At 72.5% G+C, this 57,671-nt stretch carries 47 protein-coding genes (2 of these 47 running past the window's edge); 26 read left to right on the top strand and 21 right to left on the bottom strand.

The features are described from left to right. Window positions 1–940: the final stretch of a flotillin family protein gene (locus DVR05_RS14335; RefSeq protein ID WP_116246375.1), read on the top strand. It extends 1,106 nt beyond the left edge of the window; the window shows 940 of its 2,046 coding nt (coding positions 1,107–2,046); the start codon falls outside the window, past its left edge; the stop codon is at window positions 938–940. Window positions 941–951: 11 nt separating this feature from the next. Continuing rightward, complete coding sequence (locus DVR05_RS14330) at window positions 952–6,033, top strand: DNA repair ATPase (protein ID WP_116246374.1); 5,082 nt, start codon at window positions 952–954, stop codon at window positions 6,031–6,033. Window positions 6,034–6,104: 71 nt separating this feature from the next. On the opposite strand, the gene DVR05_RS14325 is transcribed toward DVR05_RS14330, so the two are convergent. Continuing rightward, window positions 6,105–6,710, bottom strand: a complete 606-nt coding sequence (locus DVR05_RS14325; RefSeq protein WP_116246446.1) for a suppressor of fused domain protein — start codon at window positions 6,708–6,710, stop codon at window positions 6,105–6,107. Window positions 6,711–6,808: 98 nt separating this feature from the next. Here DVR05_RS14325 and DVR05_RS14320 point away from each other — a divergent pair, with 98 nt between their 5' ends. The 3 genes from DVR05_RS14320 to DVR05_RS14310 all read left to right on the top strand — a co-directional run bounded on the left by DVR05_RS14320 (window position 6,809) and on the right by DVR05_RS14310 (window position 10,109). Then, the gene (locus DVR05_RS14320) at window positions 6,809–7,384 is read left to right on the top strand and encodes a TetR/AcrR family transcriptional regulator (RefSeq protein WP_116246373.1); all 576 of its coding nucleotides are present in this window, start codon (window positions 6,809–6,811) and stop codon (window positions 7,382–7,384) included. A 21-nt stretch (window positions 7,385–7,405) separates the two neighbouring features. After that, window positions 7,406–8,014, top strand: coding sequence for a DUF4865 family protein (locus DVR05_RS14315; RefSeq protein WP_116246372.1), 609 nt, complete (start codon window positions 7,406–7,408; stop codon window positions 8,012–8,014). 271 nt (window positions 8,015–8,285) lie between these two features. Then, the gene (locus DVR05_RS14310; RefSeq protein WP_116246371.1) at window positions 8,286–10,109 is read left to right on the top strand and encodes an acyl-CoA dehydrogenase; all 1,824 of its coding nucleotides are present in this window, start codon (window positions 8,286–8,288) and stop codon (window positions 10,107–10,109) included. A gap of 88 nt (window positions 10,110–10,197) precedes the next feature. Here the strand turns inward: DVR05_RS14310 and DVR05_RS14305 are convergent, their stop codons facing one another. Next, a complete protein-coding gene (locus DVR05_RS14305) occupies window positions 10,198–11,166 on the bottom strand; it encodes a zinc-binding dehydrogenase (RefSeq protein ID WP_116246370.1) in 969 nt (322 codons plus the stop codon). Window positions 11,167–11,222: 56 nt separating this feature from the next. Beyond that, on the bottom strand, window positions 11,223–12,020 hold the full coding sequence (locus DVR05_RS14300; protein WP_116246369.1) for an enoyl-CoA hydratase-related protein: 798 nt from the start codon (window positions 12,018–12,020) through the stop codon (window positions 11,223–11,225). 113 nt (window positions 12,021–12,133) lie between these two features. On the opposite strand from DVR05_RS14300, the gene DVR05_RS14295 reads away from it, so the two are divergent. Then, window positions 12,134–13,156, top strand: coding sequence for a ketoacyl-ACP synthase III family protein (locus tag DVR05_RS14295; protein WP_116246368.1), 1,023 nt, complete (start codon window positions 12,134–12,136; stop codon window positions 13,154–13,156). Here the strand turns inward: DVR05_RS14295 and DVR05_RS14290 are convergent. The 3 genes from DVR05_RS14290 to DVR05_RS14280 all read right to left on the bottom strand — a co-directional run bounded on the left by DVR05_RS14290 (window position 13,125) and on the right by DVR05_RS14280 (window position 15,265). Then, window positions 13,125–13,970, bottom strand: coding sequence for an AfsR/SARP family transcriptional regulator (locus tag DVR05_RS14290; RefSeq protein ID WP_116246367.1), 846 nt, complete (start codon window positions 13,968–13,970; stop codon window positions 13,125–13,127). The two genes, DVR05_RS14295 and DVR05_RS14290, sit on opposite strands and share 32 nt — an antisense overlap. Window positions 13,971–14,286: 316 nt before the next feature. Next, a complete protein-coding gene (locus DVR05_RS14285; protein ID WP_232832142.1) occupies window positions 14,287–14,712 on the bottom strand; it encodes a MarR family winged helix-turn-helix transcriptional regulator in 426 nt (141 codons plus the stop codon). An 85-nt stretch (window positions 14,713–14,797) separates the two neighbouring features. Continuing rightward, window positions 14,798–15,265: a hotdog fold thioesterase gene (locus tag DVR05_RS14280; RefSeq protein ID WP_116246365.1), complete on the bottom strand. Its 468-nt coding sequence runs from the start codon at window positions 15,263–15,265 to the stop codon at window positions 14,798–14,800. Window positions 15,266–15,431: 166 nt separating this feature from the next. On the opposite strand from DVR05_RS14280, the gene DVR05_RS14275 reads away from it, so the two are divergent. Together DVR05_RS14275 and DVR05_RS14270 are read left to right on the top strand one after the other, a co-directional pair. Then, window positions 15,432–16,391 (top strand): aldo/keto reductase, encoded by a 960-nt coding sequence (locus DVR05_RS14275; protein ID WP_116246364.1) that lies wholly within the window; start codon window positions 15,432–15,434, stop codon window positions 16,389–16,391. An 8-nt stretch (window positions 16,392–16,399) separates the two neighbouring features. Further along, window positions 16,400–17,080 (top strand): MBL fold metallo-hydrolase, encoded by a 681-nt coding sequence (locus tag DVR05_RS14270; protein ID WP_116246363.1) that lies wholly within the window; start codon window positions 16,400–16,402, stop codon window positions 17,078–17,080. Window positions 17,081–17,095: 15 nt separating this feature from the next. Here DVR05_RS14270 and DVR05_RS14265 read toward each other — a convergent pair whose 3' ends face one another. Next, complete coding sequence (locus DVR05_RS14265; RefSeq protein WP_116246362.1) at window positions 17,096–17,971, bottom strand: helix-turn-helix transcriptional regulator; 876 nt, start codon at window positions 17,969–17,971, stop codon at window positions 17,096–17,098. Window positions 17,972–18,028: 57 nt separating this feature from the next. Here DVR05_RS14265 and DVR05_RS14260 point away from each other — a divergent pair, with 57 nt between their 5' ends. Together DVR05_RS14260 and DVR05_RS14255 are read left to right on the top strand one after the other, a co-directional pair. Further along, a complete protein-coding gene (locus tag DVR05_RS14260; protein WP_116246361.1) occupies window positions 18,029–19,486 on the top strand; it encodes an MFS transporter in 1,458 nt (485 codons plus the stop codon). 104 nt (window positions 19,487–19,590) lie between these two features. Continuing rightward, window positions 19,591–20,109, top strand: a complete 519-nt coding sequence (locus tag DVR05_RS14255; RefSeq protein WP_116246360.1) for a cupin domain-containing protein — start codon at window positions 19,591–19,593, stop codon at window positions 20,107–20,109. A 107-nt stretch (window positions 20,110–20,216) separates the two neighbouring features. Here DVR05_RS14255 and DVR05_RS14250 read toward each other — a convergent pair whose 3' ends face one another. The 10 genes from DVR05_RS14250 to DVR05_RS14205 form a co-directional block, all read right to left on the bottom strand. Beyond that, window positions 20,217–20,945 (bottom strand): HAD family phosphatase, encoded by a 729-nt coding sequence (locus DVR05_RS14250; protein ID WP_116246359.1) that lies wholly within the window; start codon window positions 20,943–20,945, stop codon window positions 20,217–20,219. Beyond that, on the bottom strand, window positions 20,942–22,528 hold the full coding sequence (locus DVR05_RS14245) for an FAD-dependent oxidoreductase (RefSeq protein ID WP_116246358.1): 1,587 nt from the start codon (window positions 22,526–22,528) through the stop codon (window positions 20,942–20,944). The genes DVR05_RS14250 and DVR05_RS14245 overlap by 4 nt, the downstream gene beginning before the upstream one ends. Beyond that, window positions 22,516–23,259, bottom strand: a complete 744-nt coding sequence (locus DVR05_RS14240; protein ID WP_116246357.1) for an SDR family NAD(P)-dependent oxidoreductase — start codon at window positions 23,257–23,259, stop codon at window positions 22,516–22,518. Before DVR05_RS14240 ends, DVR05_RS14245 begins: the two co-directional genes overlap by 13 nt. 31 nt (window positions 23,260–23,290) lie before the next feature. Further along, window positions 23,291–24,268 (bottom strand): 3-oxoacyl-ACP synthase III family protein, encoded by a 978-nt coding sequence (locus DVR05_RS14235; protein WP_116246356.1) that lies wholly within the window; start codon window positions 24,266–24,268, stop codon window positions 23,291–23,293. A 26-nt stretch (window positions 24,269–24,294) separates the two neighbouring features. Beyond that, on the bottom strand, window positions 24,295–24,999 hold the full coding sequence (gene fabG / locus DVR05_RS14230; protein WP_116246355.1) for a 3-oxoacyl-ACP reductase FabG: 705 nt from the start codon (window positions 24,997–24,999) through the stop codon (window positions 24,295–24,297). Then, a complete protein-coding gene (locus DVR05_RS14225) occupies window positions 24,996–26,225 on the bottom strand; it encodes a beta-ketoacyl synthase (protein ID WP_116246354.1) in 1,230 nt (409 codons plus the stop codon). Before DVR05_RS14225 ends, fabG begins: the two co-directional genes overlap by 4 nt. Next, window positions 26,225–26,464 (bottom strand): acyl carrier protein, encoded by a 240-nt coding sequence (locus DVR05_RS14220; protein ID WP_116246353.1) that lies wholly within the window; start codon window positions 26,462–26,464, stop codon window positions 26,225–26,227. Before DVR05_RS14220 ends, DVR05_RS14225 begins: the two co-directional genes overlap by 1 nt. A gap of 82 nt (window positions 26,465–26,546) precedes the next feature. Continuing rightward, on the bottom strand, window positions 26,547–27,578 hold the full coding sequence (locus tag DVR05_RS14215; RefSeq protein ID WP_116246352.1) for a ketoacyl-ACP synthase III family protein: 1,032 nt from the start codon (window positions 27,576–27,578) through the stop codon (window positions 26,547–26,549). 3 nt (window positions 27,579–27,581) lie between these two features. Then, window positions 27,582–28,565 carry a ScbA/BarX family gamma-butyrolactone biosynthesis protein gene (locus tag DVR05_RS14210; protein ID WP_116246351.1) on the bottom strand — a complete coding sequence of 328 codons (984 nt, stop codon included), beginning with the start codon at window positions 28,563–28,565 and terminating at the stop codon, window positions 27,582–27,584. Between the two features lie 493 nt (window positions 28,566–29,058). Then, complete coding sequence (locus DVR05_RS14205) at window positions 29,059–30,345, bottom strand: MFS transporter (RefSeq protein ID WP_116246350.1); 1,287 nt, start codon at window positions 30,343–30,345, stop codon at window positions 29,059–29,061. Between the two features lie 574 nt (window positions 30,346–30,919). Here DVR05_RS14205 and DVR05_RS14200 point away from each other — a divergent pair. Next, on the top strand, window positions 30,920–31,294 hold the full coding sequence (locus tag DVR05_RS14200; protein WP_116246349.1) for a hypothetical protein: 375 nt from the start codon (window positions 30,920–30,922) through the stop codon (window positions 31,292–31,294). A gap of 119 nt (window positions 31,295–31,413) precedes the next feature. Continuing rightward, the gene (locus tag DVR05_RS14195; RefSeq protein WP_116246348.1) at window positions 31,414–32,463 is read left to right on the top strand and encodes an aldo/keto reductase; all 1,050 of its coding nucleotides are present in this window, start codon (window positions 31,414–31,416) and stop codon (window positions 32,461–32,463) included. A 22-nt stretch (window positions 32,464–32,485) separates the two neighbouring features. Here DVR05_RS14195 and DVR05_RS14190 read toward each other — a convergent pair whose 3' ends face one another. After that, the gene (locus DVR05_RS14190) at window positions 32,486–33,730 is read right to left on the bottom strand and encodes a hypothetical protein (protein ID WP_157982442.1); all 1,245 of its coding nucleotides are present in this window, start codon (window positions 33,728–33,730) and stop codon (window positions 32,486–32,488) included. A 356-nt stretch (window positions 33,731–34,086) separates the two neighbouring features. Here DVR05_RS14190 and DVR05_RS14185 point away from each other — a divergent pair, with 356 nt between their 5' ends. The 3 genes from DVR05_RS14185 to DVR05_RS14175 are packed head-to-tail and all read left to right on the top strand — an operon-like array spanning window position 34,087 to window position 40,364. Beyond that, window positions 34,087–36,216: a protein kinase gene (locus tag DVR05_RS14185; RefSeq protein WP_116246346.1), complete on the top strand. Its 2,130-nt coding sequence runs from the start codon at window positions 34,087–34,089 to the stop codon at window positions 36,214–36,216. A 19-nt stretch (window positions 36,217–36,235) separates the two neighbouring features. Next, window positions 36,236–38,284, top strand: coding sequence for a WD40 repeat domain-containing serine/threonine protein kinase (locus tag DVR05_RS14180; protein ID WP_116246345.1), 2,049 nt, complete (start codon window positions 36,236–36,238; stop codon window positions 38,282–38,284). A 37-nt stretch (window positions 38,285–38,321) separates the two neighbouring features. Then, window positions 38,322–40,364: an acyl-ACP thioesterase gene (locus tag DVR05_RS14175; protein WP_116246344.1), complete on the top strand. Its 2,043-nt coding sequence runs from the start codon at window positions 38,322–38,324 to the stop codon at window positions 40,362–40,364. Window positions 40,365–40,391: 27 nt separating this feature from the next. On the opposite strand, the gene DVR05_RS14170 is transcribed toward DVR05_RS14175, so the two are convergent. Next, entirely contained in the window at window positions 40,392–41,027 is a 636-nt protein-coding gene (locus tag DVR05_RS14170) for a hypothetical protein (protein WP_116246343.1), read from the bottom strand. A 203-nt stretch (window positions 41,028–41,230) separates the two neighbouring features. Between DVR05_RS14170 and DVR05_RS14165 the strand changes: the two genes are divergently transcribed. Next, window positions 41,231–41,785, top strand: coding sequence for a GerW family sporulation protein (locus DVR05_RS14165; protein ID WP_369974537.1), 555 nt, complete (start codon window positions 41,231–41,233; stop codon window positions 41,783–41,785). A 3-nt stretch (window positions 41,786–41,788) separates the two neighbouring features. On the opposite strand, the gene eccD is transcribed toward DVR05_RS14165, so the two are convergent. Continuing rightward, window positions 41,789–43,129 carry a type VII secretion integral membrane protein EccD gene (gene eccD, locus DVR05_RS14160; protein ID WP_116246342.1) on the bottom strand — a complete coding sequence of 447 codons (1,341 nt, stop codon included), beginning with the start codon at window positions 43,127–43,129 and terminating at the stop codon, window positions 41,789–41,791. A gap of 220 nt (window positions 43,130–43,349) precedes the next feature. Here eccD and eccCa point away from each other — a divergent pair, with 220 nt between their 5' ends. From eccCa to DVR05_RS14100, 10 genes are all read left to right on the top strand, one after another. Next, complete coding sequence (eccCa, locus tag DVR05_RS14155) at window positions 43,350–47,312, top strand: type VII secretion protein EccCa (protein ID WP_369974538.1); 3,963 nt, start codon at window positions 43,350–43,352, stop codon at window positions 47,310–47,312. A 504-nt stretch (window positions 47,313–47,816) separates the two neighbouring features. Further along, window positions 47,817–48,968 carry a hypothetical protein gene (locus tag DVR05_RS14140; protein ID WP_116246341.1) on the top strand — a complete coding sequence of 384 codons (1,152 nt, stop codon included), beginning with the start codon at window positions 47,817–47,819 and terminating at the stop codon, window positions 48,966–48,968. 276 nt (window positions 48,969–49,244) lie between these two features. Continuing rightward, window positions 49,245–49,571 (top strand): hypothetical protein, encoded by a 327-nt coding sequence (locus DVR05_RS14135; RefSeq protein WP_116246340.1) that lies wholly within the window; start codon window positions 49,245–49,247, stop codon window positions 49,569–49,571. A gap of 97 nt (window positions 49,572–49,668) precedes the next feature. Next, window positions 49,669–52,284, top strand: a complete 2,616-nt coding sequence (locus tag DVR05_RS14130; protein WP_116246339.1) for a hypothetical protein — start codon at window positions 49,669–49,671, stop codon at window positions 52,282–52,284. Between the two features lie 46 nt (window positions 52,285–52,330). Next, window positions 52,331–52,846, top strand: a complete 516-nt coding sequence (locus DVR05_RS14125) for a hypothetical protein (RefSeq protein WP_116246338.1) — start codon at window positions 52,331–52,333, stop codon at window positions 52,844–52,846. A 199-nt stretch (window positions 52,847–53,045) separates the two neighbouring features. Further along, a complete protein-coding gene (locus tag DVR05_RS14120; protein ID WP_116246337.1) occupies window positions 53,046–53,384 on the top strand; it encodes a hypothetical protein in 339 nt (112 codons plus the stop codon). 44 nt (window positions 53,385–53,428) lie between these two features. Further along, window positions 53,429–53,722 (top strand): WXG100 family type VII secretion target, encoded by a 294-nt coding sequence (locus DVR05_RS14115; RefSeq protein WP_116246336.1) that lies wholly within the window; start codon window positions 53,429–53,431, stop codon window positions 53,720–53,722. Between the two features lie 14 nt (window positions 53,723–53,736). After that, window positions 53,737–54,096, top strand: coding sequence for a hypothetical protein (locus DVR05_RS14110; RefSeq protein WP_116246335.1), 360 nt, complete (start codon window positions 53,737–53,739; stop codon window positions 54,094–54,096). 75 nt (window positions 54,097–54,171) lie between these two features. Next, window positions 54,172–56,547: a protein kinase gene (locus tag DVR05_RS14105; protein ID WP_116246334.1), complete on the top strand. Its 2,376-nt coding sequence runs from the start codon at window positions 54,172–54,174 to the stop codon at window positions 56,545–56,547. A 91-nt stretch (window positions 56,548–56,638) separates the two neighbouring features. Continuing rightward, window positions 56,639–57,568, top strand: a complete 930-nt coding sequence (locus DVR05_RS14100) for an AEC family transporter (protein ID WP_116246333.1) — start codon at window positions 56,639–56,641, stop codon at window positions 57,566–57,568. Between the two features lie 26 nt (window positions 57,569–57,594). Here DVR05_RS14100 and DVR05_RS14095 read toward each other — a convergent pair whose 3' ends face one another. After that, window positions 57,595–57,671, bottom strand: partial view of an OmpA family protein gene (locus tag DVR05_RS14095; protein WP_232832140.1) — the 3' portion only. Its footprint extends 1,585 nt past the window's final position; the window shows 77 of its 1,662 coding nt (coding positions 1,586–1,662); its start codon lies off the right edge, out of view; the stop codon is at window positions 57,595–57,597.

Genomic DNA, 57,671 nt, shown 5'->3' with positions numbered 1-57,671 from the left:
GGTCGCCGTCGACCGCACCGTGGCCGAGCAGGAGGAGGCCATCAAGCGGCTGCGCGCGGTCGAGGAGGCCGAGCGCACGCGCCAGGCGATCATCATCCAGGCCGAGGCCGAGGCCCAGGAGAACCTGGTCAAGGACATCAAGGCCGCCGAGGCCGCCGAGGCCGCGGCCAAGCACCGCGCCGCCGAGGAGCTGACCCTCGCCGAGGCCCGCCAGCAGGCCGCCGAACTGGACACCCGGGCCAAGATCCGGCTCGCCGAGGGCCTCCAGGCCGAGGCCGCCGCGGCCGGGCTGGCCGAGGTCCAGGTCCGCGAGCAGGACGCCGAGGCGATCGAGAAGGTCGGCCGCGCCGAGGCCGTCGTCGCCCGGGAGAAGGCCGAGGCCGAGGCCGAGGCCATCGAGCGGAAGCTGCGCGCCGAGGCCGCCGGCCTCAACGACAAGGCCGGGGCCATGGCCGCCCTGGACCAGGTCAGCCGCGAGCACGAGGAGTACCGCCTGCGCCTGGAGGCCGAGAAGGAGGTCCGCCTGGCCGGGATCGACGTGCACCGCCAGGTCGCCGAGGCCCAGGCCACCGTCCTGGCTTCCGGGCTGGAGAGCGCCGACATCAACATCGTCGGCGGCGACGGCGCCTTCTTCGACCGGATGGTCAACTCCATCGGGCTGGGCAAGGCCGTGGACGGCTTCGTCGGCAGCTCCGACACCGTCCAGGCGCTGGGCGGCGGCCTCCTCAACGGCGAGACCGACCTCGGCGCCGAGCTGGGCCGGTTCCTGTCCTCCGTCGGCACCGAGGACGTCAGGAACCTCACCGTCTCGGCCCTGCTGCTCAAGCTCATCGGCGCGGGCGGCCCGCAGGCCGACAAGCTCGACCAACTGCTCGACAAGGCCCGTGAACTCGGCGTGGACACGCTCCCCGTGACCGCGCTCGCCCCCGTGAAGCAGTGAGGTAGTCCTCCGTGACCGAGGCCCAGTCCCAGGAGACCGCAAGCCCCGGACCGGACGCCGAGGACGCGCGGGCGCTGGACGCGGGCACCTACGAGGTGCTCCGCGCCCGGCTCCGCGAACAGACCGGCGAGCTGGCCCGGCGAACCGAGGCGCTCAACGCCCGCCGCCTGGAGGTGTTCGGCGGGTCGGAGATGACCCTGCTGGGGACCGAACGCGTCCGCACCGAGCACAACTGCGTGCCCCGGGACATCATCAGCGTCGGACGTTCCGTCGGCGACGGCGCCGACGGGGACATGATCCTGTTCGGCTACAACGTCTTCATCGGGCTGCGACGGGAGACCCGCGTCTCCGACGTGTTCTCCACGCACCGCTACGACCGCGACGGCGACTCCTTCACGTTCGTCGACGTGCCCGAGGACGCCGTGCCCGGGCTCCTGTCGGACGAGGGGTTCCGGCAGGACTTCGCGCGGCTGTACCGCTACTACCGGGACACCCGGCTGCTGCAGCTGCGCCGGGTGGAGGACCGCCTGCTGGCGGTGTTCCAGACGGGACCGAACACCGAGGACGTGCGCGTGCTGCGGTGGTCGGTCTCGCCGACGGGCGAACTGTCCTACCTGGACGACCGCGGCGAGCGCGACCACGTCCGCCCGCCCGCGCACGACTTCACGTGGGTGGAGACCACCCGCGAGGACCACGTGTCCGGCCGCCACCCGCACGTCTCGATCCTCGACGAGCTGTTCGTGGAGACGGTGAACGGCGACCTCACCATCAAGGTGGAGAACAACACCGAGGTCGGCGAGGGGATCTACAGCGAACCGGTCGACGAGCCGCTCCAGAGCCTGGCCGACGCCTCGATCCACTACGCGCGGGTGGGCGCGCTCATCCTGCTGCGCGTCCTGCCCTACAACGAGACCGAGTGGCGCCACCTGGTCTTCAACACCCGCACCAAGACGGTGGAACGGCTCGACGGGATCGGACAGGCGTGCCAGCGCCTGCCCGACGACCAGGGCCTGATCTTCCCCGGCGGGTACCACCTGACCACCGGCGACGTCCGCACCTTCGACACCGACGTCACCGACCTGGAGTTCGAGCGGGTCGTCCGCTCGCCCAACGGCGAGGACGTGCTGTACGTCTTCCACTCGCCCGCGGACGGCCGCAGCCTGCTGCTGTCGTACAACACCATCCGCAAGGAGGTCGCCACCCCGATCGTCTGCCACGGGTACTCGCTGTTCGACGACGGCACGATGACCGTCTTCCGGGAGACCTCGGACGAGCCGACCCGCGTGCACCCGATGCAGGTGTGGCGGACGCCGTACGTGTCGGACGTGTACGCGGCGGCCCAGCCGGTGGGCACGGGACCGCTGGAGCGCGTCGGCAACGCCGAGCTGGTCCGGGGCGTGTCCGAGTGCCTGTCGGTGGCCCGGATCGCCGACGACATGAGCCCGTCCACCGAGGTCTTCGAGGCGATCATCGCCTCCTGCCGCCGGGTGGCCGACCGGTTCCACTGGCTGGGCGACGAGGAGCTGGGGGACCTGGCCGCACCGTTGGCCCAGGTGCGGGCCACCGCCGAGCGGGTGCTGGAGGAGTTCGAGACCGTCCAGACCCTGACCCGGCAGGCCGCCGAGACCCTCGCCGAGGCCGAGGCGGAGGTGACCTCGCTCATCCGCGCGTCGCGGGGCCGGACCCCGCGTTCGGCGGAGGGCTGGGTGACCCGGCTGACCGAGCTGCGCCGCGCGCAGGGGCGGACGGCCACGCTCTCCGAGACGCGCTACGTGGACACCGGTCGGCTGGCCGAGCTGGACCGTCGGCTGGCCGAGGAGATCGACGCGGTCGGTCGGCGCACGGTGGGCTTCCTCGAACAGGACGACGCGTTCGACGGCTACCACGCGGACGTGGCGCGGCTGGTCGAGGAGGCCGAGGGGATCGACGCGGTCAGCGCCGCGACGGCCGTCGGCGAGCGCATCGAGGAGCGCACCGAGGGCCTCCAGGTGGTCACCGAGGTCGTGGGGTCCCTCGACATCGGGGACGCCCGGGTCCGCACACGGATCCTGGAGCGGATCGGCGAGGTCTTGGCCGGGATCAACCGGGCCCGGGCCACGCTGGAGTCACGCCGCAGGGAGCTGCTGGCCCGGGAGGGGCGGGCCGAGTTCGCCGCGGAGTTCGCGCTGCTGGGGCAGGCGATCACCGGCGCGCTGGCCGCCGCCGACACCCCCGAGCGCTGCGACGAGCAGCTCGGCCGGATCATGCTCCAGGTGGAGAACCTGGAGTCGCGGTTCGCCGAGTTCGACGACTTCCTCGCGGAGCTGTCGGACAAGCGCGAGGACGTGTACGAGGCGTTCTCCACCCGCAGGCAGTCGCTCGTGGACGAGCGGTCGCGCCGGGCCGACCGGCTGGCCGCGTCCGCCGCCCGGGTCCTGGAGGGCGTGCACCGCCGGGTCGCCGCGCTCTCCACCCTGGAGGACGTCAACACCTACTTCGCCTCCGACGCGATGGTGACCCGGCTGCGGCGCACGGTCGAGGAGATGCGCGAACTCGGCGACTCCGTGCGCGCCGAGGAGCTGGAGGGGCAGATCCTGTCCGCCCGGCAGGAGGCCGGACGGGCGCTGCGGGACCGGGCCGACCTGTTCGAGGGCGGACCCGGCGGCGAGACCGTCCGGCTGGGACGGCACCGGTTCGCGGTCAACACACAGCCCATCGACCTCACCCTCACCCCGCACGACGGGGAAATGACGGTCGCGATCACGGGCACCGACTACCGCGAGCCGGTCACCGACGCCGCCTTCGGCCGGACCCGCCACCTGTGGGACCGGCTGCTGGTCTCCGAGAGCGACCGGGTGTACCGGTCGGAGTACCTGGCGACGTCGATCCTGGCCGCCGCGGAGGAGGGCTCTCTGGAAACGACGGCGGCCGAGGGCCGTCGATCGAGGGGTGGTGGAGAGCGACGGGCGGGTCTCACCCTCGACGCCCTGGTCGAGGCGGGCGTCCACGCGGAGAACGGGTCCCTGCTGGAGCTGGTGCGCGGGGTCGCCGAGAGCCGCTACGACGAGGGCTACGAGCGCGGCGTGCACGACCACGACGCCGCCCTCATCCTGTCCGCGCTGCTCAGGCTGCGCACCGGGGCGGGTCTGCTGCGGTACCCGGGCGCCGCGCGCGCGGTGGCGCAGCTGTTCTGGGCCCACGGAGCGGGCAAGGAGGAGCGGACCGCGTGGCGCACGCGCGCCAGGTCGCTGGCACGCGCCCGCGCGGTCTTCGGCGCGCGCCGGTCGGCGGCGATCGACGCGCTGCGCACGGAGCTGGCCGAGGGCGTGGACGCGTTCCTCACCGAGACCGGGCTGCACCCGGACACAGACCTGGAGCTGGTGGGCGAGTACCTGTTCGAGGAGCTGGCCGAGGGGTCGCGGGCGTCGTCGGGCTTCGTGTCCGGGGCGGGCGCGCGGCTGCTCCTGGACCGGTTCCACCGGGCGTTGGGCAGCACGAGGGAGACCACGCGCAAGGCGTTCGAGGACGACCTGCGCGCGTTGGAGGGCGACCTGGCGGCGCGGCACCAGCTGGTGACCGCGTGGCTGGAGGCGTTCGCGGCCACACTCGACGAGGTGGACCCGGGCGACCTGCCCGAGGCGGCGGCGATCGAGCTCACCGGGTCGGCCGTGGAGCGGTACGAGTCGTCGGCGGCGGTCGGTGAGACCGTGACGGGGCTGCTCGGCGCCCACCCGCGCGTGCGGGACCGCTCCCTGGAGGTGCGGCTGGACGAGATCCTGCCGCGCACCCGGGCGTTCCGCGCCCGCGACGTACCCGCCTACCGGGACTTCCAGCGGCGCCGCAACGAGCTGGTGGCCGCCGAACGCGAGCGCCTGCGGTTGGAGGAGTACCGGCCCAAGGTGATGAGCGGGTTCGTCCGCAACCGCCTGCTGGACGAGGCCTACCTGCCGCTGATCGGCGACAACCTGGCCAAGCAGGTGGGCGCGGCGGGGGACGACAAGCGGACCGACCAGAGCGGTCTGCTGCTGCTCATCTCCCCGCCGGGATACGGCAAGACCACGCTGATGGAGTACGTGGCGAGCCGCCTGGGACTGGTGTTCGTGAAGGTCAACGGGCCCGCGCTGGGGCACGGCGTGACCTCGCTCGACCCGGAGGAGGCGCCCGACGCCACGTCTCGGCAGGAGGTCGAGAAGATCTCCTTCGCGCTGGAGATGGGCAACAACGCGCTGCTGTACCTGGACGACATCCAGCACACCAACCCGGAGCTGCTCCAGAAGTTCATCTCGCTCTGTGACGGCCAGCGCCGGATGGAGGGGGTGTGGAACGGCCGGACGCGCACCTACGACCTGCGGGGGAAGCGGTTCGCGGTCTGCATGGCCGGCAACCCGTACACGGAGCAGGGCAGGCGGTTCCGGATCCCGGACATGCTGGCCAACCGGGCGGACGTGTACAACCTGGGCGACGTGCTGTCCGGCAAGGAGGAGATGTTCGCGCTCAGCTACATCGAGAACGCGCTCACCTCCAACGCGACGCTGGCGCCGCTGTCCACCCGGGACCGGGAGGACGTGTACACGTTCGTGCGGATGGCCGAGGGCGACGAGTCGGCGGGCGCGGACCGGCTGCGCCACCCGTACTCGGCGGCTGAGGTGGACCGGATCGTGTCGGTGCTGCGCAGGATGCTGCGCGTGCGCGAGGTGGTGCTGGCCGTCAACCGGGCCTACATCGCCTCGGCGGGGCAGTCGGAGGACGCGCGGACCGAGCCGCCGTTCCAGCTCCAGGGGTCGTACCGGAACATGAACCGGCTGGCGGAGCGGATCGTGCCGGTGATGAACGACGCCGAGGTGGAGGCCGCGATCGACGACCACTACCTGGGCGAGGCGCAGACCCTGACCTCGGGTGCCGAGGCCAACCTGCTCAAGCTCGCGGAGCTGCGCGGTGTGCTGACGCCGGAGCAGGAGACCCGGTGGACCGAGGTCAGGGAGGCGTTCCGCCGGAGTCGGGCGCTGGGCGGGGCCGAGGACGACCCGATGACGCGGGCGATCGGGGCGATGGGGCTGCTCGCCGACCGGGTGGGGGCGATCGGCACGGCCATCGAGCGCGCGGCGGAGCGGTAGCGCGTCTGCCGCGCACGCGGGCCGTCACCCCGGAATTCACCGGGAGGGGTGGCGGCCCGTTCCCGCGCCGGTCAGAGGCGGACCGGCGCGCGCCCCGGCTCGGTGAGCAGCCGCGGGTCGCGGTCGCGCAGGAGGGCGACGAGCGGGGCGGCCGTCCCCGCCTCCTGCACGTCCGCGCCCTCGTCGGCGGTCAGCCCCACGAGCTGGAAGAACATGACCAGCCCGTTCTCCGTCCGCATGGCGCGGACCTCGACGTCGGGAACGATGACCAGCGAGGTCATGTCGCTGTTCGAGGGCTCGCCGCCGAGCGGCGACGGCGTGACGATCCAGTGGCCGACGTCCAGGTCGCTCCCGGCGAGGAAGCGGTCGGCCAGCGCGTGCAGGACGCGCAGGACCCAGGCGGGCACGGAGCGGTCGTCGGGGTCGCGGGGGATCCGGCAGGTGAACTCGAAGCCCGCGCCGGAGATCCGGGGCTCCTCGCTGGTCTTCTCGCCCAGCTCCGTCAGACCGAAGGTCACCAGGAGCCAGTGCCCCTCCAGCGGGTAGGCGAGGACGCCGTCCAGCCCCTCCCCGCCCTGGCCGTCCGCGGCGAACTGGATGGTGAGCGGCTGGACGTCGGGGTGGCGCTCCGCCCACTCCTCGTAGATCCGGGTGAGCCCGGGCAGCATCTCCAGCATGGTGTCGTGGCTCCCCACATCAGGTGTTCGTGCACGTCCGAGCATAGGAGCACGACGGGCGCAACGTTCTGTACCTACTGGTATGTACAATCGCGGGTGTGAGCACAGCGGAACGACTCGTCGAGAGCACCCGAGAACTCCTGTGGGAGCGCGGATACGTCGGCACCAGCCCCCGGGCCGTCCTCGAACGGGCGGGAGTCGGACAGGGCAGCATGTACCACCACTTCCGGAGCAAGCGGGAGCTGGCGCTGGCCGCGATCCGCCGCACCGCCGAGGAGCTGCGCGACCGCGCGGGACAGGAGCTCGGGGCTCCGGGCGCCGCCCTGGACCGGATCACCGCGTACGCACGGCGCGAACGCGACGTCCTCAGGGGCTGCCCGATCGGTCGACTGACCCAGGACCCGGACGTGATGGCCGACGCCGAGCTGCGGGCCCCGGTGGACGACACCCTCCGATGGCTGCGCGGCCGCCTGGCCGAGGTCGTGGCGGAGGGGCGCGACCGAGGCGAACTGGACCCGTCGACGGACCCGGACCTGACCGCCGCCGCGCTGGTCGCCGCCGTGCAGGGCGGCTACGTCCTCGCGCGCGCGGCGGACTCGGCGGAACCGTTCCACCAGGCTGTGACGGGTGTGCTCACCCTCCTGGCCGACCGCTCCACGACCGGCTCCGGCTGACTCCCGAAGGAGACCTCCCCCGTGTACGCCGAGCAGTACGAGATCACCCTGCCCGCCGACCACGACATGGACGCCGTTCGGCGACGGGTGGCCTCGAACGGACACGCCCTCGACGACCGCGCCGGGCTGGGGCTCAAGGCCTATCTCATCCGGGAGCGCGGGGTGTGGGGCTCGCCCGTGAACCAGTACGCGCCGTTCTACCTGTGGACCGACGTGGGCGCGATGGCCGAGTTCACCGTCGGCGGGGGAGGGTTCCAGAACATCATCCGCGACTTCGGCCGTCCCGCCGTCCATCACTGGACCGGCGTGGCCTGCGAGGGCGGCCCCGCGCGCGGTTCGACTCCCCGGTGGGCCACCCGACGCCTCACCGAGGTGCCGACCGGCTCCGACACCACCGGCACGGGCACCGCGGAGGCCGTCCGCCGGGAGATCGACGCCGTGTGCGAGCTGGCCCGGCACGACGGCGTGCACACCGCTGCGCTCGCCGTCGACCCCGAGCGCTGGAGGCTCGTGCGGTTCGTCCTGTGGCGGGACGCGGCGGGGGAGCCGGACGACGCCGCGGAGCGATACGAGGTCCTCCACCTGTCCGCCCCGCACCTGAACGACCTGCCGCACGGCCGCGCCTGGTGACCCCGGGGAGGCGGTGCCGAGCCCCGGCGGCGGCGCCCGCTACCGTTGCCCCGACGCCCCGGCGGACCCCGTTCGGGAGCGGTTCCATCACCCTCCGCGACACCTGCTTCTCCACCCCCTGACCTGCGGCGTCGCCACACATCACTCGCCCGTGCGCCAGATGTGCCTTCCCCCACTGGCGTGCGGTGCTACTGAGTAGTAACATTGACTTGTTACTAGTCGGTAGATCCGCGTGTACAGACACCGCGGCCGGGACACAGCGGAGCTGTCCATGACGCATTACAAGAGCAACCTGCGCGACATCGAGTTCAACCTGTTCGAGGTGTTCAAGCGCCAGGAGGTACTGGGCAAGGGCCCCTTCGAGGAACTCGACGAGGACACCGCCCGCACCATCCTCGACGAGGTCAACCGGCTCGCCACCGGCGTCGTCGCCGAGTCCTTCGAGGACGCCGACCGCAACCCGCCGGTCTTCGACCCGAAGACGAACACGGTCGCCATCCCCGAGAGCCTGAAGAAGTCCTACCAGGCCTACATGGACGCCGGCTGGTACAACCTCGACCTCCCCCCCGAGCTCGGCGGCCTCGGCGCCCCCCGCTCCCTGGTCTGGTCCGCGGCCGAGCTCATCCTCGGCGCCAACCCCTCCATCCACATGTACTCGGCGGGTCCGGGCTTCGCGAGCATCCTCCACTCCGAGGGCAACGAGAAGCAGAAGGAGTTCGCCAAGCTCGCGATCGAGCGCGGCTGGGGCGCCACCATGGTGCTGACCGAGCCGGACGCCGGCTCCGACGTCGGCGCCGGGCGCACCAAGGCGATCGACCAGGGCGACGGCACCTGGCACATCGAGGGTGTCAAGCGCTTCATCACCTCGGCCGAGCAGGACATGACCGAGAACATCTTCCACCTGGTGCTCGCGCGCCCCGAGGGCGCGGGCCCCGGCACCAAGGGTCTCTCGCTCTTCCTGGTCCCCAAGTACCTGGTCAACGAGGACGGCTCCCTCGGTGAGCGCAACGGCGCCTACGTGACCAACGTCGAGCACAAGATGGGCCTCAAGGCCTCCACCACCTGCGAGCTGACCTTCGGCGACAAGCACCCCGCCATCGGCTACCTCGTCGGTGACAAGCACGACGGCATCCGCCAGATGTTCCTCATCATCGAGTACGCGCGCATGATGGTCGGGACGAAGGCGATCGCCACCCTCTCCACCGGCTACCTCAACGCCCTGGAGTACGCCAAGGAGCGCAAGCAGGGCTCCGACCTGACCGCCGGCGGCGACAAGAACGCCCCCAAGGTCACCATCACGCACCACCCCGACGTGCGCCGCAGCCTCATGACGCAGAAGTCCTACGTCGAGGCCATGCGCGCGCTCGTCCTGTTCACCGCCACCCAGCAGGACGCGATCCAGATCGCGCAGGCGGCCGGTGAGGACGTCAAGGAGCTGGAGGCGATGAACGACCTCCTGCTGCCGATCGTCAAGGGCGTGGGCTCCGAGCGCTCCTACGCGCTGCTCGCCGAGTCCCTCCAGACCCTGGGCGGCTCCGGGTACCTCCAGGAGTACCCGATCGAGCAGTACATCCGCGACGCCAAGATCGACACCCTCTACGAGGGCACCACCGCGATCCAGGCACAGGACTTCTTCTTCCGCAAGATCGTGAAGAACGGCGGCGCCGCCATCGGCAAGCTCGCCGCCGAGATCAAGGGCTTCGCCCAGAGCGAGGCGGGCAACGGCCAGCTGAAGGAGGAGCGCGCGCTGCTCCTGGAGGCGGTCGAGCACGTCGAGAAGATCGTCGAGATCATGATCGGCCACGCGATGGGTTCGGCCGAGGAGCCCCGTGAGCTGTACAAGGTGGGCCTGAACTCCACCCGCCTGCTCATGGCCTTCGGTGACGTCGTCCTGTCCTGGCTGCTGCTGCGCCAGGCCGAGGTGGCCCTGAACAGCATCGACGGCGCCGAGGACGCGGACAAGGACTTCTACACCGGCAAGATCGCCGCCGCGCGCTTCTTCGCCGAGCAGTTCCTGCCGCGCATCGCCGCCGAGCGCCGTGTCGCCGAGAACGTGAACCTGGAGCTCATGGACATGCCCGAGTCCGCGTTCTAGATCGCGTCCGGGCCCGAGGGGGCGGGGCGGCCGTCGGCCGCGCCGCCCCCTCACGCGTTCCCCGCACGCGGGTCGACGCGAGCCGTCGTCAGCGTGTCGAGAGCACGTACTTGCCCGTGCTCCGGCGGGACTCCAGCAGTTCGTGGGCCTTGGCCGCCTCGTCGAGCCGGAACGTGGTCACGTCGATGCGCACCGCGCCGTCCGCCACCAGCCGGGCCGCCTCCTCCAGCCGGTCACGGGCGAGGTCGGGCCGGGCCGCCACCATCCCGCCGAGGTTGTAGCCCCCGACCGACCGGGACGACGACCACAGGCCGACCCCCGTGAACTCCGCGTCCTCCTGGGCCGCGTCACCGAAGACGACGTGGCGGCCGAAGAACGCCAGGAGGTCCATCGCCTCCTTCCGCACGGGGCCTCCGACGGCGTCCAGGAGGACGTCGACCCCCGTGCCGCCGGTCCGCTCCCGCACCCGGCCGACGAGGTCCTCGTACGTGAAGACGTGGTCGTAGCCGAAGTCCGCCGCGTAGGCCGCCTTGTCCGGGGTCGAGGCGACACCGTACACGGCCGAGGCGCCCATGCGCCTGGCGATCTGCGCGGCGGCCGTCCCCACGCCCCCGGCGGCCCCCGTCACCAGGACGCTCTCGCCCTCGCGCAGCCGAGCCGCGTCGCGCAGCAGGCCGAGCGCCACCGTGACGTTGCACGGGAACGCCGCCCCCAGGTCGCCCGGAACCCCGTCGTCGAGGGCCACCGTCAGCGCTGCCGGGGCCACCACGCGCTCGGCGTACCCTCCTCCGGCGAGGGTCAGGGCGGCCACCCGCTGCCCGGGGACCAGCCCGGCCACGTCGGGTCCGACCTCGCGAACGGTTCCGGACGCCTCCAGCCCCGGGACGTGCGGAACCCCGATCTCGAACTGGCCCCGGCGGAACATGACCTCCGCGAAGTTGACCCCCGCGTACTCGACGTCGATGACGACCTCCCCGGCACCGGCCACCGGGACGTCCGCCTCCCCCGGCTCCAGGACCTCGGGCGGACCGTAGGCGTTGACGTGGACTGCTCGCATCCTTGACTCCTTGGTGTGTGTGGACGGGGGACGGCCGGGGCGCCGGTCGGCGGCGCTCACCGGGGACGCGGCTCGAAGCGGGGGGCACGCCGTTCGCGTACGGCCCGGACCGCCTCCTGGAAGTCGGGTGTGGTGAAGGCCCGGGTCATGAGCTCCACGGACTGGGCGACGGCCTCCTCCAGGGGTGCCTCCAGGCCCGACCAGAGCTGCCGGCGGATCACCGCCATCGCCGCGGGGGAGGAGCGTTCGGCGAGTTCCTCCGCGTAGGCCCGCGCGGCCGGGAGCACCTCCTCGGGGGGCCGGACGTGTTGGACCAGTCCCATCCGGAGAGCCTCGTCGGCGTCCACCGCGCGCCCCGACAGCAGCAGGTCCGCGGCGTTGGCGGTGCCGACGAGGCGGGGCAGCAGCCACGCCGACCCGTACTCCGCGGCGAGGCCGAACCGGCTGAAGGACGTGGCCAGACGTGCCCGGCTCGACATGAAGCGCACGTCCGCGTACAGGGCGTGGACCAGGCCGAGTCCGGCCGCTCCACCGTTGACGGCCGCGACCACCGGCGTGCCCAGCCGGGCCGGCAGGTCGGGCGGGTGCCCCAGTTCCCGGACCAGGTCCCGCCCCTCGGTCCCCTCGGCCAGGCGGTCCAGGAGGTCGGGGGTGGCCCCGGAACAGAAGCTTCCGCCCTGGCCGGTGACGACGACCGCCCGTACCTCGGAGGAGGCGTCCGCCTCCGCCAGGGCGTCGTAGTAGGCCCGGAACATGCCCAGGTCCATCCCGTTGCGACGTTCGGGCCGGGCGAAGGTGATCGTGCGGACGCCCCCGGAGGTGGTGGTCCGCACACCCCGTTCCTGGTCGCTCATGGCGTGGTCCCTTCGGTCCTGGGCGGCTCGTGGAGCCCGTCCCGGTGTGGGTCATGACTTGATGAGGGTACTAATATATAACAGAGCACTGTCATAGATCTTCAGGAGGACGCATGCGGCTCACCGAACCCGTCGGCCTGTCCGGGATGACGACGTGGATCCCCCGCACCACCCAGACCGTCGACCGGGCCGTCGCCGAGGGCCTGGTCGACCCGGACACCGCCGCCGAGTTGGGGTACTCCGAACTCCCCGTCGAGCCGAGGGAGTCCCCGCCGCGGATGGCCGTCCTGGCCGCCCTCGACTGCCTGGACCGGACCGGGGAGGACCCCGCGCGGGTGGGGCTGGTCCTCCACGCGTGGATCCACTACCAGGGCCACGACCTGTGGTCCCCGGCGCACTACGTCGCCGACCAGGTCGGCGCCCGCGACGGCCTCCCCATCGGGATCCAGCAGATCTGCAACGGCGGCGCGGCGGCCGTCGAGACGGCGATCGCCCGGCTCGTGGCCGACCCCGACCTGGAGCTGGCGCTGGTGACCACCGGCGACCGCTTCCCCGACGGCGCCTTCGACCGCTGGAGCGGCGACTACGGCATGGCCTACGGCGATGGGGCCACGGCGGTCCTGCTGCACCGCGCCGACACGCGCCGCCCCGACCTGTTCCTGCACGCCGTGGAGAGCACGGCGGCGCCGCGGTTGGAGGGCATGCACCGCGGGCGGGACCCGTTCGGCGCCGTGCCCCGTTCGGTGTCCGCGCGCATCGACGTCCGACGCACCAAGAGGGCCTACTTCGAGGAGGGCGGCAAGGAGGCGTTCATGGCCGACAGCCGCTCCTGCCTGCACGAGGTCGTACGGCGCTGCCTGGCCGCGGGCGGCGTCGACGGGGCCGACCCCCGCCTGCGCCACGTCGCCCTGCCCCGCCTGGGTCGCACGACCCTGGAGGAGGCGTACGTGAAGCCGCTGGCGGAGGTGACGTCGGCTCCCCCGCTGCTCCTGGGTGAGTCCACCGGTCATCTGGGAGCGGGGGACGCCGTGGCCGGGTTGGCCGAACTCTCCGCCGTCCTGGAGCCGGGGGAGTACGGGCTCGTGATCAGCGCGGGCGCCGGGTTCACCTGGTCGTGCCTACTCGTGAGCCGCTGACCCCGGGGCCCCAGACGCCACCGGACAGCAGCTCCTGGTCGTCACGCAGGACCCTCGCCTGGAGAGCGCGGAGGCGGGGGGAGAGGTCGAGGCCGAGCTCGTCCCGCAGCCTGTTCTGGAGGGCCGCGAGGACCCCCAGTGCCTCGGCCCGGCGCGCACTGCGGTACAGGGCGAGGATGAAGTACTCGTGGAAGACCTCGTGCAGCGGGTACAGGGCCACCAGCTCAGCGAGTTCGCCGATGAGGTCGGCGTGACCGCCCGCGCTCATCTCGGCGCGGATGCGGTGTTCGAGCGTCGAGAGGCGGGCCTCGCTCAGGCGGGTGGCCTGGGCGAGGAGACGGGTCCCGGCGTCGACGTTGACCAGAGCGGGACCGCGCCACAGCGCCAGGGCGTCGCGGAACAGCGCCGCCGCCCTCTCGTGGTCGCCGGCGCTCGCGGCCGCGCAACCGGCGCGCGTCAGTCTGGTGTACTCGACGGTGTCGATGTCGACCATCTCGGTGGAGAGACGGTACCCGCCCCCCTCGGTGATGAGCACCCGTTCGGCGACCTGGTCCGTGCCCAGGCCGGTGAGGGCGCCCATGAGTCGGCGCACCTGCCCCACGTAGGTCTGGACGGTCGTCGTCGCCGTGCGCGGCGGCCGCTCCCGCCACAGCTCGTCCACCATGTTCTCGGCGGAGACGACCTGGTCGGGATCGGCGGCGACGAGCGCGAACACCGTCCGCGGCTTGGGCGGCAGGTGTGACACCTCGCCCTCCGCGTTCGCCATGATCAGGGGCCCCAGGACCCCGACCTTCAACAGCCCCGAGCACTCCATCAAAGACTCCCCCTGCACGCCACGACGCCCGCCCCCCGAGAGCGTCCACCGGAATGAAATGTCAAAATTTCAACGAACCACCCGGGAAACGGGCGGTATATAACCGCGAAACACGACCGGACAGCCACTGAAACCACAAGACTGACGCAGGATATGAGGGTGATCCCGGACTTGGTATGATCAACGTCACACGAAAAGGCGAGAACCATTTCGGGAAATAAAGAACATACTGGCAGAGCGCAGCAGCGAATAAGGATGGCCACTTGTGGCCAGAGGCTGATTCTCAAACATGAGACGGCGACGCAAAGCGACGAAATTATTCCAGCGCGTCAAGGGCCGAGATCGCGCGTTCGAGGAGGGCGTTGAGGGTACCCAGTTCCTCTTCGGTGAACTCCGCCGCGAGCCTGCCCTCCACCTCGAGGGCGGCCTTGTCCGCCCGGGCCACCAGGGCGCGGCCCTCGTCGGAGATCCTGTTCACCTTCACCTTCTGGTGCAGCGGTGACGTGGAACGCTCGATGAGGCCGGAGCGGTCGAGGTTGGTCAGGACCGTGGCCATCGTCTGCGGGGTGACCATGCACTCGCGGGCCAACTGCGCCGCGGACATCCCCTCCGACACCGACAGGAGGAGGAGAACGGCGTACTGGGGCACCGTGAGCCCGAACTCCCTCAGGGCACGGGACTTGCGGCTGATGAGCGCCTGCTCGGCACGCTTGATCGTGCGGCCGAGCCGATCGGCCCCCACACCCGCGTACTCCGTCCTGGGCCCTTCGGCCGCCCCACGCTCCACCGTGCCCCCATCCTGCGATCCGGACCGCCGCCGTCAGTGATCATGTCACGCCAGAACCCGCGCCCCGTCCCACCGCACGGCCGCCCCCACGGGCACGCGAGCGAGGGAGAGCGCAGGTCAGCCTAGCCGTACAGGTTAGCTGACCGCGCTGGTCACGGATGGCGATCTCATAGGTGGCGCTGTCCGTGCCCCGGTGGAGGGGGCGGCACTCGCCCACCACCTCGCCCGACCGGACCGCCCGGTGATGGGTGCAGGACAGTTCCTGACCGACGATGATCCGGTCGGTCCCCGCCCAGATCCAGGCCGCCAGGGACCCCAGCGTCTCCGCCAGCACCGCGTTGGCGCCGCCGTGCATCAGCCCCACCGGCTGCCGGTTGCCGGCCACCGGCATCCGGCCGACCACCAGGTCAGGGCCGCACTCCGTGATGGTGATCCCCATCTTCTCGACCAACTGCTCCCGCTCGTAGCCGGGCACGACCTCGACCGGACCGAGCGTGGCCTGCTGCATCTCGCACCTCCGTGAACGTGGGTCTCTCCGCCCTGGGAGCTTACCCACGACCCTCATACTACCCAAGACCCTGTCTTGTGACAGACTCCTGCTATTCTTCGGCGGCGAGAGCACCTGTACCGAGCACACCCCGGGGGACACCGGGTGCGACGAGGGGAGCAGCACCATGAAGACCAGGGAGATGGGCCAGACCACGCGCCGAGTCGGCGTGGTCGGACTCGGCTGCATGGGGATGTCGTGGGGGTACGACCAGATGGGCCGGGACGACGACGTGTCCGTCCAGGTCATCCGGCGGGCCCTGGAGCTCGGGATGAACCTGGTCGACACCTCCGACCAGTACGGGCCCTTCACCAACGAGGAACTCGTGGGCCAGGCGCTACGGGGCCACCGGGAGCGGGCCTACCTCGCCACCAAGGGCGGGCTCGTCGTCGACGACCCCCAGACCTTCGCCAGCCACCGGGACGGCCGACCCGAGCACCTGCGCGCCGCCTGCGAGGCCAGCCTGAGGCGCCTCGGCGTGGACCACATCGACCTCTACCAGCTGCACCGGGTCGACCCCGAGGTTCCGCTGGAGGAGAGCTGGGGAGCGCTGTCCGAGCTGGTGAAGGAGGGCAAGGTCGGCGCCCTCGGGCTCTCGGAGGCGAGTGTCGACCAGATCCGCACCGCTCACGCGATCCACCCCGTCGCCAGCGTCCAGAGCGAGCTGTCCCTGTGGAGCCGGGAGCCGCTGGCCGACGGGGTCCTGAAGCACTGCGAGGAGAACGGGATCACGTTCATCTCCTACTCCCCCCTGGGCCGGGGCTTCCTCTCCGGGAGCATCGCCTCCCCCGACGACCTGCCGAAGGTGGACGGGCGCCACCGCACGCCCCGCTTCCAGCCGGAGGCGATCGCGGCCAACCAGCCGATCATCGACCGTGTCCGTGAGGTCGCCGGTCAGCTCGGGGCGACGGTCCCGCAGGTCTCCCTGGCATGGGTGCTGGCCCAGGGCGAGCGCGTCGTCACCATCCCCGGCACCAAGAACCCCCGCTATCTGGAGGAGAACGCCGGCGCCGCCGAGGTGGTCCTGTCCGCCGAACAGCTCGCGCTGCTCGACGCCGTGCCCGAAGCCATCGGCACCCGCTACTAGGAGTCACCGTGCTGATCCTCGGATTCCCGGCGGGCGTGTTCGGTACCAACACCTACGTGCTGGCCGAACGGCCAGGGGCGGGCTGCGTCATCATCGACCCCGGCCAACGGTCACTGGAGGGGCTGGGGGAGCTCGTCGCGCGCCACCGGCTGGAGCCGGAGGCGGTGCTCCTCACGCACGGCCACATGGACCACACCTGGGACGCCGTGCCCGTCAGCGAGCGGTACGACGTGCCGGTGTACGTGCACGCCGACGACCGGTTCATGGTCGGCGCCCCGGCCCGCGGCCTCCCGCGTGACTTCCCGGCGCACCTGCTGGAGGGGCACCCGAACACCGACCCGACCGACCTGCGCGAGATCCGCCGGGACCGGACCACCGTTCGCGCGGCGGGCCTGGACATCGAGGCCCTGCACACCGGCGGGCACACACCGGGGTCGATGATCCTGCACGTCCGGGGCGAGGGGTCGGCGCTGTTCACCGGGGACGCCCTGCTCACCGGCGCGCTGGGCCGCACCGACGGCCCCGGTGGCGACGAGGGGCGGCTCCGCACGGCGCTGGCCGAGCACTGCCGCGCCCTCCCCGACACCACCGCGATCCACCCCGGGCACGGGGAGTCCACCACCCTGCGGGCCGAGCGGAGGCTGCACCCCTTCCTCCGCCCCGACCCCGTCTCCTCACACGTGTCCTGACCCCGCCGGACACGGTCACGGCGCGCCGACGGGCAGACGCTCGAACCCGTCCGCGGCGATCCGCTCCAACGCCTCCGCCGTGGCCGTGCCCGGTGCGGGCGTGTTCAGGATCAGCCGCACCCCGGGGCAGTCCGGCATGTGCAGCACGGAGTGCTCGAACTCCAGCGAACCCAGCCACGGGTGGTCGAGCGCCTTGAGCCGCGACGGCCGGGAGGCCACGTCGTGGAGCGCCCACAGCTCGGCGAACTCGGGGCTGATCCGGCACAACCGGTCGACGATCCGCCCGAACCCCGGGTCGTCCGGGTGGCGCGCCATGTCCCGCCGGAACTCGGCCACCAGATCCGGAGCCATCTGCGACCAGTGGCGGTGGCGCCCCCGGTAGGCGGGGTCGGTGAAGAACGCGACCAGGCAGTTCAACGGCTCGCCCTCGGTCCTGGAGTACCCGAAGACCGTCTCCGCCGCCCGGTTCATCACGACGACGTTCCAGTAGTGGTCGATCGCGTGCGCGGGCGCCGGCATCCAGTTGTCGACGACGCGGGCCAACTCGGCCTGGTCCGGCTCGGATCCCCTCACCTGCGGCGGGTTCACCCCGGCCAACCGGTACAGGTGGTCCCGTTCGACCACCGTCAGCCGCAGCGCCCCGCTCACCGCGTCCAGCACCGCGGGGGACACCGTGATGTCCCGCCCCTGCTCCAACTGGATGTACCAGGAGGTCCCGACCCCGGCGAGTACGGCCACCTCCTCACGGCGCAGTCCGGGGGTCCGGCGTCGTCCCCCCGGGGGGAGACCCACGTCCTCGGGGGTGAGGCGGGCACGCCGGGTCCGCAGGAAATCTTTCAGTTCCGTCCGTCGCCAATTCCGTCCGTCTGTGGATTCTTGGGTGATGTTCACAGTGTCAGGATAAATGGAGTCTCCCGGGCTGTCGATGAGTATGGAACGGTCGTCTCCATGACGACTGACACTTCCAACGAGGTGGCCTCGCCTCGTTTCTCGGGACGGCAGTGGGTCATCGTCGTCCTACTGTGCGGAGCACAGTTCATGTTGGCGCTCGACTTCTCCATCCTGAGTGTTTCACTACCTGTCATCGGTGCTGATCTCGGATTTGCTTTCAACGATCTCCAGTGGATCGTGACGGCCTTCGCCCTACCGTCGGGCGGACTTCTGCTGTTGTTCGGCCGAGCGGCCGACCTCTACGGCCGGAGGACCTGGTTCCTCGTGGGCATGGGCCTGTTCACGGCCGCGTCCCTGTTGGGCGGACTGGCCTGGTCCCCCGCCGTCCTGATCGCCGCACGCGCCGGGCAGGGTCTGGCCGCCGCGATGCTGACCCCCGCCGCGATGTCCCTCCTGACCACCTCGTTCGACGAGGGCGGCCTCCGGGAGAAGGCGCTCGGGATCAACGGCACGCTGCTCTCGCTGGGCTTCCTCACCGGTGTGGTGTTCGGCGGTGTGATCACCGACCTCACCAGTTGGCGGGTCACCCTGCTGATCAACGTCCCCATCGGCGTCCTGGCCGTGATCGCCGCGCCGATCCTCATCCGGGAGAGCCGTAACGCCGACACGCCCAGGCTCGACCTCATCGGGGCCTTCACCGTCACGGGTGGTCTGCTCTCGGTGATCTTCGGCATCACCTCGGCCGAGCGCAACGGCTGGTCGAGTCCGGTCACCCTGGGCTCCCTCGCCCTGGGCGTGGTCCTGCTGACCGCCTTCTTCCTCGCCGAGTCGCGGGTCAAGAACCCCCTCGTCGACCTCGGCGTGCTGCGCAAACGGACTGTGAGCTGGGCCAACACCATGGGCCTCATCACTTTCTCCATGATGACCGGCATGGTCTTCCTGCTCACGCTGTACATGCAGCACGTGCGCGACATGACCCCACTGGCCACCGGCTTCACCTTCTCCGCGCTGGGGGTCGCGGCCGTGGTCGGCGGAGCCGTCTCCGCCCGGATCGTCGGCGCGCTGGGCGTCCACAAGGTCCTCGTCCTCGGTCTGCTCCTCCAGGCGGTGAGCACCGCCTCCCTGGTGCTCCTCTCCCAGGATTCCGGTCTGGTCCTGCTGCTGACCGCGACCGCCGTGGGCGGCTTCGGCCACCTGCTCGCCGTCGTCGGTTACATGATCACGGCGACCTCGGGCATCCGCGACGACCAGCAGGGCCTCGCCACCGGCCTGGCCTACACGGCCCAGCAGCTGGGCCTGACCGTCGGCACCCCGATCCTCGGCACCATCGCCGCCGCCCGGATGAGCTCCCTGGGCGAGGGGGTCGCGCAGGACGTGGCCACACTCAGCGGCGCCCACCTCGGAGTCCTGGTCGCCGGTGGGGTGCTCCTCGTGGGAGCCCTCCTGGCGATGGTGCTGCTGCGCCCCGCCCGTCAGGCGCCGTCCGAGACGGAGGCCCCGGCCGCCGCCCGTTGACCGGCCGCCGAGACGGAACCGCACACCCAGGGGCGCGGGGGAGGACCGACCGGTTCCCCGCGCCCCGTTCCCCACTCCACCCCCGCCCCACGGAAGGACCCCGGATGACCCCGCGCCCCGCCGCCCTGGCCCTGTCCGCCGTCGCGCTCCTGGCGGCCACCGCGTGCACCGCGGCCGACGCCAGCACCTCAGACCCCGACCGCCACGGCCCCCCGCACAAGCCGCACCCGACCGCGGAGCCCGAGCCGGAGCCCGTCAGCGTCGTCACCCTCGCCGAGGGTGAGACGGACATGCCCTACACCATCACCTCCGACGAGGACCGGACCTTCGTCTACCGCAAGATCACCGTCCAGCCGGGAGCCGCCGGTGGCTGGCACACCCACGACGGTGAGGAACTGGCCGTCATCGTCTCCGGAACCCTGACCCGCTTCGACGCCGACTGCGAACCGCGGGTGTACGAGGCCGGGGACGCCCTCGTCGAACCGGCCGACCCCGAGGACGTCCACATGGGGGCCAACCTCGGTGACGAGCCCCTGGTGCTGTACGTCGTGGACACGCTCCCGGAGGGCGGTTCATCGGCCGTCCCGGCGGAGAACCCCGGCTGCCCGGACCTTCCGGGGTGACCGGCCGGGGTCCGCGAACGACGGACGGGGTGGTCCGGGAGTCTCCTCCCGGACCACCCCGTCCGTGTGTGTCCCGCCTCCGCCCCGCCGGGGGCCGGCGGAAGCGCTCACACCCGCAGGCGCTCGGTCCCCGGAACGGTCCCGCCGGGGAGCACGCGCCAGCCCTCGTCGGCCGCGATGCGCGTCAGCGCCCGGTTGTCCCCGACCACCGTCGGATACCCCACCAGGCGGAGCATGTCCTCGTCGGTGGAGTCGTCCGCGTAGGCGTGGCAGTCCCGCGGGTCGGCTCCGTACCGCTCCAGGGCCGACCGGACGGCCCTCGCCTTCGCCGGGCCGAACATGGCCCGGTCGACGCCGCCGGTCAGCCTGCCCGCCTGGTCCAGCTCCGGCTCGGTGCACAGCACCAGGTCGATGCCGAGGTCGTCGGTGATCGGACGCAGGCTCGCCGACCAGGCGCCGGAGACCGCGACCGTCACGTGGCCCCTCACCTGGTGCTCGCGGAGCGCGGCGACGGCCGAGGCGACGAAGGGCACCCCCCGCTCACTGAGGTCCGCGTACCACTGACGCCCCAGGTCGCACAGTTCGAACCATGAGACTCCGGCGAGCGCCCGGTAGAACTCCCGGCTCACCTCCACCGGCTCCACCCCCGAGAGCGCCAGCTCACGGAGCGGCCGGACGAAGTCCTCGTAGGCCGCGCCGTCGTCACCCCGGCGACGCAGGCGGTAGCGCACCAGCTCGAACGGGTTCTTCATCGCCACCAGGGTCTCGTCCACGTCGAAGAAGGCGATGACCCGGCCCCCTCCGACGGGTGCTCCGTCGTGTCGCTCCGCCGTCATCGGCCACTCCCCACGGTGCTCAGCGGCAGTCCGTCCAGTACCCCGCGGAGCCGGTCCGGGTCCGGCGGGGTGACACGCGCCTGGAGGTGGCCGTCCGGACGGACGACGGCCGCGACGGGCTCGTTCCCCAACGCCCGCGCCAGGGACGGGTGGACGCTCCGGTCGAGTTCGAGCACCGCGGCCCGGCCGGCGACCAGACTCCGGACACGGTCACCGCGGAGCGCGCGGGCCGTCGGCGCCGCACCCGTGCCGCGCCACAGCAGGAGCGTGTACCCGTCCCGGTCGACGACCGGCCACCGTCCTCGGACCACGCGGCCGTCCCCTCCGCCCAGGGCCACCGGGAGCCGCGCGCCGACCGGCGCCGTCCGGCGGGTGAACGCCCGCACGGCCGCCAGCGGACCGGCCGCCTCCTCCTCGTAGCCGATGTCGGTCTGGCTGAGCTGGGGCGCCATGTACCTCTGGAGGACACCGGTCCGGTCGGCGATCCTGAAGGCGGTGTCGCGAACGGCCGTCCTGACCGGTGTGGTGACCACACCGAACCTGGTCATGAAGGCGGTGGAGCGGGCCACCCGGTGGGAGACGGCGCGACGTTCGGTGTCGTAGCTGTCCAGGACCGCGCCGTCGAGCTCCTCCCTGAGCACCCCGCCGAGTTTCCAGGCCAGGTTGACCGCGTCCTGCATTCCGGTGTTCATGCCCTGGCCTCCGGCCGGGCTGACGATGTGGGCCGCGTCCCCGACGAGGAAGCAGCGCCCGACGCGGAACCTCTCCGCCAACCGGCACCGCACGCGGAAGGTCGCGCTCCAGCGCAGCCCCTCCACGGTGGAGCCGCCGCCCGCCCGTTCGTCCAGCACCCGCTGGAAGACCTCGGGGCCGGGCGGCTCCGGATGGGCGTCGTGCGGGACGTTGACCGCCAGCCGGAACACCCCGCCGCCCATGGGCCCGAGGACGACCGCCCCCCGGGGTGAGTAGCAGTAGTGCGAGAGATCCCCGGACAGGCCGGTGGTCAGCTCGGCGTCGGTGATCGCGAACGTCAGGTCCAGCTGGCTTCCGGTGTAGCCGATCCGGAGGAGGGAGCGGACCGTGCTGTGCGCACCGTCCGCGCCGACCAGCCACGCCGGTTCGACCTCCTCGACCCGGCCGTCCGGGTGCTCCAGGCGCGCCCTCGGGTGGTCCCCCGGGGTGTCGGAGCCCGGGGAGTCGAGGCCGACCAGGCGTACGCCGGACTCGACGGCGGTGCCGAGCTCGCCCAACCGCTCGCTGAGGACGCGCTCGGTCTCGTTCTGCGAGATCATCACCGCGTGCGGGTGGGGCGTGTCCCCCAAGGCGCTCATGTAGGCGGTTCCGATCCGGCGGCCGGACGAGTAGAAGGCGGTCCCCGACAGCCGGTGTCCGCGTTCCACCAGCCGGTCCGTCACGCCGACGCGGTTGAGGAGTTCCAGGTTGCGCGGCCAGACGACGTTGGCCCGCGAGTGGGGGCCGGCGTCGCGACCCGCGTCGACGACCCGCACGGAGAGTCCCCGCTGACGCAGCTCGCAGGCGAGGAGCAGGCCGACGGGACCGCCTCCGACGATCAGGACGTCCACATCAGCCCCCCGTTGACCTCCAGGACGTGCCCGTTGACGTAGGACCCCTCCGCGCTGGCGAGGAACACCGCGGCCGCGCCGACCTCCTCCGGGCGGCCCAGCCGTCCGCTGAGCATCCGGGACCGGTAGACCTCCCAGATCCTCGCGTTGGCCGCGACCTGGCGGCCCATGCCCTCGTCGATGTATCCGGGGGCGAGCGCGTTGACGACGATCCCCTTGGGGGCCAGCTCGACGGCGCTGGAGCGGGTGAACATCTCCACCGCCGCCTTGCTCGCGCTGTAGGCGGAGGTACCGGGCGCGGGTCGGGTCGCGACGCAGGAGGAGACGTTGACGATCCGCCCGCCCCCGTGCTCGGCCATCACCCTGGCGGCGGCCCGCGTTCCGAGGAACACACCCGTCAGGTTCGTGTTCAGGGTGGTGTTCCACTCGTCCAGGGTCAGTCGGGTGATCTTCCCGTCCCGGCTGACCCCGGCGTTGTTGACGAGCACGTCCACACCGCCGAACTCCGCCACGGTGGACTCCATCAGGGCGTGGACCGACTCCTCGTCGGTGACGTCCGTCTCCTGGTAGCGCAGCCGCCCGGGGTGGCGGTCGGCCACTTCCTTGATGTCGTAGGGGTTGCGCGCCGCGCACACCACGGACGCGCCCTCCGCGAGGAAACTCTCCGCGATGGCGCGGCCGAGGCCGCGTGTGCCACCGGTGACGACGGCCGTCGTCCCCTCCATGAGCATGGATACGCTCCTAGCGTGGTCGGGTGGGGTGTCAGTACCAGGTCATGAGGGTCGTCGCGGCGGTCATCCCGCCGCCGACCGCCGCGAACAGCAGCCGTTCGCCCCGCTGGAGGGGGCGTTCGGCGTGGGCGGCGGCCAGGGTGAGCGGAACCGAGGCCGCCGCCGTGTTGCCGAGGCGGGGCGCCGTGAGCGTCATCCGCGCCGGATCGATCCCGGCCTCGTCCGCGAAGCCCGTGAGCAGGCGGGTGTTGGCCTGGTGGAAGACGAACCGGTCGATGTCGCCGAGGCCGAGCCCGGCGTCGTCCAGGGTCTGGTGCACCAGCTTGTCCAGGGTGGACAACGCGTACTCCCGGACGCTGCGGCCGTCCATGTGGAACAGGTGGGCGTCCGACTCCCGCGCCGCCTCGTCGAGGGGCAGCGCGGTGCCGCCGGCGTCGACCCCCACGTAGCGGTGGTACTCGCCGTCCGCCACGAGGTGGCCGCCCTGGATGCCGTAGCCCTCGGGGACGTGCCCGAGGACCACCGCGCCGGCGCCGTCCCCGAAGAGGCTCACCGTGCGCCGGTCGGAGCGGTTCATGATCCTGGAGAACATGTCGGCCCCGACGACGAGGGCCCGCTCGTCGGGGCGTTCGCGGAGCAGGGCGTCGGCGACGGTGAGGCCGTACAGGAAGCCGCTGCACACCGCGTTGACGTCGAAGGCGGCGAGGGTGGGCAGGCCCAGTTTGGCCTGGAGGATGGCGGCGGTGGACGGCTGGGGGACGTCGGGGGTGCAGGTGGCCACGACCAGTGTCGTGGGCGTACGCCCGTCGGGCGCCCCCGCCAGGGCCTCGCGCGCCGCGGGCAGGGCCATGTCCGACGTGGCCGTGCCCGGTTCGGCGTAACGGCGTTCCATGACGCCCGTCCGCTCGGCGATCCACTCCGGAGTGGTGCCGGACCAGTCGGCGACCGTCGGGTTGTCCACCACCCGCTCGGGGACGTGTCCCCCGATCGACAGGATTCCCGTGGGCATGTGTAGCGCGCCTTTCCGTGGTCGGGTCAGTGCCCCATGCCGAGCCCGCCGCTGACGGGGAGGACGGCACCGGTGATGTACGAGGCGTGATCACTGGTGAGGAAGTCGACGGCGGCGGCGATCTCCTCGGGGGTCCCGGACCGCCGCAGCGGAGTTCCCCGCAGGTACTCCTCACGGCGGGCGGGACGCAGGTTCCGGGTCATGTCGGTGTCCACGAGGCCGGGGGAGACCACGTTCACGGTGACGCCGCGGTACCCCACCTCCCAGGCGAGGGAGCGGGCCAGGCCGATGAGCCCGGACTTGGCCGCGGCGTAGTTGGCCTGGCCGGGGGAACCGGTCATGGCCACCGAGGACGAGACCAGGACGATCCGCCCCCACCGTGCGGCGAGCATCCCCCGCGCGGCGTGCCGGACCGTCCGGACGACCGCTCGCAGGTTGGTGTCGAGCACCGCGTCCACGTCCTCGTCGGACATGCCGAGCAGCAGTCCGTCGCGGGTGATCCCGGCGTTGGCCACCAGGACCTCCACGTCCCCCTGTTCGCGGGAGACCTCGGCGAACGCCTCCGCGACGGCGTCCGGGTCGGTGACGTCGCAGCGCACCCCGGCCAGTCCCTCGGGCGGCGGCCCCGAACGGTGGGTGACGGTGACCCGGTCACCGCGCGCCGCGAGCGACCGGGCGATGGCGAGTCCGATCCCCCGGTTGCCGCCCGTGACCAGTGTGGAACGGCTCATGGGGACGTCACCAACACCGCGGCGTTCTGGCCCCCGAACCCGAAGGAGTGGGAGACGGCCGCCTCGATCCGGACCTTCCGCTGCTCCTTGGCCACCACGTCGACGTCGACCTCGGGGTCGACGTTCTCCAGGTTGGCCGTGGGCGGCACCAGGCCCGTCTCGACGGCCAGGACGGTGTAGGCCGTCTCCACCGCTCCCGCGGCCCCGATGAGGTGGCCGATGACGCCCTTGGTGGACGTGACCGCCGGGCGGTCGCCGTAGACCCGGTTGATGAGTCCCGCCTCGGTCACGTCGTTCAGGGGGGTGGAGGTTCCGTGCGCGTTCACGTGGTCCACCTCGGCCGGAGACACGCCCCCGTCGTCCAGCGCCGCGCGGATGGCGCGCTCGGCTCCGGAGCCCGTGGGATCGGGGGCGGAGGGGTGGTGGCCGTCGGCGGAGGCGCCGAACCCGCTGATCCGCGCGCGCACGCGCGCGCCACGGCTGCGCGCGTCCTCGACACGCTCCAGGACCAGCATCCCCGCACCCTCACCGGCCACGAAGCCGTCGCGGTCGGCGTCGAAGGGGCGGGAGGCGCGGGCCGGGTCGTCCCGGCGGCCCGAGAGCGCGCCCATCTTCGCCAGGCTGGCGGCCCCGGTCGGGGTGAGCGCCGCCTCGCTGCCGCCGGCGATCGCGATGTCACACGCCCCGGTGCGCAGGAGGAGGCGGGCGTAGCCGATCGCCGTCGCACCGGAGGCGCAGGCCGTGGAGACGACCTGGTTGGGGCCGAGCGCACCCAGGTCCATGGCGATGTAGCCCGCCGTCATGTTGACCGGTGCCGTCACCATCAGAAGGGGTGACACCAGGTCGTGGCCGTGCTCGCGGTAGGTGTCGTGTTCGCGCTCCAGGCTGGCGACCCCGCCGAAGGAGGTGCCGACCACGACGGCCACCCGTGCGCCGTCCCACGTCCGGTGGTCCAGCCCGGCGTCGGCGACGGCGCCGCGCGCCGCGGCCATGCCCAGCTGACTCACCCGGTCGACCCTGGCCGCCCTACGCCGTCCGAGGTCCCGGAGGGGGTCGAAGTCCGTCACCGCGCAGGAGAAGTCGACGGGCAGACCGGCCAGGGCCGGGGTGCGCGCGGCGGTCGACACACCGGACCAGACCCGGTCGATGTTGTCCGCCACGCCGATCCCCGCGGGTGTGACCAGGCCGACGCCCGTGACGACCGCGTCGAAGTGATCCACGGTCATCATGCCTCCTGGAGCTGCTTGTCCAGCAGGGTGACGATCTCGCCGAGGGTCGCCTCGGGGGCCAGGTCGGCCTCCTCGATCACCACACCGACGCGCTTCTGCACGGCGACCGTCAGCTCGATGAGGAGGAGGGAGTCGACCTCGAGCGACTCCAGGGTCGCGTCGGGCGTCAGCTCCTCCAGGGGGATTCCGGCGGTGGTGCTGAAGATGTCGAAGAAGAGGTCCTGGGTCTTGGACATGGGATGCTCCCTTGATCGCTTGCGGGTCGGTGGATGGTGTGGGGTGGTTCTCGAAGAACCGGGTCGGACGGCGGGGACGGGGTCAGCGTTCGGTTCGGCTGACGACCACGGCCGTGAAGGTGAACCCCCCGCCCCCGTTGAGGACGAGGGCGTACTCGCCGGGCGCCAGGAGTCCGTCGGCGGCGATCTCGGCGAGGGACGCGTTGAGGTCACCCGCCCCGACGTGTCCGCTGGCCCGGCCGAGGTCGACGATCTCCGTGTCCGCGGCCCTCTCCAGGGGCGGCCGGTAGGCCTCGTCCATCGCCTTGCGGCCCAGGCGCGGCAGGACCGCGAAGCGCAGGCGCCGGTCGCCCCGGGCGAGCCCGGCCTCCGCCTGGCACGCCGCGACCACGTCCTCGATGCGCTCGTGCGCGATCTTGGTGAAGGTCTCCGCGCCGTGGCTCCGGATGAAGGCGCGCTTGGGGCGGCGCACGTCGATCATCGGGCTGTGTTCCAGGGGGCCGCCGTTGAGTCCGTCGTCCCCGCGGTGCATGACCTCCAGTTCGGGGGCGGCGCGGGTGGTGATCGCGTGCAGCAGCAGGTCGGCTGCGGCTCCGTCGCCGCGCTCGACGAGGACCGCCGTGCCCGCGTCGCCCGCGGCCATCCCGTAGTCGGTCAGCCAACGGTGCCAGCTGGGCATCAGGAACCGGTCGGCCGTGGTCACCAGGACCGCGCCGGAGGGGTCCCGGGCCAGCCGGTCCGCGGCCAGTTCGATCCCGATCGCGCCTCCGTTGCACTGTTGGAGCAGCCCGACGGGCACGGCCGCGCGGGCGCCCAGTTCGTTGGCGATGTAGTGGGGGGCGGACCACGCGTCGTGGCCCTGGTGGTGGACGCTGGCGTGGGCCAGCAGGGAGACGTCGTCGGCCGAACGGCCGGCGCGGTCGAGCGCCGTCCGGGCCGCGCGCACCGCCATGTCCGGTGGAGCCACGTCCTCGCTCACGGGAAGGCTGGTGTAGCCGAGGTCCCGGGCGGTCCTGGTGTCCACGTCCGAGGCGGCCAGCGCCTCCTCGACGGTCTGTCGGCCCTCCGGGTACCAGACCTGCGCGGTCAGCGCCAGGGGTCGTGCGAAACGCACCGCTCACACCTCCAGGGGGGTGACACCGACACTGACCGAGCAGACCTCCTCGTCCCCCTGGGTGAACCGGACCATGACGGTCCTGTCCCGCCGTCCGGGCCCCAGGGTGGGTTCGACCCGCGCCCGGACGACCGTCGGCTCGTCGAGTTCGACGAAGGACGCGAAGACGGCGTGCAGGCCGTGCGCGTACCCCTGCGGTCGGGGGAGCTCCGCTCCGGCGGCGAGGACGGCGGCCTGGGAGGCGGCCTCCAGCAGGGACATCGCCGGGACGTGGTCCAGGGGGTGGTCGTAGAAGACGGGGTGGTTCTCCGGCACGTCCAGGCGGGCCTCGGCCGTGCTCGCCCCCCACACGCCCTCGACGAGGACGACGTTGTCCGGGTCGCAGCGGTTGACCAGGGCGGCCGGGACGGGCGTGCCGCGCCGTCCGGGCGGCATGTCGCCGGAGAGCGGTGGCTCCGAGCCCCGGCGCAGCGACCGGTAGGACCGGTATCCCTGTTTGCCCAGGTATCCGGCGGAGACCGTGCCGGACCCCAGCGGTTCGTCGTCGAGGCGGAGTTCGATGTCGAAGACCGCGGAGCGCACCTCGCCCCGGCGCCGCACGACGTCGCGGGCGGTGATCCTCATCCACAGCCGTCCGGGGTGGTCGCGCCCGGCCCGCGCCGTTCCCGGTTCGCGGAGCCGGCTGGTCCACTCGGTGACGAGGAAGGAGGTGTCCTGGGGGACGCCGAGCCACCGGTGCGCGACGACCGTCGCGGCCTGGCGGCAGCACTCCAGTACGAGGAGGTGGTCGGGCACGTCGGGGGAGACGTGGTGGTCGGTGTAGTAGAAGTGGCGCCGCGGCAGCTGGGCGCCGACCAGATAGGCGTCGTCTCCGAGGGCGTACGCGTCGGTGACGTACACCTCCGAGACCGCCTCCCGGTGGACGATCGTGCGTTCCACCGGTTGGTCGAACGAGAGTTCGGTGTACTGGTCCGGACTGGTGGTCATGGTGGTTCCCGTTCCTCCCCGAGGCCCCTTGGCGAACCGGTTCACCACCAATCTGGCAACCGGCGATCCGAGGTCCGCGGGAACGGCGGGGAGGAGTCGGGCAGGATCACCGCGCACGCGCCGACGGCGGGGCGGTGATCCGCTCAAGGTTCACCCGAGGCGCTGGTCGGGGGCCGGTCGGGCGGCGGAGGAGCGCCCGACCGCACCGGCGCACGGTGACGGGGATCACCCATCACCGGGCGCGGATCCCGTGGCGTCGCCACCCGGCGGCGACGGGCCGCGACACGACGGACACTCAGGGTAGACGACCGTGGGCGGCCACCGCCGAGGAGGGTGGTGGAGGGCGACGAAGCGGGGGGAACCGCGCCGCAGGCGTCCGTTGAGGGTGGTGGAGGGCGACGAAGCGGGGGGAACCGCGCCGCAGGCGTCCGTTGAGGGTGGTGGAGGGCGACGGGCGGGCCGGAGCCCACCCGAGAGCCGGGACGAACACGCCCTAGACGCGCGGACTCCGCAGCACGAGACGCCAGAGCACCGCGGTCGCGCCGAGCGTGGTCAGGCAGATGGGCGCGAACGCCCACTGGAAGGAGGTCGGCGACTCCGGCAGGACCTGGAGCACCGCCCCGGCCAGGACGGTGCACAGGACGGAGGTCGAGAAGCCCGCCATGTTCACCAGGCCGGAGGCGACGCCGGTGCGGCTGGCGGGGATACCGTCCCGGGCGAAGTCGAAGGAGACCGTCGGCGCCAGGGTCTGCCCCAGCGCCATCACCGCCAGGGCCGCGATCCCCACCCCCAGCGGCGCCCCGCCCGGCCACAGCACCAGGAGCAGCAGTCCCGTGCTCAGCGAGGTGCCCAGGGTCAGCCCGAGCCACACGCGCGCGTTCGGCCAGCGGCCGATGACGGCGCCCGCGAACGGCGCGACCCACAGCCCCCCGGCAGCCAGGCCGGTGAGCGTGAGCGCGGCGGTCCCCTCGGGCAGTCCCAGACCGCCCACGAGGAACGGGTAACCCCACAGCACCATCATCATCGTGAACGGCGCCATGACGGCCGCGTGGTGGGCCATGCCGATCCGCGGCCCCCGCGCCCGCAGCGCCTCTCCGAGCGCCTCCCACACGGGGATCGGTTCGGCGACGGTGGACCGCCCGGCCGCCCCGGCGGGGCGGTCCCGCACGACCAGCAGCACCAGCAGCGCCATGAGCGCCGTGAGGCCCGCCGTGGCGAGGAAGGCGACCACCCACCCCACCCCCTCCAGCGCCCACGCCAGCGGCGCCGCGCTGGCCACCTGACCGGTCCCGCCGACCACGCCGGTGAGCCCGCTGACGAGCGCGTAGCGCGCACGGGGGAACCAGAGGGCGGCCAGGCGGATGACGTTGAGGAAGACGAGGGCGTCCCCGAGCCCGATGAGGAACCGTCCGGCGACGGCCGCCTCCACACCGGGGGCGAGCGCGAACAGGCACGCCCCGGCGGTCATCGCCCCCATCCCGATCACGAGCGTGTGGCGCGGGCCGAGGCGGTCGGCCAGCAGTCCGGCGGGCACCTGGAGGAGGACGTACACGAGGAGTTGGAGCATCGGCAGCAGGGACAGCAGCGCCGGGCCGACGTCGAACCTCTCCTGCGCCTCCAGCGCGGCGACGCCAAGACCGTTGCGGTGCAGCATCGCCAGGAAGTAGCCGCCGACGGCGACGCCCCAGACGAGCCAGGCGCGGGCGCCGCCCGCGGGTTCGGCGGGGACGGGACCCGTCCGGGTCGCGGTCGGGTCACCGGATGTATTGGTCTGTGTCACTGCGCGGCTTCTCTCCTCGTTCGGGCCCGTTCCAGTGTCCTCCAGCCGCGCGGCCGTCCCATACACCGGGGTCGACGAGGGCGCAAAACGGACACGGGGACACGTGAACCCCCGGCGGCGGAAGGCACAAGACCCGACCCGATCCGGGTAAAGGACTCCTCACCTGCGTAAAGTCACCGCAAGTGAGCGTCAACCACCCAGGAGTCGCGAAAACGGGTGACCATCACGACAGCGAGCGTGAGACCCCGCATCTCTTCCAGCCTCGAAAACCGTCGGACCCAAGTTCGAAAAGACTGGACTGACCTGCGGGTTCTCACAATCTCGAAGCTGATACCCATTCGTTAATTGTGAGATTGGTCACTCTCAAAAGCCTCGACCACGGAGGGTCGGTTGCTGCTAGCATCCGGAGCGCAAAGAATAACTACGAGGTAACGACACGGTTCACGCCTCACCAACTTTGTGGAGGGAACCCGCTCACGCGACAGCGGCGGCGGCGCCCCTCGAACCGCGGCCCGTGGTCGCGACAAGCGCACACGGTCCACACCGCGGTACCCGAGACACACTGGAGACGACCTTGAGTCACTGGCGCCTGAACAACCCCCGGGCCTCCCGGGCGAAGTCGGCCCTCGCCAGGCGAGTCAAGCACACGCCCCGCCACGCCTTCTGCGCCGAGCGCGCGATCACCGCGCTCCTGGGCGAGCTCGCGTCCCTGACGCCCCGACAGCTGTACTGGTCCGGAACGCCCGAGATGGCCGTCATGTCGGTCCAGCACGGCGTCAACGTCTGGTGCCGCGACGGCCGGTTCTTCTGGAACGACCTCCTCCGCGGCGGCGAGACCGTCTCCCATCCCGCGAACGACCCGGTGGGCGCGGCCGCCCTCCTCAACCCGTTCGCTCGGATCCCCGAGCCGTCCCACAGCCCCGCGCTGGCCGGACTCACCGCCGCCTGATCCACGGCGCTCCCACGCCCTCCCTTCGCGCACGGTGCCCCGCTGAGCACTGATGACGCCTGGAATGTCCTGGTCTGCGAAACTGTCCCCTCAGACGCAGACCAACGAAGGGACACAACGTGGGCACACACGTCGCGAGCGAGGACCGCTACGACTCCGTGGAGTACCGCCGCTGCGGCGACAGCGGCCTCCATCTGCCCCGGCTGTCCCTCGGCCTGTGGCAGAACTTCGGCGCCGACCGCGACCTGGAGAACCAGCGCCGCATCCTCCTGCGCGCCTTCGACCTCGGCGTCTTCCACTTCGACCTGGCCAACAACTACGGTCCGCCGCCCGGCAGCGCCGAGGAGAACCTGGGCCGGATCCTCGACCGCGACCTGCGCCCCTACCGCGACGAGCTGGTCATCACGACCAAGGCCGGATACGTCATGGGCCCCGGCCCCCACCAGAGCGGCGGCTCCCGCAAGTACCTGCTGTCCTCCCTCGACCGCTCCCTCCAGCGGATGGGCCTGGACTACGTCGACATCTTCTACAGCCACCGGCCGGACCCGGACACACCGCTGGAGGAGACCATGCTCGCGCTGCACCACGCGGTGGTGTCCGGCCGCGCCGTGTACGCGGGGATCTCCTCCTACAGCCCCGCCGCCACCCGTGAGGCCGCCCGGATCATGCGCGAACTGGGCACCCCCCTGGTCGTCCACCAGCCCTCCTACTCCATGCTCAACCGCTGGATCGAGAACGGCCTCCTGGCCGCCGCCGACGACGAGGGTATGGGCGTGGTCGCCTTCTCACCACTGGCCCAGGGCGTCCTGACCCCCCGCTACCTGGACGGGAACGTGCCCGCCGACTCCCGCGCCGGGGTGGGCCGCCCCAGCTGGCGGAAGAACATGCTCTCCGACACCGTCCTGGAGCGGGCCCGGGCGCTCGACGCCATCGCCGCCGAACGCGGCCAGAGCCTCGCGCAGATGGCGATCTCCTGGGTGCTGCGCGACCAGGGACCGCGGACGGTGACCACGGCGCTCATCGGCGCCTCCAGCGTCGAACAGCTCGAACACAACCTGGGCGCGCTGGACGCCCCGGAGTTCACCGACGAGGAGCTGCGGCGCATCGACGCGTGGGCCGTCGACTCCGACATCAACATCTGGTGGGGCGCGACCGCCTCCAGGGAGTAGCCCCGCCCGGCCCGGCCCCGCGTCACAGGTCCGTCGGCGGATCGTAGGGGATCTCCTCGTCCAGCAGCCACACCCACGCCGGGCGCCAGCGCGGGTCCCGGGCGGCCGTCTCGTCCCGGAGGGAGGGCAGGCGCGGCGGCGCCATGCGCCCGTCGAAACCCACGGACCGCGCCGCCCACGCGGGCCAGTGGTCGTAGGCGCGCTCGACCGCGACGTCCCCGCCGGCGGCGCGGAGCCGGAGGAAGTACCAGGAGCCGTACTCGGGGTGCGCCTCCGCCCTGCGCAGCCGCCAGGGCAGCAGTCTGTCCTCCCACGGTTCCGCCAGGACCTCGCCGGAGGCGGTCACCAACCGCGGGGAGATCATGCTCCCCCGCTCGCAGGCGACGGTGAAGGTCAGCTCCTCGCCGCGTTCGGCGGCGAGCGAGCGCAGACTCCCGCGCAGGGTGCGCAGCGGTTCGGTCTCCGGCGGGACCGGGCGGTCGAGCTCGTGCGCGTCCCGCATGGCGCGCGCCACCAGCGCCTCCCACTCCCGCTCCCTGAGCAGGCGCGGGCGCCGGGGCTCGGGGGGAGGGGTCCCGGCGGGCAGGGCGCTCCGCCAGGTGAACCAGTCTTCGCCGAGCAGCTCGCGCGTGTGCGCGAGAGCCGGGCGGTCGGTGCCGAACAGGTCCCCGAACAGGTCCCAGGCCCGGTCGCCGTCGCCCTCGGCGACGGCGCGCATCAGCTCGGCCGCCACGGTTCGGTCACGGTCGCCCTTCGGGAGGGGAAGGGAGTGGGCGACCAGGTCATCGAGGGTGCCGAAGCCCCCGACGGTGCACAGGCCGTCGTCGTCGACGGTATCGGGGTACTCGACGCGCCCCCAGGAGCCGTCCCACCAGCAGAGGAAGGACACTCCCATCTGCTCGTGGCGGTACCGGGCGACATGCGTGTCCAGCCACTCGCGCGGAAGCCAGTCGGGGCCGCCCGCGAGCAGGTCGACCTCCTCGTCGATCGTGCGCTGCCCCAGCGGCTCGTAACCGGTCAGGACCGCCCTGCCGCCCTCCACCCAGGTCAGCCGCCACCAGCAGCCCGACGAGTTGTCGAAGTGCAGGCCGTGCGGGCCGTAGGTGAAGCCCTCGCGGGTGAAGGTGGTCCCCACCGGGTCATAGGTGAACGTCTCGCCCGGGCGCGCTTCGAGGGCGCGGTAGGCGCCGAGTTCGATCACTCCGTGGGCCCAGAGCATTCCGGGCGGCGGCAGGTCCTCGGGGCGAGCGGGCCGGTAGGGGCTCATGGGTCGGTGCGCTCCGGTGTCGGGGCCCGCTCGGGTGCGGGCCGGGTCTCGGTCAGACGCACCGCGCGCCGGAACCGGTTCCCCGCGAACCCCACCGGTTCACCGCCTCACCGGCGGGGGCGAGAGTCAGGGGTCCGGGGGGCGTGGGCGGAGGTCGTGGTCGACGGACGCCTGCGGCGCGGCACTCGCTCTGGTCGGGCGCCCGAACGGCGACCCCCGGGTGAGCGGGTGGGAACCGGACGGGGGGCGGGGCGCCGGGACGCCCGTCGGCGAACGGCTAGATTGACGGACGACCCCCACCCCGGCCGAACGGCCGCCGGGCCAGGCCCTCGAACCCAGTGAGGACCCCACCCACCGTGCAGCCGCTCACCCCAGGAGACCCCCCGCACATCGGCCCGCACCGCCTCCTCGCCCGCCTGGGCGCGGGCGGGATGGGCGAGGTCTACCTCGCGCGTACCCCCGACGGCCACCTGTGCGCCCTGAAGGTGGTCAAGGAGGATCTGGCGTTCGACACCCAGTTCCGGGCCCGCTTCGGCCGGGAGGTCCGCGCCGCCCGACTCGTCCGGGGACCGTTCACCCCGGCGGTCGTGGACGCCGACCCCGACGCGCCCGCCCCCTGGATGGCCACCGAGTACGTCCCCGGGCCGACGCTGAAGGAGGCCGTCCTCGCGGGCGGCCCCTTCCCGGAGCCGTCACTGCGGGTCCTGGCCGTGGGGCTGGCGCGCGCCCTCGGGACCGTCCACGCCGCCGGGATCGTGCACCGCGACCTCAAGCCCGCCAACGTCCTGCTCTCACCGCGCGGCCCCCAGGTGATCGACTTCGGGATCGCCCGGGCCGTGGAGGGCACCGTCCTGACCCGTACCGGGCAGACCCTGGGCACACCCGCGTACACGTCGCCCGAACAGATCACCGGTGACGAGGTCTCGCCGCGCAGCGACGTGTTCTCGATGGCGGGGACGGTGGTCTTCGCGGCCTCCGGTGAACCGCCGTTCGGCGCGGGCCACCCATCCGCCGTCCTGCACCGGGTCCTGTCCGAGGCGCCCCGCCTCGACCGGGTCCCCGAGGGGCTGCTCCGCGACCTGGTCGCCGTGTGCCTGGCCAAGGACCCGAAGGCGCGCCCCGACGCCGACCGGGTCCTGGAGGAGCTGTCCGCGCTCCCGCTGCCGTCGGCGGAGCACGGGTGGCTGCCCTCCCCCGTCACCCAGCAGATCGACCTCCGGGAGGGCGAGTCCCGCCGCGCGGAGGCCGCCGAACGCACCACGGCGCCCATGGACGGCGAGGCGGCCGCCCGGGCGCCCGTGACCGGCCGCGGGAGGGGCGACGCGCCCCCTCCCCGCGCGCCCCGGTCCGACGGCGCCGAGACCGGGACCAGGCGTCCCCGGTGGCGGCGCGGCACCGTCCTCGTGGCGGCCGCCGCCTCGGCCCTGGTCATCGCGGCCGGGGCCACCCTCGCCCGCACCGGGTTCCCGCTCCCCGGCCAGGAGCCGACCGCGACCGCCGACCCCGGCCCCCCGGCGTCCCCCGACCCGAGCGGCGAGCCCGCCGACGGAACGCCCGAGGTCGAGCTCAGCGGCTTCATGTACGATCTCGTCTTCTCCGACGACGGGGAGACGCTGTACGTCTACGGCGGGAGCACGCTGTCCGCCTGGGACTGGCGCGAGGGCGTCCCCCTCGACACGTGGGAACCCACACCGACCTCGGCCGACATCACCTCCGGCGGCCACGTCGCCTCCGCCGCCGACGGCTACGTCGAGGTCTGGGAGGGGTCCAGTGACAACCGCGTGGCCGTCGTGGGCCGGGACAACGGGGACCGCGGCTTCTACGACTACCCCGCCCTGACCGACGACGGCTCCCGGATGGCGGTCCTCGCCTCCGAGGACGGGACCTACGACGGCGACCGGCTCATCCAGATCTGGGACGTGGCGAGCGACACCGCCGAGGTGGACATCCCCGTCGAGGGCATCGCCTTCGACCTCGACTTCACCGCCGACGAGTCCCTGCTCGTCGGCACGGTGGTCGACCACGGGTGGGACGAGTACCTGGGCGTGTTCGTCTGGGACGCCGCCACCGGCCGGGAGCTGTACCGGATCTCCGGGGGCTCGGGGTACTCGTTCGCGCTCTCCCCCGACGACTCCGCCATGGCCGTGGTGGACGGGGAGAACCGCGCCCGGATCGTCGACACCGCCACCGGCGCGACCGTCCGAGAGCTGGCGCCCGTCGGCGAGGAGCACGACCTCATCCACGACCTGGCCTTCTCCCCCGACGGTGAACGCCTGCTCGCCGGGGCGTACGGCCTGCCCTCCAGCCGGAGCAGCGTGTGGTCCACCGCGACCGGCGAGCTGCTGCGGGAGCGGGAGCTCCTCCTCTACGACCCGATCGGCGTCCACCCGGACGGGGAGCACGTCGCCACCGCCGTCTCCGAGACGGGCGGGATCAGCGTCCTGATCCTCGACTCCGAGTTCACCGTCGTCTCCGAACTGTCCTGAGCCGCCTGGGAAGGTCGCCATGCAGCAGCCAGCACCCGACGACCCGCGCCGGGTCGGCCCGTACCGGATCGCCGCGCTCCTCGGCGCCGGCGGCATGGGCCGCGTCTACCTCGGGCTGGACGCGGCCGGCGGGTCCGCGGCCGTCAAGGTGGTCCGGGCCGAGTACGCCTACGACCCCGACTTCCGGGAGCGCTTCGCCCGGGAGCTGGAACTGGCCCGGCTCGTGCTGGGCGGGAACGTCCCCCGGGTCCTGGCGGCCGACACCTCGGGGCAGACGCCCTGGATGGCCACCGAGTACGTCATGGGGCCCTCACTCCACGACCTCGTGTACACCACGGGCCCGCTCCCGGAGGAGAGCGTGCGGTTCCTCGGCCGGGGTGTCGCCCGCGCGCTGGAGGGCGTCCACGCCAAGGGCCTGGTCCACCGCGACCTCAAGCCCGGCAACGTGATGGTGTCGGCGGACGGGGCGCAGGTGATCGACTTCGGGATCTCCGGTGCGATGGAGGACGCCCGCCACGGTGACGCGGACCGGGTCGTCGGCACCCCCGGCTACATGTCGCCGGAGGTCGTCCGGGAACAGCGGTGCGGCGCCGCCTCGGACGTGTTCGCACTCGGCGGGACGCTCGTGTACGCGCTCACGGGGACGGGGCCGTTCGGCGAGGGGCACCCGTCGGCCGTGATGTACCGCGTCGCCAACCGGGACCCCGTCCTGACCGGGGTCCCCGAGTCCCTGCGCGGGCTCGTCGCGTCCTGTCTGGACAAGGACCCCGACCGGCGGCCCACCGCCGCGGAGATCCTCCGGGAACTGGGCGGCCCGACCGGCCCCGCGCCGCGCGCGGCCGCCTGGCTGCCCCCGCCCGCCCGCGGGGTGCTCGACGGCGTCGCGCGCGAGCACCGGGACGCCGTACGCTCGACCGCTCCGGCCAGGGGGGAGAAGGGTCCCCTGGCGGGGCGGCTGCTCATCGCCGGGGCGGCGGCCGCCGCGCTGCTGCTCATGGGCGGCTTCGGCGTGTGGTCGCTGGGCGGGCCGGACCCGGTGCGCGCCGAACCCGGCGGGGCCGCGCCGTCCGCGAGCGCGGAGCCGGTCGAGCGCGAGGTGTGCGATCCCGCCGTGCACCTGGCCGACGCGTTCACCGAGCCGGCCGAGGCCGACGAACTGCCCGAGATGGCCGGACGGCTCCACCCCGCCTTCTCCAACGACGGTTCGGTCCTCGCCGTCGGGAGCCCGCAGGGGATCTTCCTCCTGGACTGGCGGGACGGCACCCGGCTCGCGTGGATCGACGTGGAGATCCCCCCTCTGCGCGGGAGGCCCGTGTTCTCCCCGAACGACTGCGCGCTCGCCTTCACCTCCGACGACGGAACGCACGTGTACACGTTGGAGACCGGGGAGAGCACCGTCCTGGGCCCCGGTCAGGACGTGAGCACCGCCGTGTTCTCCCCGGACGGCTCGCAGGTGACCACGGCCGCCGGCGGACCCACGAGCGTGGTCACCTACGACGTGGCGAGCGGGGACGTGGTGCACGCCTACGAGGAGGCCGACAGCGCGGCCGAGATCGTCGCCTACTCCCCCGACGGCTCCCACCTGGGGGCCCACACCCTCAGCGGCGAGGTCTTCGTGTGGGACACCGGAACGCGCGAGCTGCTCGCCTACGGGGACGGCTACCGCTCCCCCCTGTTCGATCCGGACCTGGTCCTCACGGGGGACGGCGAGGTGCTCTACTACGACGAGGCCGGTCCCCGCAGGCAGGTGCTCGGCGGTGCGGGGGAGCCCACCCAGTTCGTCCCCGCCCGCCCGCCCGAGGCGCCCCTGGACCAGTTCGTGTACAGCCCGCAGGCGGACCGGCTGTACGCCACCTACCGGGAGCCGGCCGCCGACCTGTCCGAGGGCGTGATGAAGGTGTGGGAGTTCTCCACGGGAGAGGAGTTGACGGCCGAGTCCGACGAGGGGTTCGTCGCCGAGATCACGCTCCATCCCGACGGTGGGATCTTCGTCGGGTTCCCCCCGACCGGTTCGGGGATGTGGGTGGTCGACGCCGTCGAACTGCGCCTGATCACGGCCATCGACTGACCTCACGCGCCACGACCGCCACGCCCAGGGAGGGCCCATGCTCCCGCTCCACCCCCACGACCCCCCATCCGTCGGCCCCCACCGCCTCCACGCCCGCTTGGGTGAGGAGACCTTCACCCGCGTCTACCTGGGGTCGGACTCCGGCGGGGCGCCCGTCGCGATCAAGGTGGCGCGATCGGCGCACGCCACCGACCCCGCCTTCCGGGCGGCCTTCGCCCAGCGGGTACTGACCGCGCGTGAGGTGTTCGGCCCCCACGTGTGCGAGGTGCGCGACGCCGACCCGCACGGCGCGACGCCGTGGGTGGCCGTGGACCGCCCGTTCGGGCCGAGCCTGACCGAACTGGTACGCGGGCACGGCCCGCTCGGCGCGGACGCGCTGGTCCCGTTGGCCCTCGCGCTCGCCTCGGCGCTGACCGACCTGCACGCGTCGGGACGCGCCCACGGGTCGCTGTGGCCCGACGGGGTGCTCCTGACCCCGCGGACGGCGGTCCTGGCCGACCCTGGTCTGGAGTGGTTGGAGCGGGACGGCGCCGAGCGCGCGCCGCACCCGGCGTTCGCGGCGCCGGAGGGCGGGGCGGGGCCGGCCGCGGACGTGCTGTCCTGGGCGGCGACGCTGTGTTTCGCGGCCAGCGGCGTCGAGGGGCCGGACGGGCTCGCCCGCGTCCCCCTGCAACTGCGCGGACTCGTCGACGCGTGCCTCAGACGGCACCCGTCGCTGCGCCCCAGCGCGGCCGACCTGGTGCGGATGCTCGGCGGACCCGGCGACCCGGGCCTGTGGCCGCGACGGACGCGGACCGCGATCGAGGCCGTCGCGGCGCGGCAGCGGGCGGTCGTCTCCCCCGTGCCCGGGGGCCGCTCCGCGGCGGGGGCGGCGGACTCCCCCGCCCGGGGCGGACGCCGGGTCGCGCTCCTGGGGGCGGGGGGTCTGGTGCTCGCCCTGGTGGCGGGCTCCGCCGTGGCGTGGACCCTCGGTTGGCCCCCCGGTGGAGCGGCGTCGGACGGGGAACCCGGGGCGTCCGGGGCCGGGCTGGTCACCGACGCGGCCTGCCTGGACGGCACCGGGTACCCGGCCCCCGGGGTCGAGCCCGACGGGGCCGGTGCGGGACCGATCGGGCTGGCGTTCGGCCCCGACGGGGACGCGCTGGCCGTGACCACCGAGGAGTACGGCCTGACGGTGTGGGACTGGCGTGCGGGGGAGGAGATCGCCCGCCCCGCCGACGAGGTGTCCCCCGACTCCGACCCCGTGTTCGCACCCACCGGCTGCACGGTCGCCGCGGTGGTCCCCGTCGGGTACGAGGGGATCGACCGGCCGGTGGGGGTCGCGCACACCTTCGACCTGCCGTCGGGGACGACCGCGGGGCACCTGGGACCGCAGGTCGGCCCGGAGGAGAGCGGGGGTGTGTGGCCGGACCGGCCGCGCGACGCCCGGGACGTGGGGTTCGCCCCCGACGGGGGTGTGTTCGCGGTGGCGCTGGACGAGGACTGGGAGGGCGACACCGTGGGCCTCGTCGACCCGGCGACCGGCGAGCCCGCGGGTTCCCTCGTGTCCGGACCGGTCACGGCCCTGGAGTTCGTCGCCCCGGGCCGGGTCGCCGTCAGCCGCCCGGGGACGATCTCCGTGTGGGACCTGGGGTCGGAGGAGGCCCCGCACACGGTGCGCGGGACGGACTCGACGGTCTTCGCCGTGGTCCCCGGGCGTGACGAGGTGGTGTACCGGAGGGGGGAGCGCCTGGTGTGGTTCGACTACGCCGGGCGCTCGGAGCTGGGCTCCTTCGCGCTGCCCGGGTTCGCCGGCACCGGGAGCGCCTCCCTCGTGGAGGTCACGGTGGAGCCGGAGCGGTCCCGGGTGTACGCCAGTTGGGAGGTGCCGGGGTACGCGTCGGACGACGGCGAGACCGTTTCCACGAGTCACGTGTGGGACCTGGAGACGGGTGCGGACCTCGCCGACCGCGACGGCGCGGTGGGGTTCCGGCGGGTCGCCGTGCACTCGGAGGGCGAGGTACTCGCCGCGATCACGGCCGAGGGGCGGGTGGTGATCGTCGACCCGCGGACCCTGGAGCCCGGCGACCCCCTGTTCTGACCGGCCCTCCCCCGGGCGCGGGCGGACTCAGCCGACCGCCGCGAGGATCTCCTCGGCCGCCAGGAGCGCGCCCTCGCGCAACTCCTCCTCCGGCGCCTGTTCCCCCATGTTCCTCGTGTAGTCCACCTCCACGAGCACCTGGCCCTCCACCACGGTGACGGAGACGCCGTCACCGATACCGGGGCCGATGACGGTGAAGTCCCCGAGGTCGACGTCGGGGTCCGCGTCCTCCTCGGTGACGTCGGGATAGTCGGAGTCGACGTAACGGCCCTCGTAGACCTTCATGTCCAGGTAGAGCGTGTACGAGGTCAGCGAGATGAGCATGCAGCTCATCTCCAGTCGGCCGCGCTCCTCCAGCTCCTCCGGTTCGGGCACCCCGGTCGTGGTCTGCGGTTCACCACGCATGTCCTCCTCGCCGAGCAGCTCCGTCAGCGTCTCCTCCGAGAGGACCGTGCACAGGTCGTCCGGGGCGAGCTCCATTGGATCGACGAGTTCGACGGCCTCCTCGGCCGCAGCCGTCTCCTCGGTGTCCTCCGCGTTCGCGTCAGCGGCGGTGTCCGGCTCGCGTTCGGTCTCCTCAAAGCCGCCTCCGCAGGCGCTCAGCAGGAACGCCAGGGCGGCCCCTCCGGCGAGGGCGGCGGCATGGCGGGTCGGCTCGGGCATGCGGGGGTCCCCTCCTGGGTCGTTCTCAGAACGGCGGACACCATATCGCCCAACGGACACGAACCCTCGCTCCGTGTCCGTGACCGGCCACACCGGCATGGTCCTCCGGGAACACGGACGTACCGTGAGATTCGGGCCACAACGGGGGCGACCCGGTAGCGTGTGAGGAGTACCGGTGCCGGAGCGGCGAGGGAGACGGGGCCATGCTGAGATCCGCGATCCGACGGGCCCGACGCACCGCCCGGAGCGCCGGTCGCACGGCGCCCGCCAAACGCTCCAGCCCCGCGCTGGACGCGCTGGTGCGCGTGGTCGAGGGCACCGGCGCGGCGGCCAGGGCGGGCACCGTGTTCGGCGACCCGGTGGTGTCGGGCGCGACCACCGTCGTCCCCGTCGCGCGGGTCAGCGCGCTCAGCACGATGGGCGGCGGTTCGAGCCGTATCCCGGGCGCCGACGGGGGCGGGGGCAGCGGTTTCGCGCGGGTGCGGCCCGCCGGGTTCATCGTCCTCGACGGCGTGGGCGCCCGCTTCCACCCCATCCGCCAGCCCGCGGCCGGGCTCGTCCTGCCCCTCGCCGTGATCACGGCGGTGGCGGCCACCCGTATCGTGGGCGTCTCGCTCAGGGAGGCCCGGCGGCGGAGGCGGCGCGCCGAGCCGCGGGGGGTCGCGGCGACGGCGGTGGTGGAGGCGTCGGGGAACCGGTCGGCGCGGGAGGAACCGCCCGCCGGGAGCGGGGCCGAGCGTTCCCCCGCCCCGGAGTGAGCGTCACTCCACTCCGGACATCCGCGCGACGAAGGCGAACAGGCCCATCCCCCAGGCGAGGACCGCGCACATCGCGATGATCACCACGACCTCGACCCCGTTGAGGACGCGGCGCAGCGACGCGCGCGGCACGTCGGTCAGGCGCACCCAGCTCAGCACGCCCAGGACCATGCAGACGAGCAGGGCCGCGACCGGCAGCCACGGTCCCAGCACGGGGTACTCCCCGATCGCCGCCACCCCCGTGGCGCCGAGCCCCAGGACGCCCCCGAGCCGCAGCGGCAGTACGTGGCGGATCCGGTCGAACAACCGCGAACGCATGATCAGCAGCACCGACAGCAGACCGCTGAGCAGCAGGTCCGGCAGCCCCTCGGCCATGAGGGTCAGGAGCACGGTGACCGCGCCGCCGCTGAGCGCGGCGCCCGTCACGATGCCCAGCAGCAGCCGGTCGCTGTTGGTGAAGGTGTCCTCGAAGCGCTCCGTGGCGACCTGGCCCGAGCGCCCCACCTCGTAGTCCAGCCCGGACAGGCCGCCCATCACCATGGCCACCCGCGGCAGCGCGCCGACGCACAGGGCCAGGGCCAGTCCCATCGCCCGGACCCCCTGCACCGGGTCCACGAACGCCCCGACACCGACCAGCACCCCGGCGGTCACCGTGATCACGCCGAGCCCGGCGATGTAGGCCAGCCCCGTCTCGTGCAGGGCCCAGCCGACCCCGGCCACCAGGAGCGCCCCGGTCAGCGCGAACGCCGCCGTCACCAGGGCGCCCGCGTTGGTCGCCAGACCCGCGGCGAGCACGGCGGTCACCGCGCCCCACACGCAGGACGCGGCGAACAGGACGTGGGCGACGGCGGGCAGCGGGCGACGGGCCGCGAGCAGCATGATCGCGATCGAGAACAGGGTGCCGACGCTCGCCACACCCAGGTGGCCGACCGAGGGCCGCAGCCACATCATCAACAGCAGCATCAGCAAGGGGCCGATTCCGGCCACGAGGAGTCCGAAGGAGAGCGTCGTCGTCGGGTTCCAGATCCGGGCGGTCTCGTCGACCCGGTCCTCCACGGCGCCCCGCACGTCATCCACGTGCGCGGGTCGGCTGGGCGCGGTCCGCCGGTCGAGCATGAGGACGTCGCCGTCGTAGACCCCGGCGCTCTCCAGCGGCTCCTCCGGCCGGACCGGGGAGCCGTCGACGGTGGTCAGCGCCCAGTGCGCGGGCTCGGTGCCCTCCTCCTGGGGGCCGCACACCTCGACGATGCGCGGCATCAGCGTCGCCACGGGCACGCTTCCGGGCAGTGCCAGATCGGCCCAGCGGTCCGGTCCGGTGACCGTGACCCGGCAGTATCCACTCACACCCATGATTCCTTTGCCGTCGCCGTAGGGGGTTGTCGCCGCTCGGGGGTACAGATCGACGCGAATTAGGTGATTCGCGGTGTTCGCGAGATCATTCCTAGCGTAGTCACCCAGACACCCAGCCCCCGCAGGTGGACGGAAAGAGGTCACCGTGGCGACGAGACCGGTCCCCCGCCCCGCCCGCAGCGTCCCGACCGCCCCCGGGAACACGCCCCTGGTCATCGCGACTCCGCCGCAGATGCCGGAGAACCCTCCCGCCTCCAGTTCGGGTGCGATGATCATCATGCCGATCATCACCGGGTCGGGTTCCCTGCTGATGTCCATCACCATGGGCCACCGGCCGCTGATGGCGGTCGCGGGCGTGATGATCATGATGGCGAGCGTCGTCGTCGGCATCATCATGTTCGTGGCCCAGCACAACGGGCCGCGCAGGCGGATCCGGGAACAGCGGGAACGGTACGTGGACTACCTCGACCAGCTGCGCGAGATCGTCCGGGACGTGGCCGCCACGCAGCGGGCGGACAACGCCTTCCGCCACCCGGACCCGCAGCTGCTGACCGAGCCCGCGCGCTCCCGCGCCCGGCGCTGGGAGCGGCGCGCCTCCGACCCCGACTTCCTGGACGTGCGCGCGGGGTCGGGGACCCGACCGCTGGCCCGGGCGCTGAAGCTCAAGGTGGACAACTCCAACCCGCTGATCGTCTACGACCCCGTCTGCCAGGGCGCCGCCGACCAGCTCATCGAGCTGTACGGCGACGTGCCCGAGATGCCGCTGGTGGTTCCGCTGCGCGAGTACGGCGTGGTGTCGGTCGTCGGCGACCGCGAGGCCGGGCGCGGGCTGGCGCGGTCGATGATCGCGCAGCTGTCGACCTTCCACTCCCCGCACGACCTGCGGATCGGCGTGGTGCGCGACCACAAGCTGCGCACCTGGTGGGAGTGGCTCAAGTGGCTGCCGCACAACACCTTCGACGAGGCCAGGGACGGCCCGATGCCCGCCCGGTTCGTGGCCGGGAACACCGTCCAGATCGCCGAGCTGCTGTCCGAGGAGATCGAGCGCCGCACGGTCGACCTGCAACGGCGGCGCGGCAAGCCGCCGGGCCCCGGCACGCAGCGGCTGGTGGTCGTGCTCGACGGCGAGCACCAGTCGACGCTGTCCGGGCTGCACGCCGAACCGCCCGTGACCTCCCTGGCCGATCTGGGGATCCACGTGATCGCCCTGGTGGGCGACCGCCGTGAGGAGCCGGAGGCGGTGGACCTGCGGCTGCTGGTCGACGCCGACGGCACCCTGACCGAGGACACCGAGCTGCCGGGCGCGGACGAGGAGGCCGAGCGCGCCCCCCTCAGGGGACGGGCCGACCGGTCGAGCGTCGCCCACCTGACGAGCCTGGCACGCTCCCTGGCGCCGTACGGGATCGCGGTCACCGACTCCGACGACGCCATGCACGAGACCGTCGGGCTGCCGGAGATCCTGGGGGTGCCCGACGTCGCCCAACTGGACACGCGGCGCACCTGGCGCAAGCGCAGCACCGGTGACTACCTGCGGGTTCCGATCGGTATCGGGCCGAGCGGCAACACGGTGCTGCTGGACCTGAAGGAGTCGGCCTTCGGCGGCATGGGCCCGCACGGGCTGGTGGTCGGCGCCACCGGTTCGGGTAAGTCGGAGATGCTGCGGACGATGGTGGCCTCGCTGGTCATCAACCACTCGCCGGAGAACCTCGCGCTGCTGCTGGTGGACTTCAAGGGCGGCGCGACCTTCGCCGACACCGACCGGCTGCCGCACAGCGCCGGGCTGATCACCAACCTGGCCGATGACGACGGCCTGGTGACCCGGTTCCGGGAGGCGACCTTCGGTGAGCTGCTCCGGCGCCAGCAGATCCTGAAGAACGCGGGCAACCTGCCGAACCTGCACGCCTACGAGGCGGCGCGGGAGAACGACCCCGAGCTGGAGCCCCTGCCGCACCTGCTCATCATCATCGACGAGTTCTCCGAGCTGCTGACCGCCCACCCGGACTTCGCGGAGCTGTTCGTCGCGATCGGACGCATCGGCCGGTCGATCGGGGTGCACCTGCTGCTGGCCACCCAGCGCCTGGAGTCGGGCAAGATCAAGGGCCTGGAGTCGCACCTGTCCTACCGCGTGGGTCTGCGCACCTTCTCCGAGGCGGAGAGCCGCGAGGCGATCGGGGTCGGCGACGCCTACCACCTGCCGCCCGAACCCGGCTCCGGCTACCTCAAGGTCGACACCTCCGTCTTCGAGCGGTTCAAGGCGGCCATGGTCTCCCAGCCCTACGAACCGCCCCAGAAGGAGGAGAGGGACGAGCACGAGCCCGTCCTGCCGCTGCTGTCCTACAACGCCCTGGAGAAGGTGACGGGCACGGGGTCGCTGGTCGACTCGCTCGTGGGTTCGGTCAGGGCCAAGGAGGAGGAGAAGCAGCCCAAGGAGAAGCGGACCACCCTCCAGGTGACCGTGGACCAGCTGGTGGCGTCGGGCGCCGAGCGCGTGCGACCGGTGTGGCTGCCGCCGCTGCCGGAGGTGCTGACCTTCGACTCGGTGCTGGCCGACCTCGGGGAGGCCGACGACCTGGAGGGCGAGGGCACCGAGCCGGACCCGGCCGAGGCCAAGGCGGTCATCGGTCTCACCGACATCCCGCGCGAGCAGCGGGTGATCCCGGCGGAGCTGGACTTCACCGGGGGCGAGGGCAACATCGTCATCCTGGGCGGCCCCCAGTCCGGGAAGTCGACGCTGCTGCGCACGATCATCGCCAGCCTGGCGTGGCGGTACCCGCCCGGCCGGGTCGGGGTGTACGCGATCGACTTCGGCGGCGGCGCGCTCCAGGCGATGGACGAACTGCCGCACGTCGCGGGCGTGGCGGGCCGGGCCGATCCGGAACGGGTGCAGCGGATCCTGACCGACGTGTCGGGGCACCTGGACCGGCGTCAGCGGGTGTTCCGCAAGCACAAGCTGGACTCCCCGGCGGCGCTGCGCCAGGCGCGGGCCGAGGGGAAGGTGCCCGCGAGCGTGGTCGGCGACCTGTTCCTCATGATCGACGGGTGGTCGGCGGTCCGGGACTCCTTCGACGCGGCCGACGACTTCCTCATGGACATCGCGACCCGGGGTCCGTCCCTGGGCGTGCACACGATCCTGACGGGCGCGGCGTCGTCGCAGATCAGGTCCCGGTTGCAGGCGCTGTTCGGCGGGCGCTTCGAGCTGCGGCTCAGCGACCCGATGGACTCGGGGATCGGGCGCAAGGTCGCCGAGGAGATCCCCAAGGACACGCCGGGCCGCGGTCTGACCTCGGAGGAGCACCACACGCACGTGGCGCTGCCGCGCGTGGACGGGGTGGCCGGCGACGAGGACGTGACCGACGGGATCCGCGACCTGATCAAGCGGGTCCGGGAGCGCTGGCCGCAGAAGGCCGTGCAGGGCGTGCGGACGCTGCCCCAACGGGTGGAGCTCGACGAGCTGCTCAAGGGCCGCAGGAGCGGCAGGGGCCGGATGCGCGAGCTGGTGCTCGGCATGGCGGAGAGTTCGCTCGCCCCGGTCACGACCAACCTGGACCGGGACCCGCACCTGGTGGTGTTCGGCGACCCGCAGACCGGCAAGACGACCCTGCTGCGCGGGCTGGTCAAGCAGATCGTCCAGCACCCGGCCAAGGAGCTGGGCATCGTGATGGTCGACTTCCGGCGCTCGCACCTGGAACTGGTGCCGGAGGAGCACCTGCTGGCGTACTGCACCACGGCGGAGCAGACCAAGGCCGTCGCGGACAACCTGGCGGGGTCGCTCAAGCAGCGTCTGCCGGGGCCGGACGTGACCCCCAGGCAGCTGCGGGAACGCAGCTGGTGGAAGGGCCTGGACCTGTACATCGTCGTGGACGACATGGACATGATCGCCTCGCGCAGCAACCCGCTCGCGCCGCTGGCGCCGTACATCCCGCAGGGCGCCGACCTGGGTCTGCACGTCATCGCGGCCCGGCGTACGGGCGGTACGGCGCGCGCGATGTTCGAGCCGGTGCTCCAGGCGCTCAACGACATGGCGACGCCCGGCCTGCTGTTCTCCGGTGACCGGATGGAGGGGCGCCTGGCCAACGGCGTGGCCTCCAAGGCACTGCCGCAGGGCCGGGCTCAGCTGGCGCTGCGCGGCAAGCGCCCCGACCTGGTGCAGGTCGGGTGGAGCGAGCCCCCGGGGTAGGGGACGGGGCGGTGTGACCCCGGCGGCGGCCGCCCCCGCCGGGGTCACACCGGGAGGGCGAGGGCCAGCGACGCCGCGGCCAGCGCCAGGTGGCGCCGGGGAAGGCGATGTCGTACAGGACCCCCGCCCGCACGTGGGCCGCGACGGCGCCGACGTCGAACAGGACGAGTCCCGCGCCCGCGGAGACCGGCGCCCGGCGCGACCACTGGCCCGGTGCCGACGAACGCGGTGACCGCCCCGTCCGAACCGGCGCGGCCACCGAGCACCCCGACGACTGGCTCAACGCGATCGCCAGCGGCTACGGGATCGCGTCCGCCCCCGAGTCCGCCGCGCGCTTCCCCTCGTGTCCCGGCGTCACCTACCGCCCCACCCGTGGCCTCTCCCCGAGTCGCGTCGCCGTCGCGTGGACGCCCGCAGCACCCCTCCGGAGGTGGAACCATAGGAAGTCCGGGTTGGTCCCACTTGTGGCAACTCCACCGTTTCCCTCCCCCGAAAGGCAGATTCGTGCGGCGTTCCCTCGCCCTCATGTCGGCCGCGTGTCTGGTGGCCGCCACCGCCTGCGACGCCTCCTCCACGGATTCGGACGACCCACCGGAGACCGTGGAGGAGATCACCGAGCAGGGACTGGCCGGACTCGCCCTGCTGCACCGCGGGTACGAGGGCGGCGACCCGGAGACCGACCAGGTCCTCGTCTTCCACGACCCCGCGACCGGCCAGCCCGTCCACGCGCTCGACCTGCCCGAGGGGGCGGTGGACCCCATGGCGCCGGCCCTGCCGGTGCACTCCCAGTTCTCCGCGGACTGGCAGTTCTTCGCCTACGCGACCGCCGAACCGTCCGCGATCACCATCGCCGTGCTCACCGACCCCGAGGACGTCGAGGGTTCCGCGGTCGCCGAGGCCACCGACGAGGAGGGCGAGGAACCGGCCAGGGTCACCTACCAGCCGGCCGAGTCGGTGACCGCGTCCCCCGGCGAGGTGCTGTCACGGCCGGTCATCCACGGAGAGCGGCTGTGGTACGTCTCCGACGACACGCAGGACGGCCAGCCGCCTCGGGTGATGTCGGTGCCGCTGGACGCTCCGGGCGGCACCCCGAACCAGGAGGGCACGCTCCCCTTGGGCGAGTACCAGCGCCCGAGCGACTGGGCGCTCACGCCCGCGGGCGAGCTGCACATCCGCAACAGCGTCCGGACCCAGCAGCTGCCCGGCGCCGACGGCCGGACCCTGGTGATCCGCCAGACCAACGGCAGCGTCGTCAACGCGTCCCTGACCACCTCCGAGGGCCGGTGGCAGACCTTCGACGACGGCCCGGTGTGGGGTGGGGGCACCGCCGTGCTGGGGCCCGTGTCGGACGGCTCCCAACAGACGGCGGCGGGCGCCTACCTGGTGACCGTGGACGGACAGACGCACACGGCCGCCCGGATCCTGGAGAACAGCGGAGGTCCGGTGCTCCAGTACGCGCCCGCGCCCGGGCGCGACGCGGTCCTGCTCCAGACGGAGGAGGCGTGGTTCCGCGTCGACCTGGAGGAGGGCGAGGTGACCGGAACGGAGGAGGTCTTCCCCCGGTTCCACGACGCCTCCATGGACGGCTACCCGCTCGTGGTCCGCTGGGCCGAGGAACCCGCCGGGGACGAGGCCAGCGCCAGCCCGTCCGAGTGAGCCCCCGCGCCCGTGACCCGCGGCGGGCCACCGCCGCCGCGCGCACCGCCCCTCACGACGAACGCCGTCCCGACCTGAACACCCGGCGAACAACGCGCTCCGGACACGGACAACATCTCCGAACACCTCGCGCACAACGGAACTCATCGGCCCCTTCGGGCGTCTGACCCCGTACCCGGACCCCGACCGTCCCGCCACCCCCCGGCGAGACGGTACTCGCACGTGGAGGGCGGCGTACGCCCTCTCGGTCATCCCGCACCCACGGAGGAGACCCACATGACCACAGAGGCAGGCGGCAATCCGATCGAGGCGATGGAGGGCGGCGAGTACGCCGAGACCCTCGCCGCCGCCATGGCCGGGCTGGCCGACATGTTCGACCTCCTGATGGAGGACGCCGAGGCGGCCGCGGGACACTCCGACGTCATGGCCGGGTTCCGCACGTTCAAGGAGGAGTTCGCCCAGGACCTCATCGACGTCCAGGAGCACGGCCTCTCCCTCGCGAACAACATCCAGGCGGGTGCGTCCGAGATCGCCCGGAACGACCTGGAGAGCGCCGAGGAGTACGACTCCGCCTGGGACGCGCGCCTGGAGATCAACTTCTAGCCGCCGCCCGACGCCCGCCACCCCGGCGGACCGATCTCCTCCCCCCGCCGTGTCCCCGCCCCCTCCCCGCCTTTCCCGTTCACCCCCAAGGAAGACCGTGGCCTCCTTCGACCTGGACTTCTCCCCCCGTTCCGTCGACTACACGTCCCGTCCGATGTACGAGTGCGCCCGGGACCTGGAGCTGCTCAACTCCCGGGTACTCGGACGCGCCGACGACCTCCGGGGCGGCTTCGACTCCGCGGCCACGCAGTTCACCGACGTCATCGGCTGGGACATCAGGAACCTCTCCGAGGAGGACCGGCAGCACTGGCGCGACGCCGCGGTCACCGTCACCTACGTCGCCTCCGTCGCGGAGATGTGGGCGGACATGATCGAGGAGTTCAGGGACGAGTGGGGCGCCCAGGTCTCCGACTGGCACAACGACCGCCGCGCCAAGGAGAGCGCCGTCCCGGACAAGTACCAGAACGCGACGATCACCGCCACCTACCCCGAGGCCGACGGCTTCCTCTGGACGGACTGGGGCGCCGGGGACGAAGCGAAGTGCCGCGAACTCTACGACGGACTCAAATCCACCCGCGACTCCCTCATCACCCGTGAGGAGACCAACTGGCAGAAGCTCCAGGACAACGCCGCGGACATCCGCGAGATGCTCGAACAGGGCCCCACCCCCGCCAACGTCCAGCGGCTCATCGACGCGGGCAACGCCGACTGGGCGTTCTACAACCTCGACCCCGCTCGCTTCGCCCAGCTCATCGACGAGAACCTCCTCACCGACGAGAACGCGCGCGAGTGGGCCGAGGAGCTCAACGGCTACTGGAGCGGCGACAAGCCCCTGGACGAGCGCTACGACGAACTCATGGCCCTGATGGCCATGATCGGCACCAACGCGCGGCGGGGCCAGGAGAACGGCACCGAACTCAGCTCCCGCGAGGTCGACTTCCTGGAGGAGTTCTACGGGCAGCTGGAGGACGAGCACACCAACGGGGACGGGCTCGGCCCGGGCGTCCTCGCCCTCCCCGGCCTCATGGCCGGGAGCGACATGACCGACGAGGAGCGCGAACGCGCCCTGGGCGTCCTCGGCGACGGCCTGCTCGCCCTCTCCGACCCGAACCTCGGCGGCGGCTACGACAAGCTGCCCCAGAGCTTCCGGACCGCCGTGGAGAGCTCCCTGCCCGTCGACCACGACGAGAACAGCGTCCCCTACACCCCGGTCACGCTGGGGGACGACCTCAGGTCGCTGTCCGCGCTCCTCGCCCACACCGACGAGGACCTGGAGGCCGGATACGGCCTGTCCACCAACCTCCACCTGTCCATGGGGGCCTTCCTCGACAACTGGGGCGACGTGCCCGACCCGGACGGGATCATGCCGGCTTCCGAGCAGATGGCGGCCCTGATCGACGTGGCCAGCCGCAACGAGGACTCCAACTACTTCATGCTCACGGGCACCCACCTCAACCCGGAGCTGGGGATCGACTACCACGACGACCTGCGCACCCAGGCCCTGGAGGGCACGCTCACCTACGAGTGGCACGACGACGGCGCCACCGCCCGCCAGCTGACCGACTGGCTGCACGAGGACCTGAACAGCGACGACCCCCTGGAGGTCAGCCGTGCCGGGCGCGCGTTCGCGGGGTTCATGGAGACCCTCACCGACCCGGACATGCACGACGCCCTCGTCAACACCGGGGTCGACGTGACCGAGGGGGAGAACGAGTACTCCGACGCGTCCTTCACCCAGTTCAACGGCGAACTCGCCGACAGCCTCGCGGACATCTTCGACGCCCACATCTACAGCTTCGCCGACAGCGACGTCCTCCAGGACAACGAGCCGGTGACGGGCATCGGGGACTTCGAACCGGACAGGAACTTCGTCTCCATGGGGCCCGAGGAGCGCGCCATGTACATGCAGCTGCTCATGGGCAACGACGAGACCGCGGGGCGTGTGGTCAACTCGGTCGACGTCTACCAGCAGATCGAGGCCGCCGCGTTCTTCGAGAGCGGGCAGGACGAGGAGACGGCACGCGGCGGGGGCCAACTCCAGGCCCTTCTGGAGGAGGCCCTGCGCAGGGAGTCCGCCGACCGGACCGCCGACCTCGACGAGCAGATCGACCGCAAGACGCAGATCACGGAGTACATCGTGGGCGAGGCGACCGGCCTGTCGGAGAAGATCCCGGTCATCGGCGCGGCCGTGGCGAAGGGCCTGGAGCTCGGGCAGGACAGCATCGTCGAGGCGATCGTCGACGGAGAGTACGAGGTCTCCCCGCGCCATCCGACCTTCTCCGGTGCCGAGTACATTGAGCGCAACTTCCGGATCGAGGCCCTCGACTACCTGTCGCAGCACGACCCCGAGGCCCTCAACGACGTCATCCGTCCCGACGAGTTCCACACCCTGATCGACGGCGGAGCCCTCACCGTCTGGCAGGACGGTGTGCGGCTGGCCCCGGAGGACATCGGGGAGGGCTTCGTCTTCGACGACTCCGTCAGGGTCAGCGTCGAGAAGGACCCGAACGAGTGGACGGACAACGAGAACCAGGACCTCGACCGGATGGACGGCGCCATCAGCAACATCATGGACGACGTGGAGATCACCACCAGCGACGGCCGTACCCAGCCGGGCCACCAGCGCGTGGACGACTTCGTCGAGCAGTACAACAACTCCTACAACGACACGAACAGGGTCTTCGAGGGCCGAGGGGAGGAAGAGGAGGAGTGATGCGCGGCTGGCCGCAGACCGTCGCCGACACGATCCGGAGGAACCGTTGACCCCGTACAAGGGCCGTGCGCCCGCCTTCATGGCGGTCACCCTGGCCACGATCCTGGTCCTGTCCGCCTGTTCGACCCCCGAACCCGAGACCGGGGCCGAGGAGGAGCCGACCGGCGACTACGTCTCCTTCTTCTGGGTCGAACGGGAGGTCATGGTGCGCACGCTGGACCGCATGTTCGCCGAGGGCGACCCGGGCCAGGTCGTCGAGAACATCGGCGACAAGAGGGACAGGCTGTTCGACACCGCGATCGTTCGGGAGAACGGGGGCGGGTACTACGTCGAACTGGACAAGGACGAGTGGAACACCGAGGCGGTCCACAACTCCGGGCAGATCGACGGGGCTCTCGCGGACGCCATGTACCACAACGAGGTCACCTGGTGCGGCGAACCCGTCAACGGCGAGGACTTCGTCGACGCCTACATGGACGAGCACTGGGAGACCCTCGACACCCCGGAGGAGTACGAGGCGAGCGTCATCGACTACGTGGACTGCGGCGACGGCCAGCCGTGAACCAGCCGTGAACAGCACCGCATTGGCCGAATCCGGCCGCGATGTCGCGAAGGGTGCGTGGTCATTGACCCACCGATGAGATGCTTACTATCGTCCGTAATCTCCCCTCCTCCCGTGTTCCGCCCCATGACGAACACCATGCCCCCCGGAGGACGGGATCACCGCACAGTTCCTCTCCCATCCCCCTGGAAGGATTCGGATGTCCAACCACGCCGGTCTCGAAAATGTCAACGCACTCGGAACGGGAGGAGAGAACCTCGGGCAGGAGTCCGACGGCCTCCGCACCCAGATGAACCAGCTCATCCAGGACATGTCCAACGACGGGGACGCCCTCCAGGGCCAGGCCCTGCACGATTTCCGTGAGGCGCGCAACGCGCTCACCGAACGGTTCGACGAACTCATGACCTGGTGCAGCCAGAACGGCATCAAGCTGAACGAGGGTCAGCAGCAGTTCAACATCACCGACCAGGATTCCGCCGACGACCTCGCGCAGGCCGGAAACGACCTCGGCGGCCTCTCCCGTCCGATCAACGCGTAACCTCTCCCCACCCTCTTCCCCCGCCACGAGAAAGGCGATCAGTCATGGGCAGCCAGTTCGATGTCTACGGCAATGTCGGTCAACTGGAGGGTCTGGCCTCCGACCAGCAGGCGCACCTGGCCCGCTTCACCGCGATCATGAGCCAGATCAACGAGCAGTCCGAGAGCACCGTCAGCCAGTGGGAGGGCTCCGGCAGCGCGCAGTTCCAGGCCAAGGCCCAGGAGTTCGACTCCCACTTCGCCGAGGTCAACGCCGCCTTCTCGAAGATGATCGAGGCCACCAGCGGTACCGCCGAGAAGTACGGCCGTCTGACCAACTACCTGAACAGTCTGTTCTAGTAGGCTGATCGCCGATGTCCTCCCCCACGCCACCCCCACCGGCCCCAGCGGATCCGGACCCGCAGCTCCCCGAGGCGTTCCACTACACGCCCGACGAGGAGAAGTACGTCCTCCAGGCGGACGCCCTGCGGCACCGGCAGCTGCGGTCGGCCCTGCTGTACGGTTCCAGCCGCTACTGGCGGCGCCGGCAGCAGGTGTGGCCGGCGGTGATCGGCGGTCTCATTCTCACCGCCCTGATCTGCGGCGTCATCGCCCTCATCGGGGCGTTCGGCCGTCAGCAGGAGGTCAACGAGGAACGTGGGTTCGGAACGTTCCGGCAGCAGGTGGTGCAGGACCCCGCGTTCGACGCCCCGCGACTGCCGGAGCTGCCCTGACCCACCGCTTCACCGCCCCCGACGCCTGGGCGCCGGGGCCTTCCGCCACGAACACCACGAGGGGGTCGCTCACTCATGTCCGGCTCCGCACACGCCGCATGGGCGCCCGGATACGACACGTCCGCCGTGCTGCGCCGGGGGCGCCGTGCCAGGATCGTCCGCGCGACGCGTGCGACCAGTGGTGCCGACGTCGTGCTCAAGGTCCTGCCCGCCGCGCAGGGGCGCGCCGAGCTCGACCGGCTGCGTGATCTCAGCGGGGTGCCCGGTGTGGTGCCGCTGCTGGACGCGGGCACCACGGCCGAGGGCGACCTGTTCGTGGTTCTGCCGTTCTACGCGGACGGCTCCTTCGCCGACATGCTCGCCGCCAGGGGACCGGCTCCGCTCCAGGAGGCGGCGGCGGTCGCCCGGAGCGCGGCGGCCGCCCTGGGCGCGATGCACGGTCGGGGTCTGGTGCACAACGACGTCAGCCCGGGCAATGTCCTGAGGGCGGGCCGTACCCCGGTGCTGACCGGTTTCGGCTCCGTTCACCCGATCGGCGCGGCCGTGCCCCCGCCGCCTTCGGGGTCGGAGTCGTTCCTGCACGCGCCCCCGGAGGCGTTGCGCGGCGAGCCGCGGACGGCCGCCTCGGACGTGTACCAGCTCGCCTCGACGATCTGGACGATGCTCGTCGGCCGCACGCCGTTCACCGTCGGGGACGGGTTCGACGCGCGGGAGTACGCGCGGCGGGTGCTGACCGAGGAGGCGCCGCCGGTCGGACGGCGGGACATCTCCCGCAAGCTCCGCGGTGTGCTCACACGTGCGCTGGCCAAGGCGCCGCAGGAGCGCTACGGGAGCGCGGCGGAGTTCGCCGCGGCGTTCGAACAGGCGCGCACGTCGCGACCGGTGCCGACGGTCTCCGGTGCCAGTGGCGCCCAGGCGCCGCTGTCCGGGGCGGCCGCCCCCGAACCGACCCCCGCCGACCCGTACGTGCCCGGTGGGGCCCAGCCGCCGACCACGGTGCCGCCGACCACCGCCCCCGAGGCTCCGTCCACGGGTCCGCGGACCCCGTCCCCGTACTCCGTCCCCAGCGGCGAGCAGGTCCCGCACACGCCTCAGGCGACCCGTCCCGACGCCCTGGCGTCACCCGCGAGCGCGCACACACAGCCGTCGGGTCCGCAGACACCGCCGACCTCCCGGCCCGCCCCCGCCGGGGAACAGGCACCCCATAACGCCCAAGCGGCCCACCCCGCCGCGACGCCCCACGCCGGGCCCTCCGACCCGCAGGCCCCGCACACCGCGCCCTCCGCCGGCGCCCAGCCCCCCCTCTCGGGACCCCACACGGCGCCCTCCGGCGCGCACACCCCGCCCACGGGACCGCCGCGCCCGCATCCGTCCCCGTACTCCGTCCCCAGCGGCGAGCAGACGCCCCACACCCCCCAGGAACACCTCCCCGCACCGCCCTACGCGGTGTCGGGTCCCGCTCCCGCGCCCGCCTCCCCCACGCCGCACCCCGGCACAGGCCCCCGGAACACCCCCGCCGGACCGCCCTCCGCGCCCCCCGGCGTCCCGGCCGAGCACCCGTCCGCGCCCGCCTCGGCACGCCTCGACGGCGCCCGTCAGCTGCGCGGCGACCAGTCCGCGGCGGTGCCCGGCGACGACCAGAGCGGCAGCAGGCTTCCCGCCACCGACGCGGGCGGCACCGCCGAGATCATGATGGCCAGGCTGCGCGGCGAGGAGATCTCCCCGCTCCTCGCCTGGTCGCGTGTGGAGGGCTGGAGCGGCACGGCCGAGTCGGCCCGTCTGCCCGAGGACGGGGCCGCCACCCCGCGGGACGAGGCCCCCGGGTGGTCCGCGCTCCACGAACCGGACGTCTCCCAGGCCCGCTGGCGCAGGCACCTCCACCTCGCCGCGAGCGTGTGCGGCATCCTGCTGCTCACCTCCGTGTCCGGCGCCTTCGCGTCGACCGGCCCCCAGACGCCGATCCTCTCGGCCGCCGAACCCGAGGAGCCCGCCGCCGAGCCGAGCGCCGGAGCCGACGCGTCCGCCGGTGACGGGGAGGCCGCCGACGACGGCACGGACGAGACGGTCGAACCGACCGTGCCGGAGCCGATCGGCGCCCCCACGGAGGTGCGTCTGGAGGACACCCTCAACGCCGTCCGCCTCAGCTGGACCGACAACAGCGGTGGCACCGCGCCCTTCTTCGTGGTGGGCGGGCCGCAGCACCTCGACCCCACGACCCTGGCCCGGACCGGTGCCGGGGTGACCTCGGCGCAGATCACCACCACCGACACCTACGGCGAGTACTGCTTCACCGTGGTCGCCGTCGACGGCGCCTCGGCCCCCGCCGAGGAGGTGTGCACCACACGCGCCGCCGACCGGGCCGCCGCCGCGGCGGCCGAGGCCGAGGAGGAGGCCGCGGAGGAGGACGAGGCCGAGCCGTCGGACGCCCCCAGCCCGGCCCCCGGGGAGTGACCGCGCTCCCCCGACCCCCGGCTCGTCGCCGTCGCACCAGCCCGGATACCGTTTCCCCGATCGTGTCGCGGTATCGCACGGGGAGCGCCGATTGTCCGGGGTCATCGTAGGGTTCGGCGTCATCACCAGCGTCGTCGTCATCGGCTACATGCTGGGACGGATCCCCCTCCTGGGGCCGGGCGCCAAGGACGTCCTCACCAGACTCGCCTTCTACGTGGCCAGTCCGGCGCTGCTGTTCACGATCCTCGCGCGGGCCGACCTCTCCTCCCTGCTGTCGACCCCGGCGCTGGTCGGGGTCCTGACCGTGCTCACGGTCGGCCTGGTGTTCGCCGTCGTCGCCGCCCTCCGGGGGTGGGGGCTGGGCCGTTCCGTCATCGGCGCCCTCTGCGCCTGCTACGTGAACGCGGGCAACCTGGGCATCCCCATCGCCGCGTACGTGCTCGGCGACGCGTCCCTGGTGGCCCCCGTCCTCCTCACGCAGCTGCTCGTGCTCGCCCCCGTGGGGCTCACCGTCCTGGACCTGTCCCAGGGGGGAGCGCACGGGGTGGGTCCGGCCCTGCGGCGGGCGCTGGGGACCCCCGTGCGCAACCCGATCGTCATCGGGTCCCTCGCCGGTGTCCTGGTCTCCGCCTCCGGCTGGACCCCGCCCGCGCCGTTCATGGAACCGTTCGACCTCGTCGGCGGTATGGCCGTGCCCGCCATGCTGCTGGCGTTCGGGATCTCACTGCACGGAAGCGGCCTGCCGGGGCGCGGCCCGGAGCGCGGTCCCGTGTTCGTGGCGGCGGCGCTCAAGTCGTTCGCGCAGCCGCTCGTCGCGTGGGCGGTCGGCGCTTTCGTGTTCTCCCTGCCGGGCACGACGCTGTTCTCCGTGGTGGTGCTCGCCGCCCTGCCGACCGCGCAGAACGTGTTCACGTACTCCGTCCGGTACCGGACCGGTGAGGAGGTCGCCCGCGAGGTCGTGCTGATCACCACCCTCCTCACCGTCCCGGTCCTGTTCGGGGTCACCCTCCTGTTGGGCTGACCGGAGGCCGCCCCAGCCGTCCTCGGTCACTCCGCGAACGGCACGTCCTCGATCTCGCCGAACGACCCGGCGCGCAGGGTGGCCCGGTCGACGTCGGCGGGCG

The organism is Nocardiopsis sp. FIRDI 009, assembly GCF_003386285.1.
In the GTDB taxonomy this organism is placed as follows: Bacteria; Actinomycetota; Actinomycetes; order Streptosporangiales; family Streptosporangiaceae; genus Nocardiopsis.
Note: the sequence above shows the minus strand (reverse complement) of the source record. Positions and strands in the feature narration are given on the sequence as shown.

What these genes read in the sequence shown, in the direction of transcription:
- DVR05_RS14115 (WP_116246336.1), top strand. Translation starts at nt 53,429, where the DNA reads ATGGGCAGCCAGTTCGATGTCTACGGCAATGTCGGTCAACTGGAGGGT.
- DVR05_RS14260 (WP_116246361.1), top strand. Translation starts at nt 18,029, where the DNA reads ATGACGACTGACACTTCCAACGAGGTGGCCTCGCCTCGTTTCTCGGGA.
- DVR05_RS14290 (WP_116246367.1), bottom strand. Translation starts at nt 13,970, where the DNA reads ATGGAGTGCTCGGGGCTGTTGAAGGTCGGGGTCCTGGGGCCCCTGATC.
- DVR05_RS14300 (WP_116246369.1), bottom strand. Translation starts at nt 12,020, where the DNA reads ATGAGCGACCAGGAACGGGGTGTGCGGACCACCACCTCCGGGGGCGTC.
- DVR05_RS14225 (WP_116246354.1), bottom strand. Translation starts at nt 26,225, where the DNA reads ATGACCGTGGATCACTTCGACGCGGTCGTCACGGGCGTCGGCCTGGTC.
- DVR05_RS14120 (WP_116246337.1), top strand. Translation starts at nt 53,046, where the DNA reads ATGTCCAACCACGCCGGTCTCGAAAATGTCAACGCACTCGGAACGGGA.
- DVR05_RS14220 (WP_116246353.1), bottom strand. Translation starts at nt 26,464, where the DNA reads ATGTCCAAGACCCAGGACCTCTTCTTCGACATCTTCAGCACCACCGCC.
- DVR05_RS14280 (WP_116246365.1), bottom strand. Translation starts at nt 15,265, where the DNA reads ATGCAGCAGGCCACGCTCGGTCCGGTCGAGGTCGTGCCCGGCTACGAG.
- DVR05_RS14180 (WP_116246345.1), top strand. Translation starts at nt 36,236, where the DNA reads ATGCAGCAGCCAGCACCCGACGACCCGCGCCGGGTCGGCCCGTACCGG.
- DVR05_RS14170 (WP_116246343.1), bottom strand. Translation starts at nt 41,027, where the DNA reads ATGCCCGAGCCGACCCGCCATGCCGCCGCCCTCGCCGGAGGGGCCGCC.
- DVR05_RS14210 (WP_116246351.1), bottom strand. Translation starts at nt 28,565, where the DNA reads ATGACCACCAGTCCGGACCAGTACACCGAACTCTCGTTCGACCAACCG.
- DVR05_RS14135 (WP_116246340.1), top strand. Translation starts at nt 49,245, where the DNA reads ATGACCACAGAGGCAGGCGGCAATCCGATCGAGGCGATGGAGGGCGGC.
- DVR05_RS14275 (WP_116246364.1), top strand. Translation starts at nt 15,432, where the DNA reads ATGAAGACCAGGGAGATGGGCCAGACCACGCGCCGAGTCGGCGTGGTC.
- DVR05_RS14175 (WP_116246344.1), top strand. Translation starts at nt 38,322, where the DNA reads ATGCTCCCGCTCCACCCCCACGACCCCCCATCCGTCGGCCCCCACCGC.
- DVR05_RS14295 (WP_116246368.1), top strand. Translation starts at nt 12,134, where the DNA reads ATGCGGCTCACCGAACCCGTCGGCCTGTCCGGGATGACGACGTGGATC.
- DVR05_RS14190 (WP_157982442.1), bottom strand. Translation starts at nt 33,730, where the DNA reads ATGAGCCCCTACCGGCCCGCTCGCCCCGAGGACCTGCCGCCGCCCGGA.
- DVR05_RS14305 (WP_116246370.1), bottom strand. Translation starts at nt 11,166, where the DNA reads ATGCGAGCAGTCCACGTCAACGCCTACGGTCCGCCCGAGGTCCTGGAG.
- DVR05_RS14250 (WP_116246359.1), bottom strand. Translation starts at nt 20,945, where the DNA reads ATGACGGCGGAGCGACACGACGGAGCACCCGTCGGAGGGGGCCGGGTC.
- DVR05_RS14110 (WP_116246335.1), top strand. Translation starts at nt 53,737, where the DNA reads ATGTCCTCCCCCACGCCACCCCCACCGGCCCCAGCGGATCCGGACCCG.
- fabG (WP_116246355.1), bottom strand. Translation starts at nt 24,999, where the DNA reads ATGAGCCGTTCCACACTGGTCACGGGCGGCAACCGGGGGATCGGACTC.
- DVR05_RS14240 (WP_116246357.1), bottom strand. Translation starts at nt 23,259, where the DNA reads ATGCTCATGGAGGGGACGACGGCCGTCGTCACCGGTGGCACACGCGGC.
- DVR05_RS14105 (WP_116246334.1), top strand. Translation starts at nt 54,172, where the DNA reads ATGTCCGGCTCCGCACACGCCGCATGGGCGCCCGGATACGACACGTCC.
- DVR05_RS14255 (WP_116246360.1), top strand. Translation starts at nt 19,591, where the DNA reads ATGACCCCGCGCCCCGCCGCCCTGGCCCTGTCCGCCGTCGCGCTCCTG.
- DVR05_RS14235 (WP_116246356.1), bottom strand. Translation starts at nt 24,268, where the DNA reads ATGCCCACGGGAATCCTGTCGATCGGGGGACACGTCCCCGAGCGGGTG.
- DVR05_RS14165 (WP_369974537.1), top strand. Translation starts at nt 41,231, where the DNA reads ATGCTGAGATCCGCGATCCGACGGGCCCGACGCACCGCCCGGAGCGCC.
- DVR05_RS14310 (WP_116246371.1), top strand. Translation starts at nt 8,286, where the DNA reads ATGACGCATTACAAGAGCAACCTGCGCGACATCGAGTTCAACCTGTTC.
- DVR05_RS14325 (WP_116246446.1), bottom strand. Translation starts at nt 6,710, where the DNA reads ATGCTGGAGATGCTGCCCGGGCTCACCCGGATCTACGAGGAGTGGGCG.